General features: G+C 58.3%; 57 protein-coding genes (1 of these 57 running past the window's edge). 24 read left to right on the plus strand and 33 right to left on the minus strand.

Translation table 11 applies throughout. The features are described from left to right. The 3 genes from J4P41_RS05690 to J4P41_RS05700 form a co-directional block, all read right to left on the minus strand. Positions 1–880, minus strand: partial view of a murein hydrolase activator EnvC family protein gene (locus J4P41_RS05690; RefSeq protein WP_426066378.1) — the 5' portion only. 410 nt of this gene lie to the left of the window's left edge; only the first 880 of its 1,290 coding nucleotides appear in the window; its start codon is at positions 878–880; its stop codon lies off the left edge, out of view. Next, positions 867–2,405 (minus strand): 2,3-bisphosphoglycerate-independent phosphoglycerate mutase, encoded by a 1,539-nt coding sequence (gpmI, locus tag J4P41_RS05695; protein ID WP_426066379.1) that lies wholly within the window; start codon positions 2,403–2,405, stop codon positions 867–869. The genes J4P41_RS05690 and gpmI overlap by 14 nt, the downstream gene beginning before the upstream one ends. A gap of 121 nt (positions 2,406–2,526) precedes the next feature. Continuing rightward, positions 2,527–2,718, minus strand: a complete 192-nt coding sequence (locus J4P41_RS05700; protein ID WP_026017457.1) for a CsbD family protein — start codon at positions 2,716–2,718, stop codon at positions 2,527–2,529. Positions 2,719–2,865: 147 nt separating this feature from the next. Between J4P41_RS05700 and msrB the strand changes: the two genes are divergently transcribed. From msrB to J4P41_RS05715, 3 genes are all read left to right on the plus strand, one after another. Beyond that, positions 2,866–3,285 (plus strand): peptide-methionine (R)-S-oxide reductase MsrB, encoded by a 420-nt coding sequence (gene msrB / locus J4P41_RS05705; RefSeq protein WP_426066380.1) that lies wholly within the window; start codon positions 2,866–2,868, stop codon positions 3,283–3,285. Further along, entirely contained in the window at positions 3,282–3,920 is a 639-nt protein-coding gene (gene upp / locus J4P41_RS05710) for a uracil phosphoribosyltransferase (protein WP_426066381.1), read from the plus strand. The genes msrB and upp overlap by 4 nt, the downstream gene beginning before the upstream one ends. 96 nt (positions 3,921–4,016) lie before the next feature. After that, the gene (locus J4P41_RS05715) at positions 4,017–4,304 is read left to right on the plus strand and encodes a DUF1330 domain-containing protein (protein ID WP_010502048.1); all 288 of its coding nucleotides are present in this window, start codon (positions 4,017–4,019) and stop codon (positions 4,302–4,304) included. Between the two features lie 9 nt (positions 4,305–4,313). Here the strand turns inward: J4P41_RS05715 and J4P41_RS05720 are convergent, their stop codons facing one another. From J4P41_RS05720 to greA, 3 genes are read right to left on the minus strand one after another with little or no spacing between them, the layout of a single operon-like run. After that, complete coding sequence (locus J4P41_RS05720; protein WP_426066382.1) at positions 4,314–4,649, minus strand: energy transducer TonB; 336 nt, start codon at positions 4,647–4,649, stop codon at positions 4,314–4,316. A gap of 6 nt (positions 4,650–4,655) precedes the next feature. Continuing rightward, positions 4,656–5,882, minus strand: coding sequence for a threonine ammonia-lyase (locus J4P41_RS05725; RefSeq protein WP_426066383.1), 1,227 nt, complete (start codon positions 5,880–5,882; stop codon positions 4,656–4,658). Next, the gene (gene greA / locus J4P41_RS05730; RefSeq protein WP_007282780.1) at positions 5,882–6,355 is read right to left on the minus strand and encodes a transcription elongation factor GreA; all 474 of its coding nucleotides are present in this window, start codon (positions 6,353–6,355) and stop codon (positions 5,882–5,884) included. The genes J4P41_RS05725 and greA overlap by 1 nt, the downstream gene beginning before the upstream one ends. 238 nt (positions 6,356–6,593) lie before the next feature. Between greA and J4P41_RS05735 the strand changes: the two genes are divergently transcribed. Further along, positions 6,594–6,800, plus strand: coding sequence for a helix-turn-helix domain-containing protein (locus J4P41_RS05735; protein ID WP_426066384.1), 207 nt, complete (start codon positions 6,594–6,596; stop codon positions 6,798–6,800). A 52-nt stretch (positions 6,801–6,852) separates the two neighbouring features. Here the strand turns inward: J4P41_RS05735 and carB are convergent, their stop codons facing one another. Together carB and carA are read right to left on the minus strand one after the other, a co-directional pair. Beyond that, a complete protein-coding gene (carB, locus tag J4P41_RS05740) occupies positions 6,853–10,107 on the minus strand; it encodes a carbamoyl-phosphate synthase large subunit (RefSeq protein ID WP_426066385.1) in 3,255 nt (1,084 codons plus the stop codon). Positions 10,108–10,110: 3 nt separating this feature from the next. After that, positions 10,111–11,472 (minus strand): glutamine-hydrolyzing carbamoyl-phosphate synthase small subunit, encoded by a 1,362-nt coding sequence (gene carA / locus J4P41_RS05745; protein WP_426066386.1) that lies wholly within the window; start codon positions 11,470–11,472, stop codon positions 10,111–10,113. A 219-nt stretch (positions 11,473–11,691) separates the two neighbouring features. Between carA and J4P41_RS05750 the strand changes: the two genes are divergently transcribed. Together J4P41_RS05750 and J4P41_RS05755 are read left to right on the plus strand one after the other, a co-directional pair. Then, on the plus strand, positions 11,692–12,147 hold the full coding sequence (locus J4P41_RS05750; RefSeq protein ID WP_010502036.1) for a GatB/YqeY domain-containing protein: 456 nt from the start codon (positions 11,692–11,694) through the stop codon (positions 12,145–12,147). Positions 12,148–12,297: 150 nt separating this feature from the next. Then, the gene (locus J4P41_RS05755; protein WP_061932528.1) at positions 12,298–13,269 is read left to right on the plus strand and encodes a cation diffusion facilitator family transporter; all 972 of its coding nucleotides are present in this window, start codon (positions 12,298–12,300) and stop codon (positions 13,267–13,269) included. On the opposite strand, the gene J4P41_RS05760 is transcribed toward J4P41_RS05755, so the two are convergent. From J4P41_RS05760 to J4P41_RS05785, 6 genes are all read right to left on the minus strand, one after another. Next, entirely contained in the window at positions 13,266–14,147 is an 882-nt protein-coding gene (locus tag J4P41_RS05760) for an alpha/beta fold hydrolase (RefSeq protein WP_426066387.1), read from the minus strand. The genes J4P41_RS05755 and J4P41_RS05760 overlap by 4 nt on opposite strands. Positions 14,148–14,284: 137 nt before the next feature. Further along, positions 14,285–15,268: a zinc-dependent alcohol dehydrogenase family protein gene (locus J4P41_RS05765; RefSeq protein WP_426066388.1), complete on the minus strand. Its 984-nt coding sequence runs from the start codon at positions 15,266–15,268 to the stop codon at positions 14,285–14,287. Between the two features lie 20 nt (positions 15,269–15,288). Next, a complete protein-coding gene (gene adhP / locus J4P41_RS05770; protein ID WP_010502028.1) occupies positions 15,289–16,317 on the minus strand; it encodes an alcohol dehydrogenase AdhP in 1,029 nt (342 codons plus the stop codon). Between the two features lie 24 nt (positions 16,318–16,341). After that, positions 16,342–17,763 carry an NAD(P)(+) transhydrogenase (Re/Si-specific) subunit beta gene (locus J4P41_RS05775; protein ID WP_426066389.1) on the minus strand — a complete coding sequence of 474 codons (1,422 nt, stop codon included), beginning with the start codon at positions 17,761–17,763 and terminating at the stop codon, positions 16,342–16,344. After that, a complete protein-coding gene (locus J4P41_RS05780) occupies positions 17,760–18,080 on the minus strand; it encodes an NAD(P) transhydrogenase subunit alpha (protein WP_010502024.1) in 321 nt (106 codons plus the stop codon). The genes J4P41_RS05775 and J4P41_RS05780 overlap by 4 nt, the downstream gene beginning before the upstream one ends. Continuing rightward, a complete protein-coding gene (locus tag J4P41_RS05785) occupies positions 18,077–19,297 on the minus strand; it encodes an NAD(P) transhydrogenase subunit alpha (RefSeq protein WP_426066390.1) in 1,221 nt (406 codons plus the stop codon). Before J4P41_RS05785 ends, J4P41_RS05780 begins: the two co-directional genes overlap by 4 nt. A gap of 330 nt (positions 19,298–19,627) precedes the next feature. Between J4P41_RS05785 and dnaG the strand changes: the two genes are divergently transcribed. The 7 genes from dnaG to J4P41_RS05820 all read left to right on the plus strand — a co-directional run bounded on the left by dnaG (position 19,628) and on the right by J4P41_RS05820 (position 27,026). Beyond that, positions 19,628–21,469 carry a DNA primase gene (gene dnaG / locus J4P41_RS05790; protein ID WP_426066391.1) on the plus strand — a complete coding sequence of 614 codons (1,842 nt, stop codon included), beginning with the start codon at positions 19,628–19,630 and terminating at the stop codon, positions 21,467–21,469. A 134-nt stretch (positions 21,470–21,603) separates the two neighbouring features. Beyond that, a complete protein-coding gene (rpoD, locus tag J4P41_RS05795) occupies positions 21,604–23,553 on the plus strand; it encodes an RNA polymerase sigma factor RpoD (protein ID WP_426066392.1) in 1,950 nt (649 codons plus the stop codon). An 11-nt stretch (positions 23,554–23,564) separates the two neighbouring features. Then, complete coding sequence (locus J4P41_RS05800) at positions 23,565–24,137, plus strand: GNAT family N-acetyltransferase (RefSeq protein WP_010502017.1); 573 nt, start codon at positions 23,565–23,567, stop codon at positions 24,135–24,137. Between the two features lie 157 nt (positions 24,138–24,294). After that, positions 24,295–24,777, plus strand: coding sequence for a 30S ribosomal protein S6 (gene rpsF / locus J4P41_RS05805; protein ID WP_010502015.1), 483 nt, complete (start codon positions 24,295–24,297; stop codon positions 24,775–24,777). 5 nt (positions 24,778–24,782) lie between these two features. Next, positions 24,783–25,064, plus strand: coding sequence for a 30S ribosomal protein S18 (rpsR, locus tag J4P41_RS05810; protein WP_007282799.1), 282 nt, complete (start codon positions 24,783–24,785; stop codon positions 25,062–25,064). 10 nt (positions 25,065–25,074) lie between these two features. After that, a complete protein-coding gene (rplI, locus tag J4P41_RS05815) occupies positions 25,075–25,668 on the plus strand; it encodes a 50S ribosomal protein L9 (RefSeq protein WP_010502011.1) in 594 nt (197 codons plus the stop codon). A 137-nt stretch (positions 25,669–25,805) separates the two neighbouring features. Then, positions 25,806–27,026, plus strand: coding sequence for a class I SAM-dependent methyltransferase (locus tag J4P41_RS05820; protein WP_426066393.1), 1,221 nt, complete (start codon positions 25,806–25,808; stop codon positions 27,024–27,026). On the opposite strand, the gene J4P41_RS05825 is transcribed toward J4P41_RS05820, so the two are convergent. The 11 genes from J4P41_RS05825 to J4P41_RS05875 all read right to left on the minus strand — a co-directional run bounded on the left by J4P41_RS05825 (position 27,015) and on the right by J4P41_RS05875 (position 37,468). Continuing rightward, positions 27,015–27,563 carry a DNA-3-methyladenine glycosylase I gene (locus J4P41_RS05825; RefSeq protein ID WP_156470792.1) on the minus strand — a complete coding sequence of 183 codons (549 nt, stop codon included), beginning with the start codon at positions 27,561–27,563 and terminating at the stop codon, positions 27,015–27,017. The two genes, J4P41_RS05820 and J4P41_RS05825, sit on opposite strands and share 12 nt — an antisense overlap. 22 nt (positions 27,564–27,585) lie before the next feature. Then, positions 27,586–28,410, minus strand: coding sequence for a 16S rRNA (adenine(1518)-N(6)/adenine(1519)-N(6))-dimethyltransferase RsmA (gene rsmA / locus J4P41_RS05830; RefSeq protein ID WP_426066394.1), 825 nt, complete (start codon positions 28,408–28,410; stop codon positions 27,586–27,588). A gap of 1 nt (position 28,411) precedes the next feature. Then, positions 28,412–29,770 (minus strand): peptidylprolyl isomerase, encoded by a 1,359-nt coding sequence (locus tag J4P41_RS05835; RefSeq protein ID WP_426066395.1) that lies wholly within the window; start codon positions 29,768–29,770, stop codon positions 28,412–28,414. A 2-nt stretch (positions 29,771–29,772) separates the two neighbouring features. Beyond that, positions 29,773–32,091, minus strand: a complete 2,319-nt coding sequence (locus J4P41_RS05840; protein ID WP_426066396.1) for an LPS-assembly protein LptD — start codon at positions 32,089–32,091, stop codon at positions 29,773–29,775. Further along, positions 32,091–33,314 (minus strand): LPS export ABC transporter permease LptG, encoded by a 1,224-nt coding sequence (gene lptG, locus J4P41_RS05845; RefSeq protein ID WP_426066397.1) that lies wholly within the window; start codon positions 33,312–33,314, stop codon positions 32,091–32,093. Before lptG ends, J4P41_RS05840 begins: the two co-directional genes overlap by 1 nt. Continuing rightward, the gene (gene lptF, locus J4P41_RS05850; RefSeq protein WP_211568520.1) at positions 33,275–34,423 is read right to left on the minus strand and encodes an LPS export ABC transporter permease LptF; all 1,149 of its coding nucleotides are present in this window, start codon (positions 34,421–34,423) and stop codon (positions 33,275–33,277) included. Before lptF ends, lptG begins: the two co-directional genes overlap by 40 nt. A 52-nt stretch (positions 34,424–34,475) precedes the next feature. After that, positions 34,476–34,955 carry a hypothetical protein gene (locus tag J4P41_RS05855; protein WP_211568521.1) on the minus strand — a complete coding sequence of 160 codons (480 nt, stop codon included), beginning with the start codon at positions 34,953–34,955 and terminating at the stop codon, positions 34,476–34,478. 3 nt (positions 34,956–34,958) lie between these two features. Beyond that, positions 34,959–35,972, minus strand: a complete 1,014-nt coding sequence (locus J4P41_RS05860) for an L-threonylcarbamoyladenylate synthase (RefSeq protein ID WP_426066398.1) — start codon at positions 35,970–35,972, stop codon at positions 34,959–34,961. Next, on the minus strand, positions 35,969–36,766 hold the full coding sequence (locus J4P41_RS05865; protein ID WP_426066399.1) for a 3'(2'),5'-bisphosphate nucleotidase CysQ family protein: 798 nt from the start codon (positions 36,764–36,766) through the stop codon (positions 35,969–35,971). The genes J4P41_RS05860 and J4P41_RS05865 overlap by 4 nt, the downstream gene beginning before the upstream one ends. Positions 36,767–36,817: 51 nt before the next feature. Next, positions 36,818–37,120 (minus strand): hypothetical protein, encoded by a 303-nt coding sequence (locus tag J4P41_RS05870; RefSeq protein ID WP_426066400.1) that lies wholly within the window; start codon positions 37,118–37,120, stop codon positions 36,818–36,820. A gap of 162 nt (positions 37,121–37,282) precedes the next feature. Further along, positions 37,283–37,468, minus strand: coding sequence for a hypothetical protein (locus tag J4P41_RS05875; protein ID WP_426066401.1), 186 nt, complete (start codon positions 37,466–37,468; stop codon positions 37,283–37,285). Between the two features lie 82 nt (positions 37,469–37,550). On the opposite strand from J4P41_RS05875, the gene J4P41_RS05880 reads away from it, so the two are divergent. From J4P41_RS05880 to J4P41_RS05925, 10 genes are all read left to right on the plus strand, one after another. After that, on the plus strand, positions 37,551–39,032 hold the full coding sequence (locus J4P41_RS05880) for a leucyl aminopeptidase (RefSeq protein WP_426066402.1): 1,482 nt from the start codon (positions 37,551–37,553) through the stop codon (positions 39,030–39,032). Further along, on the plus strand, positions 39,016–39,492 hold the full coding sequence (locus J4P41_RS05885; protein ID WP_426066403.1) for a DNA polymerase III subunit chi: 477 nt from the start codon (positions 39,016–39,018) through the stop codon (positions 39,490–39,492). Before J4P41_RS05880 ends, J4P41_RS05885 begins: the two co-directional genes overlap by 17 nt. A 66-nt stretch (positions 39,493–39,558) precedes the next feature. Beyond that, positions 39,559–40,404 (plus strand): aldo/keto reductase, encoded by an 846-nt coding sequence (locus J4P41_RS05890; RefSeq protein ID WP_426066404.1) that lies wholly within the window; start codon positions 39,559–39,561, stop codon positions 40,402–40,404. A gap of 106 nt (positions 40,405–40,510) precedes the next feature. Further along, positions 40,511–41,758 (plus strand): hypothetical protein, encoded by a 1,248-nt coding sequence (locus J4P41_RS05895; protein ID WP_426066405.1) that lies wholly within the window; start codon positions 40,511–40,513, stop codon positions 41,756–41,758. Further along, positions 41,755–42,615, plus strand: coding sequence for a hypothetical protein (locus J4P41_RS05900; protein ID WP_426066406.1), 861 nt, complete (start codon positions 41,755–41,757; stop codon positions 42,613–42,615). Before J4P41_RS05895 ends, J4P41_RS05900 begins: the two co-directional genes overlap by 4 nt. Then, a complete protein-coding gene (locus J4P41_RS05905) occupies positions 42,612–43,133 on the plus strand; it encodes a hypothetical protein (RefSeq protein ID WP_426066407.1) in 522 nt (173 codons plus the stop codon). The genes J4P41_RS05900 and J4P41_RS05905 overlap by 4 nt, the downstream gene beginning before the upstream one ends. Next, positions 43,133–44,224, plus strand: a complete 1,092-nt coding sequence (locus tag J4P41_RS05910) for a hypothetical protein (protein ID WP_426066408.1) — start codon at positions 43,133–43,135, stop codon at positions 44,222–44,224. The genes J4P41_RS05905 and J4P41_RS05910 overlap by 1 nt, the downstream gene beginning before the upstream one ends. Then, complete coding sequence (locus tag J4P41_RS05915; RefSeq protein WP_426066409.1) at positions 44,221–45,660, plus strand: hypothetical protein; 1,440 nt, start codon at positions 44,221–44,223, stop codon at positions 45,658–45,660. Before J4P41_RS05910 ends, J4P41_RS05915 begins: the two co-directional genes overlap by 4 nt. After that, a complete protein-coding gene (locus J4P41_RS05920; protein ID WP_426066410.1) occupies positions 45,657–46,142 on the plus strand; it encodes an NADH-quinone oxidoreductase subunit B family protein in 486 nt (161 codons plus the stop codon). The genes J4P41_RS05915 and J4P41_RS05920 overlap by 4 nt, the downstream gene beginning before the upstream one ends. A gap of 173 nt (positions 46,143–46,315) precedes the next feature. Then, positions 46,316–47,251 (plus strand): ROK family protein, encoded by a 936-nt coding sequence (locus tag J4P41_RS05925; RefSeq protein WP_010501980.1) that lies wholly within the window; start codon positions 46,316–46,318, stop codon positions 47,249–47,251. Positions 47,252–47,329: 78 nt separating this feature from the next. On the opposite strand, the gene J4P41_RS05930 is transcribed toward J4P41_RS05925, so the two are convergent. The 3 genes from J4P41_RS05930 to J4P41_RS05940 all read right to left on the minus strand — a co-directional run bounded on the left by J4P41_RS05930 (position 47,330) and on the right by J4P41_RS05940 (position 49,681). Beyond that, positions 47,330–48,211, minus strand: coding sequence for a CDP-alcohol phosphatidyltransferase family protein (locus tag J4P41_RS05930; RefSeq protein WP_034880465.1), 882 nt, complete (start codon positions 48,209–48,211; stop codon positions 47,330–47,332). A 14-nt stretch (positions 48,212–48,225) separates the two neighbouring features. Further along, positions 48,226–48,903, minus strand: a complete 678-nt coding sequence (locus tag J4P41_RS05935; RefSeq protein WP_010501976.1) for a phosphatidylserine decarboxylase — start codon at positions 48,901–48,903, stop codon at positions 48,226–48,228. Between the two features lie 61 nt (positions 48,904–48,964). Further along, on the minus strand, positions 48,965–49,681 hold the full coding sequence (locus J4P41_RS05940) for a methyltransferase (protein WP_426066411.1): 717 nt from the start codon (positions 49,679–49,681) through the stop codon (positions 48,965–48,967). 41 nt (positions 49,682–49,722) lie between these two features. Between J4P41_RS05940 and gloB the strand changes: the two genes are divergently transcribed. Beyond that, entirely contained in the window at positions 49,723–50,439 is a 717-nt protein-coding gene (gene gloB, locus J4P41_RS05945) for a hydroxyacylglutathione hydrolase (RefSeq protein WP_062016992.1), read from the plus strand. Positions 50,440–50,492: 53 nt separating this feature from the next. Here gloB and J4P41_RS05950 read toward each other — a convergent pair whose 3' ends face one another. The 5 genes from J4P41_RS05950 to J4P41_RS05970 form a co-directional block, all read right to left on the minus strand. Further along, positions 50,493–50,648: a hypothetical protein gene (locus J4P41_RS05950; protein WP_007282826.1), complete on the minus strand. Its 156-nt coding sequence runs from the start codon at positions 50,646–50,648 to the stop codon at positions 50,493–50,495. 19 nt (positions 50,649–50,667) lie between these two features. Continuing rightward, entirely contained in the window at positions 50,668–51,693 is a 1,026-nt protein-coding gene (gene cydB, locus J4P41_RS05955; RefSeq protein ID WP_426066412.1) for a cytochrome d ubiquinol oxidase subunit II, read from the minus strand. 6 nt (positions 51,694–51,699) lie between these two features. Then, the gene (locus tag J4P41_RS05960) at positions 51,700–53,124 is read right to left on the minus strand and encodes a cytochrome ubiquinol oxidase subunit I (RefSeq protein ID WP_426066413.1); all 1,425 of its coding nucleotides are present in this window, start codon (positions 53,122–53,124) and stop codon (positions 51,700–51,702) included. A gap of 210 nt (positions 53,125–53,334) precedes the next feature. After that, entirely contained in the window at positions 53,335–54,402 is a 1,068-nt protein-coding gene (locus tag J4P41_RS05965; RefSeq protein WP_426066414.1) for a DUF2125 domain-containing protein, read from the minus strand. Positions 54,403–54,673: 271 nt separating this feature from the next. After that, complete coding sequence (locus J4P41_RS05970; RefSeq protein ID WP_426066415.1) at positions 54,674–55,411, minus strand: lysophospholipid acyltransferase family protein; 738 nt, start codon at positions 55,409–55,411, stop codon at positions 54,674–54,676. Between the last annotated feature and the right edge of the window lie 15 nt (positions 55,412–55,426).

Here is a 55,426-nt window from a genome sequence, read left to right on the forward strand (position 1 = left end):
CCTGCTCCATCTGGTGCTGCTTTGCCAGCGCACGGGCCTCTGCCTCAAGTTCGGCTTTGGCCTGTGCTTCCTGCCGGGCGATGGTTTCGATTTCAGCTGAAAGATCAGCAGACGCTTTCATGGCTTCGGCGACAGCGGATCTGGCGCGTTTTGCAGCCTGATCCGAAAGCGTTTCCTGGCGGGCCGCGACCTTTGTTCTGGCCGCTGCGACATCGCGCTGGTGTGTCTGGGATTTCAGGAGACCATCCAGTTCTTTCTGACGGCTATCAAGCGCGTCTTCGACTGTTTGGAGTTCGTTCTGTTTTGCCTGAAGATGCGCGGCCCGCTGCTGGGTCAAGCGTGAGAAACCGCCTAGAATAGACAAGGCTGTTACGCTGTCTGTTGCGGCGGAGGGTGAGGCGAGAAGCGCGGCATCAGGCGCAATGGACAGGCGGGCTGCAACGGGCAAAAGAGGCTGCAAGGCCTCGTTTTCGCGGGCAATATCCTGCCTGATACTAGCCTGTTTCTGTTTCAGATCATCAATTTCCGCGTTCAGAGTGTCGATACGGGAGCGTGTTGTCTGAACGGCTGTCTGTGCTGTGCGTGTCTGTGCGGCAAACGCGACTTTGCGGGCATTGTCCTGAAGCGCTTTCTGTTGCGCCTGAGTGGCCGCTTGCTGTCGCGCGCGTAAAGTGGCTGCTTCCTGCGCCTGCTGGGCTTCAAGCGCTTTTCGGGCGGCCTGCGCTCGCGCAAGCGCTTGTTGTCCCGCGCTGGCAGCAGATGAATGGTGAGTATGCGCGGCGGCTCGATGATGGGCGTGATCTGCCGGAGAGGCCGCCATCAGCCATGGCGAGATCGCCAGAGCCAATGGCAGCAGTCTGGCTGGATCAGACGTTTTCAAGCAGGGAAACGCCGGTCATGGCTGCGGGCTGAGGCAGGCCGAGGAGCGCAAGAAGGGTCGGAGCCAGATCGGCAAGGCGTCCGTCATGGATGGTTTTGCCTGTGGCGTGAGCCAGAATGACTGGAACGACGTTGAGGGTATGGGCCGTGTGAGCACCGCCGGTTTCGGGATCGCGCATGGTTTCGCAGTTGCCGTGATCCGCAGTGACGATCAGTGTTCCCCCCGCGCGGGTAATAGCGTCGTTGATACGGCCAAGGCCCTGGTCAACTGTTTCGCAGGCCTTGATGGCCGCCGGAAGGGAGCCGGTATGGCCGACCATGTCCGGGTTGGCGAAGTTCAGGATGATCATGTCGAACCGGCCTGAGTCGATGGCTTCCACAGCGCGATCTGTCAGTTCAGGAGCCGACATTTCCGGTTGCAGATCATAGGTGGCGACTTTTGGAGACGGGACGAGGATACGCTCTTCACCCGGAAGCTGGACCTCTCGACCACCGTTCAGGAAGTAGGTGACGTGCGGGAATTTTTCCGTCTCGGCCATGCGCAGCTGGGCCTTGCCGGCTTTGGACACAACGTCTCCCAGAAGATCGTCGAGGGGGATCTTCGGAAAGAGGACCGTCATGTATGGGGCAAGATGGTCAGAGTAGCGCGTCATGCCACTGACGGCGGCGAAATTGATGCGTCGACCGCTTTCGTAACCGTCAAAATCCGGCACGACCAGAACATCCAGAAGCTGGCGGATACGGTCTGCGCGGAAGTTGCAGGACAGGATGCCGTCGCCGTCCTTCATGCCTGCATAATCGCCAAGAACTGTCGGGACGACGAATTCGTCTCCCTTGTTCTCTGCATAGCTGGCTTTGAGAACGGAGAGGGCATCGTCTGCATGCTGGCCCTTGCCGTCCCGGATCGCATCGACGGCCAGTTTGACGCGTTCCCAGCGACGGTCACGGTCCATGGCGTAATAGCGTCCGCTGATTGTGGCGACCTGCACACTTTCGGGGAGTTCGCCCAGCAGGGCGGGGATGTAGTCCTGACCGGACTGAGGGGCGGTGTCGCGGCCGTCACTGAAAATGTGCAGTGCCACAGGAACACCAGCCGCGCTGACGATTTTGGCGAGTGCAAGGACATGGTCCTGATGGGCATGAACACCGCCGGGGGAGATCAAGCCCATGAGATGGCAGGTGCCGCCGGAGACTTTCAGAGCGTGGATGAACTCTTTCAGAGCCGTATTTTCAGCGAGGGAGCCGTCACGGGCGCTTCGCGAAATGCGCGGGAGTTCCTGCATGACAACGCGTCCAGCGCCGATATTCAGATGGCCGACTTCCGAGTTGCCCATCTGGCCATCAGGCAGGCCGACGTCTTCGCCACAGGTTTTGAGAAAGGCATGAGGGGAGTTAGCCCAGAGGGTATCGAAGGTTGGTGTGTTGGCCAGTCTCACCGCGTTATCGGAATTCTCCTCACGCCAGCCGAACCCGTCCAGAATGACGAGCATGACAGGGCGGCGGGGGGATGAAGCGGTGGAGGACATGGCTGTTTCCTGTCTTGCGGAAGGAGGAAAGAAGAGAGGGCCATTATGTCACCTTTCCCCACAAATGCGAACGCCCGCCGGAGAGGCGGGCGTTGCATGTCTCATGACAGTGACGTGAGCGTCAGATCTTGTCGACACCCTTTTTGACGGCGTCCTTGACGTCGCCTTTGGCTGTCTGGGCCTGACCCTTGAGGTTCTGGACGACGCCTTCACCTTCAAGCTCTTCGTCATTCGTGACACGACCAACTTCTTCCTTGATCTTGCCGACGACCTTGTTGGTAGCACCTTTGATTTTGTCTTCGATGGAGCTCATGATGATCTCCTCCTGAAAAAGAGTTACGGACTTCAAACGGCTCTCGGCAGAAGAAGTTTCGGTCGCAGCTTCAGATATGCGTGACAAAAGGGGATGTGGCTTCCATATATCGGAAACTGAAAACCTCAGATTTTCTGGAGACTGACCATGACCCAAGGCTGCGGTCCCGTTAAGGGCGCCAATGGTGGCGGATGTGGTGTTGGCCTGACGCCGGAGCAGCGCCGTATTCTGCTGGAGCATGGTACCGAATATCCCGGTTCCAGCCCGCTGAACGATGAAAAACGTTCTGGAATTTACGCCTGTGCCGGGTGCGGCCGTGAGCTGTTTTCGTCCGCGACGAAGTACGCAAGCGGAAGTGGGTGGCCATCGTTTTTCCAGCCACTTGAAGGCGCTGTTGAAACGACGCGGGATGGGAGCCATGGAATGGTTCGCACGGAAGTGCACTGCGCGAACTGCCTGGGGCATCTGGGGCATGTATTTCCCGATGGGCCACCGCCCACGGGATTACGGTATTGCATGAACGGTCTGGCGCTCGATTTTCGCCCGGCCGCAGGAGAAAAAGCATGAGTCAGGCGCTGCCGCCTATCGTTCTCGACCATCCGCTGGTGCGCCACAAGCTGACCCGTCTGCGTGATAAGAATACATCCACAGCGGGCTTTCGTCGCCTGACCCGTGAACTCAGCCTGCTTCTGGCATATGAAGCCACGCGTAATCTGTCTCTTGTGCCGCGTCAGATCGAAGCACCAAGCGGGTTCATGGAAGGTGAGGAACTGGACGGCAAGAAGCTCTGCTTCGTCTCCATTCTGCGTGCCGGTAACGGCCTTCTGGATGGAATGCTTGATCTCGTGCCGTCTGCGCGTGTCGGTCATATTGGTCTTCGCCGGGACCATGAGACGCTGGAAGTCAGTGAATACTACTTCAACATGCCGAGCGATGTTCCGGGGCGGACCTGCATTGTTCTGGATCCGATGCTTGCAACGGGCCATTCAGCCGCGGCGGCTGTCATGCGCGTCAAAGAAGCGGGAGCGATTGCGCCTGTTTTCGCCTGTCTTCTGGCCGCTCCGGAAGGAATTGCTCACATGACGGAGCTGCATCCGGATGTGCAGGTCGTGACGTGTTGTGTGGATCAGAAGCTCGATGAGCACGGCTATATTGTCCCGGGTCTGGGAGATGCTGGCGACCGTCTGTTCGGGACCCGCTAATAGACGCAAATGTTTGGCACACGCGCTTGTGTGCTGAATGTTATGCCGTTTTGTGGCCGGTTATGGATGATCATCCTTTTCTCGGGAGTTTCATCCATGACCGCCTACGCTGTTTTCATTCGCGACAAACTGACAGATCCCGCTGAATTTCAAGCGTACTCAGATACGGTTGGAGAGACCTTCAAGGGCCATCCTGCCAAAATTCTGGCTGCTTACGGAAAGCAGGAAAAGCTTGAAGGTATTGAGCCGGACGGTGTGGTCATTATCGAATTTCCGGATATCACTTCTGCCCGCGCCTGGTACGACAGCCCGGAGTATCAGGCTGCTGCAAAGCACCGCTGGAAAGCCGCGTCTTACAATGTTGTTATTGTAGAGGGCGTTTGAGCTGTTGCTCTAAATCGTGAAATCAACGTGTTCAATGTGATTGGGGACGGCAATATTTTTGCCGTTCCTGCGGGCAGGGACGTAACGCATACGTTGCACGAACTCTAGCGCCGAGGCGTTAAAGTGGGGGTTGTTCGACTTCGCGATGTGACAGTTTGAGGGAGTGCCTGCTTCGCTGATGTCGCAGGAGACTTCAGTCTTGGCAGTTTCACCATGTTCAAAGGCTTCAATAGGATATTCTGGCGTCCCTGCGCCGGGCTTCAGCTGAAGATCCGAGTTTTCTGGAAGATTGGGGCTGCCAGCGAGCATGAGGCCTGTGGCGGCAGCTAGTATGAAAGAATACATGAGTTTTCAGTCTCTGCGTACGATGTAATGCCGGGACAGATCGGTCTCGATCTGTTTGGCATGTTCCGTATCGCGGGCTTCAATCATTACGACCAGCTCTGCCGTTTGGACGGATGGGGAGGCAAACAGACGGTGATGGGACACTTCGATGATGTTTCCACCGTAATTGCCAATCCGGGCCGAAATATCGGCCAGCATGCCGGGCCGGTCAGGGATCTGGAAGATCAGGCGCAGGATACGTCCGTCCCGTAGGAGTGAGCGCAGGATCGTGTTTGCCAGAATACGGGCGTTGATGTTGCCGCCAGACAGGGGAAGGGCGACTTTGCGGCCCTTGAAAAGTTCCGGATTGGCGATAACAGCAGCCAGCCCTGTGGCTCCGGCACCTTCACAGACCTGTTTGGCTTTCTCGGCGAGCGTGGTGATGGCGCTTTCGACCTGAAGCTCATTGACTACCAGAATTCTGGAAATCCGATGGCGGAAGGCGTTCAGGCAATGCTCGCCCATCGTGGTAACGGCAATGCCTTCCGCGATCGTGGAGCCGCCAAGCGTCGGGCCACCCTCCTGAGGGAAGGCGGCGAGGGAGGCATAGGCCTCGACCTGTACGCCAATGACTTCCACGTCCGGCCGCAAGGCCGCCATCACGGTTGCAAAGCCACCAATCAGACCACCACCACCAACCGGCACAACGACCGTGTCAATCTGGGGGGCATCTTGAAGCAGTTCCAGAGCCGCCGTGCCCTGTCCGGCAATAACGGCAGGATCATTGAACGGATGGACGAGGACGCGTCCTTCTGTTTTCTGCAGTTCTTCTGCTGTGATGCAGGCCTGTGCAAAATCGTCGCCAGCCAGAACGACATTCGCTCCCCAGGCCTGCGTTGCTGCAACTTTGGATGCCGGGGTAAAGCGCGGCATGACGATTGTCGCATCAATGCCAAGAAGACTGGCCTGACGGGCCACACCCTGCGCGTGATTGCCTGCCGAGACGGTAATCACGCCGCGTGCGCGTTCTTCAGCCGTCAGGAGCGCCATTTTGTTGGCAGCGCCCCGCTCCTTGAAGGAGCCAATGGCCTGAAGGTTTTCGAGCTTGAGCGTAATTTCCGCGCCTGTCAGACGGGACAGGGCAGGGCAGGTAATCGTCGGCGTGCGAACCACTGTGGATGCGATGCGCTCATGGGCGCTCTCGATGTCCTGGATGGTAACGACAGGGGCGGTGGACGTCAGGACGTCAGACATTAGCGGTATGTGACTTTCAGGATCTCATAGGTGCGATCGCCGCCGGGGGCGGGAACGGAGATGGTATCGCCCACATCCTTGCCGATCAGGGCCTTGGCAAGTGGGGACGAGATGGAGATCAGGCCCTGCTTGATGTCGGCTTCATGGACGCCGACGATCTGGTAGGCGTTTTCCTTGTCTGTCTCTTCATCCACGACTTCGATATGCGCACCGAAGCGGACCTTGGTGCCTGTGAACGTGGAAGGATCGATCACGTCGGCGGAGGAGACGATGCTTTCAAGCTCAAGCACGCGCCCTTCGATGAAGGACTGGCGGTCACGGGCGGCATGATACTCTGCGTTTTCAGAAAGATCGCCGTGTTCGCGTGCTTCCGCAATGGCGCGAATGACTGCGGGACGATCGACGCTCTTGAGAGTTCGCAGTTCGTCTTCGAGACGCTGTAGTCCCTGCGCGGTCATTGGGATCTTCTGCACTCTGAAATCCTTGAGAAAGCATGGCTGAAATTGAATGAATAGCCAGACAATATAGGATTTCAGGGGTTTTTATGCAAGGTAGGGTATTTTTATTTATCGATTAACGATAATAAAATGAAGGGTCAAGGGTAAGGATTCAAGATCCTGATGTTAGGAGAACAACGTAGGAAAATATGGTCTGTCTTAAGTAGAGGAACTGTATTTAACGGCTTCAATCCGAAATAGACGAGGTCATTTGATGCCTGTTCGGGTCAGTTTGGATGAGCTTCTGAGAGAGCGGGGCATGTCTTTGACGGAGTTGTCGGAGAAGGTGGGTCTGACGCTTGCCAACCTTTCCATTCTCAAGACTGGCAAGGCAAAGGCGATCAGGTTTTCCACTCTGGAGGCTCTGTGTCGCGTGCTCGACTGCCAGCCGGGCGATATTCTTCGGTATTCGGACGAGTAAGAACAAAAAAGCCCGTCAGATTGCTCTGACGGGCTTTGTTATTATGGATCGGTTAGAACTCGCCTTTGAAGTAGGACTGGAGCGGGGCAACACCCAAATCGCCTTCTTTGAGGACGGCGATTGCGTATGTTGCAGCGCGTGCACCGGCAATCGTTGTGTAATGCGGGATACCCATTGTCAGGGCGCCGCGACGGATGTCGTAGCTGTCACGCGCCGCCTGACCGCCCTGAGACGTGTTGATGACCATCTGCACGTCGCCGGAGCGGATGGCATCCACGCAGTTCGGGCGGCCCTGCATCACCTTGTTGACGCGCTTCACGGGAATATTGGCCGCTTCAAGGCGTGATGCCGTCCCACTGGTGGCAAGGATGGTGAATCCCATTTCCACAAGCTTGCGGGCCAGCGGCTGGACATGCCCCTTGTCGCTGTCACGGACGGATAGGAAGACTGTTCCGGACAGAGGCAGCTTCACGCCAGCAGCAAGCTGGGACTTGGCGAAAGCTCGCTCGAAGCTGGAATCCAGCCCCATGACTTCACCCGTGGAGCGCATTTCCGGACCAAGGATCGTGTCAGCGTTCGCAAAGCGATGGAACGGGAAGACGGCTTCCTTGACGGCCACATGCGGGGAGACCGCGCCGCCATCCAGACGGAACTCAGACAGGCGTGCGCCAGCCATGACGCGGGCACCGATCTTCGCAACCGGAACGCCTGTTGCCTTGGCGACGAACGGCACAGTCCGGGATGCACGTGGGTTCACTTCAAGGACGAAGACTTCCTGATCCTTGATGGCGTACTGCACGTTCATCAGACCACGGATACCAAGCTCGCGAGCCATGGCTTCCGTCTGGGCGCGGAGTTCTGTCACCAGTGCCGGGGACAGTGTGTAAGGCGGCAGGGAGCAGGCGGAGTCACCGGAATGGATACCGGCTTCTTCGATGTGCTCCATGACACCGGCGACATAGACCGTCTCGCCATCGGCGATGCAGTCCACGTCGGCTTCGATTGCATCGTTCAGGTAGTGGTCGAGCAGGATCGGGCCGGTCGAGACTTCTGGGCCAGCGGCACGGAGAACCGTGTTGAGGTAATGCTTCAGGCCAGCATTGTCGTACACGATTTCCATTGCGCGTCCGCCCAGAACATAGGACGGACGAGCCACGACAGGATAACCGACTTCCTCTGCGACTTTCTCGGCGTCTGCGGGTGTGCGGGCGATGCCGTTGCGCGGCTGGCGAAGGCCCAGCTTGCGCAGCATGGTCTGGAAACGCTCGCGGTCTTCGGCGCGGTCAATCGCATCGGCAGGGGTGCCGAGGAGCGGGATGCCTGCCTCTTCCAGTGCGCGGGAAAGCTTCAGCGGGGTCTGGCCGCCATACTGCACGATGCAGCCTAGAACCTTGCCTCCACGGGCTTCCGTGCGGATGAGGGCGATGACGTCCTCGGCTGTGAGTGGTTCGAAATACAGACGGTCGGATGTGTCGTAATCCGTGGAGACCGTTTCCGGGTTGCAGTTGACCATGACTGTTTCAAAGCCAGCTTCGCGCAGGGCGTAAGCGGCATGAACACAGCAGTAATCGAACTCGATGCCCTGACCGATCCGGTTCGGGCCACCGCCCAGAATGATGATCTTGTCGCGGTCTGTCGGCTGGCTTTCACATTCCGGTGTGCCGAACCCGCCTTCATAGGTGGAGTACAGATACGGCGTGTCGGAGGCGAACTCGGCGGCGCAGGTGTCGATGCGGCGATAGACCGGTACGACGCTCAGAGCTTCGCGCTGCGCCAGAACGTCTGCTTCGTTTTGACCTGACAGGCGGGCAAGCTGACGGTCCGAGAAGCCCTGAGCCTTCAGGCGACGGAAGCCGTAGGCGTCCTTCGGAAGGCCATTCTTCTCAACGTCACGCTCCGAGGCGATGATGTCTTCAAGCTGGCGCAGGAACCATGGTTCGAACTTGCAGGCCTGCTGAACTTCCTCAACCGTCAGGCCAGCGCGGAGCGCCTGTGCGGCCATCAGGATACGCTCGGGGCGTGGTTCTGCGAGGGCAGCCAGATAGGCGTCCTTGGAACCGTCGCCGGGTGCTTCAACCGGGTCCAAACCGGTCAGGCCCGTTTCCATGGAGCGGAAGCCCTTCTGGATGGCTTCGGCAAAGGAGCGACCTACGGACATGGCTTCGCCGACCGACTTCATGGACGTCGACAGCAAGGCCGGGGAGCCAGGGAATTTTTCGAACGTGAAGCGGGGGATCTTAGCGACAACGTAGTCGATCGTCGGCTCGAAGGAGGCCGGGGTCGTCTTTGTGATGTCGTTCTTGAGTTCGTCCAGTGTGTAACCAACGGCCAGCTTGGCGGCGATCTTGGCGATCGGGAAGCCGGTTGCCTTGGAGGCCAGCGCGGAAGAGCGGGACACGCGCGGGTTCATCTCGATGACGACCATGCGGCCATCAGCCGGATTGACACCGAACTGCACGTTAGAGCCGCCGGTCTCGACGCCGATCTTGCGCAGGCACGCCAGCGAGGCGTCGCGCATACGCTGATATTCCTTGTCGGTCAGCGTCAGGGCTGGGGCGACGGTGATGGAATCACCGGTATGCACACCCATCGGGTCGATGTTTTCGATGGAGCAGATGATAATGCAGTTATCCGCGGTGTCGCGGACTACTTCCATCTCGTACTCTTTCCAGCCCAGAACGGACTCTTCAATCAGCACTTCCGTCGTCGGGGAGGCATCGAGGCCGCCCGCGACGATCTGGTCAAACTCTTCACGGTTATACGCGATGCCACCGCCAGCGCCGCCCATAGTGAAGGACGGGCGAATAATGGCGGGCAGGCCGACATCGGCTAGCGCTGCGCGGGCTTCTTCCAGTGTATGGGCAATGGTGCTGCGCGGGCTTTCGATCCCGATCTCATCCATGGCCTCGCGGAACTTCTGGCGGTCTTCCGCGCGGTCAATGACCTCTGCGTCTGCGCCAATCAGTTCCACATTGTGCTTCTTGAGAAAGCCGGACTTGTCGAGCGCCATGGCGGCGTTCAGGGCTGTCTGGCCACCCATAGTCGGCAGGACGGCGTCGGGCTTTTCCTTGAGGATGATGCGCTCGACGAATTCCGGCGTGATCGGCTCGATATAGGTCGCGTCCGCCAGGCCCGGATCGGTCATGATCGTGGCTGGGTTGGAGTTGATGAGGATGACGCGATAGCCTTCCTCACGCAGGGCCTTACAGGCCTGTGCGCCAGAGTAATCGAACTCGCAGGCCTGTCCGATAACGATCGGGCCTGCGCCGATGATCAGGATGGACTTGATGTCTGTCCGTTTTGGCATGGCTCAGGCTCCTGCTTTGGCGCGACGGTCCATGACCGCGACGAAACGCTCGAAAAGATAGAAACTGTCAGACGGGCCAGGGCTGGCCTCGGGGTGATACTGAACGGAGAAGGCGTCCTTCGTGGTGGAAGCAATGCCTTCGTTGGAGCCATCGAACAGGCTCACATGCGTCACTTTCACATCGGCGGGCAGGGACTTCTCATCCACGGCGAAGCCATGGTTCTGGCTGGTGATTTCCACACGGCCACTTTCGATGTCCTTGACCGGCTGGTTGGCGCCGCGATGGCCACGATCCAGCTTGTAGGTCTTTCCGCCGAGGGCTTGTGCGAGAAGCTGATGGCCAAGGCAGATGCCAAAGACTGGGACGTTGGCATCCAGAACGCTCTTGATGGCCGGGACGGCGTAGGTGCCGGTTGCTGCCGGGTCGCCCGGGCCGTTGGACAGGAACACACCTTCGGGCTTCAGTTCCAGAATTTCCTCAGCCGTAGCGGTCGCGGGCAGAACCGTGACGTCACAACCAGCGGTCACGAGGCAGCGCAGGATGTTGTCCTTTGCGCCGTAGTCCATGGCGACCACGCGGCGGCGGTTCTCGGTACGGGCCGGGCGTGTGCTTTCCCACACGCCTTCCGTCCAGACGCGCTTTGGCTGTGTGACCTCTTTGGCGAGATCCATGCCTTCGAGGCCGGGCCACTGGCGGGCGCGGTTCAGCAGGCTGTCCGTGTCGATCCGACCATTGGCCGGGAAGGCAAGGATGGCAGTCTGCGGGCCATTGTCACGCAGGGAGCGAGTGACGGCACGGGTGTCGACGCCACTGATACCCGCACGGCCGTGCTGCTTCAGCCAGCCATCAAGGGAGTCCATGGAGCGCCAGCTTGCCGGAGCGGTGACGTCTTCCTTCACGACGGCGCCAAGAGCGGCCATTTTCGGCGCTTCATTGTCGTCCGTGTTTGTACCGACATTGCCAATATGCGGGAAGGTGAAGGTTACGATCTGCCCGGCGAAAGACGGGTCCGTCAGGGTTTCCTGATAGCCGGTCATGCCGGTGGAGAAGCAGAGCTCGCCGACAGCGCCATCGGTGTGGGCACCGAAGCCTCGGCCCCACAGGACCGTGCCATCTGCAAGGACAAGGGCGGCATTGGCGCCGGCAGGGCAGGAATTGGACACGTCCGTCTCTCTTTCTTGCGGGGTTTCAGCGGAAGTCAGGTCCTGGAGTTCGATTCCGGGAACGCGCAGCAGCGCGGGCCAGTGCTTGGTCGGCACAGTTCGCGACTGACGCCACTTGCGAACGGCTTCGAGGCCGACGCCGGCAAGAGCGGCGATCTCGTCCGCGCCTCCGGCTTTTTCGATGATTCTGTCGATGTCCATGGTCGCCCGTTCCTGGCTCCGCGTTCACTTTGAGGTCTGATAAGCGATTAGAAAGCGGATGGGAAGTTTTTTCCCATGTGATTCTGGGTGGATTGCAAAGAGGTGGGAAAAAACTTCCCTTGGCAGGGCTTCCATTGTTGGACGTCTGATTTTGTGCGAGTTTGCGGCCATGAATAGACCCTGAGGCTCTTAGGCCTCTGAACAGATGGGAGAAGGCGCATGTCACTTCGCGCACAGATCATGGACGATCTCAAGGCTGCAATGAAGGCAGGTCAGTCTGAAAAGGTGGCGCAGATCCGTGGCATCACGGCCAAGCTCAAGGACCTTGAAGTTGCGGCGCGTGCCAAGAGTGGGGAGGTAACGGAAGCAGACATGATTTCGGCCCTGCGCTCTATGATCAAGTCCCGCACAGAATCTGCAAATATGTACCGTCAGGGTGGTCGTCCGGAGCTTGCCGAGAAGGAAGAGGGCGAGATCGCCACGATCCAGTCTTATCTGCCTCCTGAGCTGGATGAGAATACTCTGAAAGCTGCGATTGATGAGGCTGTGACGGCTGTTGGCGCCGCGGGCATGAAGGATATGGGCAAGGTCATGGCGGTTCTGAAAGAGCGCTTTGGTGCTGATCTTGACCCGGCCAAGGCCAGTGGTCTGGTGAAGGCTCGGCTTGCTGCCTGAAAAAGGCAATTATGCCCGTATGCAAAAGGCCGTCCTTTTTAAGGGCGGCTTTTTTTGTGGCGATCTGCAATGAACCCGTGACGGTCCATGGGGTTTGACGCAGACTATTCAGGGGCTCAGTTGGTCCTTGTTCACGGAAATGAGGACTTCATGTCTGCTGGTGGTTCAACGAAAGTCGTTTTCATCGCGTTGGGTGTCAATTTTGGCATTGCCTGCGTGAAAGGCGTGGCAGCACTTCTGACAGGCTCGGCTGCCATGCTGGCTGAAACGGTTCATTCTTTCGTGGACTGTGGAAACCAGATCCTGCTGCTTGTTGGTATGAAGAGAGCTACGGCTCCGGCAACCAAAGAGCACCCGCTTGGCTATCATCGTGAGCTGTATTTCTGGACGATGGTTGTAGCGGGTGCGCTGTTTGTGGGCGGTGGCGTTGCGTCTTTGTACGAAGGCTGGGAAAAAGTCATGCACCCGGCGGAGATGCAGCCGGTGCATCTGCTGGGGCATGTTTTTCCGGGCTGGTGGATGAATGTCATCATTCTGGCGATTTCTGGCAGCATGGAAGGATATGGTTTCTTTGCGGCTGTGAAATCCCTGCCTCGGAGCGAGGGTGTTTCTTTGTGGCGAATGATCCGTCGAAGTGCAGATCCGGGATTGTTTGTCGTATTATTTGAAGACGGAGCTGCTCTGGTCAGTCTGGTGGTTGCTCTTCTGTTTACGGTACTTTCCGTTGTAACGGGGCTGCATGTTCTGGACGGGATTGCATCGCTTTTGATCGGTGTCGTGCTGGTCGTCGTGGCAGGTTTACTGACCAATGAGACGCGCTCTCTTCTTGTGGGCGAAAGTAATCCGGAAATTGATGCGTTTGTTCGCGCCGAAGCGCAAAAGCTTCCGGGGGTTGTTGGGATCAATGAAGTTGTGACGGAGACCCGGGGACCTGACAGTATTATCGTGCTGCTGTCTCTGGATTGGGATGATGCGATGTCAGCCGGAGATGTAGAGCGAGGCGTTTCGATGCTGGAGAAAACAACACGCGCGCGATATCCGGCTGTCTTGCGGATGTATATTGAGGCTCAGGACAAAAGAGACGGTATCCCTGCGGCTCTCAATTCATCGGGGCTGCTTTAGTGTGAGGCCAGAAAGGGCGTTACAGCGTTCAGAAATTCTTCAGGGTGCTCAATGCTTGGGGCATGGCCTGAGTGTGGAATGATGACCAGATGAGCGTTCGGAATGTGGGCGGCAAAATCGTGACCGTCCGATAGGGGAATAACCTGATCATCCTGACCCCAGATCACGAGCGTTGGGATCTGGATGGCTGTCATACGGTTATCAAGGAAAGTGTCCGGCGCATTGGCGTTTCTTGCAAAACTTTCCTGTGTGTATTGTGTGCCTTCGGCCATCCGGGTTTGAAATGTTGCTTTCACCAGGTCATCAGTAATGAGGGCCTTGTTGTAAAACAGGCTTCTGAGTCCTGTGCGGATGCCGGAAAATGAGACGGGGCCAAAAAGAGGTAATCCGTGCTCGACGAGTGATCGGTGACCGGCTGCATCGTTTAGAACAAGACGATTTGGCATAGCCATGGAAGAGTCCTGTGTTGCTTCGACGACGTAAAGTCCCGCAATCCAGCCCCCAAGGGATTCCCCGGCAAGCATAAAGTGTGTGATGTGTTTGGCTTTCAAAAAGCCATCCAGCATGTCCACCCATGTTTGGATACCGTAGGCGATTAATGGCTTCTCGGATGATCCGAAGCCGAGCTGGTCCATAGCGATGACATGATAATGCTGGGCCAGCCCAGGGATGACTTTGCCCCAGTCCATTGTGGCGCTACTTCCCAAGCCGTGGACCAGAACAAGATCCGGGCCTGTTCCGGCTTCCAGAAAGCGGATTTTCTGCCCGTAAACGGAAATGCTCTTCAAGGGGGGGAGAGCCTGCGCCTGACTGGCGGGAGAGAGGCCTATACCTGCGAGAGCAATGGCGAACATGGACGCTCGGAGTAGTCGGCGCATAATATAAAGGCCCTTGTTTCCATGGTTTGTTTCTTATGTGAAATAAGAATACCCGGCTGTTTGGGACGGTTTCAAGAGATCTTTTCAGGAATAAGGAAGATCTGTCTGACGGCAGAAACGGGAATATTTTCTGTGTGTTATGGGATCAGAACGGCGGCACCTTCAAAGCGGCCGTGCCGCAAATCGTCGAGAGCCTGATTGGCGTCTTTGAGGGCATAAGGGGTGTTCGTCACCTTGATGCCGATCTCTGGTGCCAGTTTCAGAAAATCCAGTCCGTCCTGCCGGGTTAGATTGGCAACGGAGACGATTTCGCGTTCTTCCCAAAGCGTATCATAGGAAAAAGACGGGATCGGGCTCATGTGGATGCCGCCACATACGACCTTTCCACCCTTGCGGACGGCTTTCAGTCCGGCGGGGACCAGATCTCCGACAGGTGCAAACAGGATTACGGCGTCAAGCTGTTCGGGTGGGAGTTCGTCTGAACCGCCTGCCCAAACTGCGCCAAGGGAGCGGGCAAAGGCCTGCTTCTCTGTGTCTCCGGGGGATGTGAAGGCATAAACCTCGCGTCCCTGCCAGCGCAGCACCTGAATGATGATGTGAGCGGCGGCTCCGAAGCCATAAAGGCCAATCTTTTTGCCGTCCCCAGCTTTGCTGAGACAGCGCCAGCCGATCAGGCCAGCGCAGAGCAAGGGAGCAAGGTCTTTGTCTTCCCCCTTGTCACCCATAGGAAAAGCATATCTTGCATCAGCAACCGTCATGGTCGCGTAGCCGCCATTGCGGGTGAAGCCTGTGAAAAGCGGATGGTCGCAGAGATTTTCCATCCCGTGTGTACAGTAATAGCAATGCCCACAGGTATGGCCGAGCCACGGGATACCGACCCGTTCCCCAATACTCAGGCCCGTAACGTTGCTTCCGAGTTTATCAATTCGCCCGACGATTTCATGGCCGGGGATAATCGGAAGGGTAGGGTTGGCGAGTTCGCCGTCTACGACATGCAGGTCTGTGCGGCAGACGCCGCAGGCCCCGATGCGGATGCGGATTTCGTCCGGTCCTGGTTCGGGGTCTGGCAGCTCCACCCATTCCAGAGGTTGGTGGTGTTGGCGGAGCTGCATGGCAAACATGGGGTGTGCTTTCTAAGGTCTCAGGAACGGAAATCCAGAACCGTGCGGCCCTGGAGGCGTCCATTCTTGAGGTTGTCGAAGATCGTGTTGATGTTCTCGATCTTGTCTGCGGTGACGACGGATTTTACTTTGCCGCGGGCAAAGAAATCCATGGCTTCGATCATGTCGAGCCGTGTGCCGACGATGGATCCGCGAATGGTTGTGCCATTCATGACCATATCAAAGATCGACACCGGGAAGTCTCCGGGGGGCAGTCCGTTCAGAACAATTGTGCCTCCACGGCGGGCATAACCCATGGCCTGCGAGAACGCGGTGCGGCCCACAGCCGTGACGAGAGCACCGTGAGCACCGCCGACTTCCTGTTGGATAAAGGCGGCCGGGTCCTTGTCCTTGGCATTGACGGTCAGGGCAGCGCCAAGCTTTTTGGCGGTGGCGAGTTTGTCGTCGTCAATATCGACGGCCACGACATTCATGCCCATGGCGACTGCGTATTGAACGGCCATCTGACCCAGACCGCCAACACCTGAAATAGCCATCCACTGACCGGGGTGAGCCTCGGTCATCTTGAGGCCCTTGTAGACAGTGAGGCCGGCGCAGAGGACTGGTGCTGCCTGAAGCGGGTCAATGGTGCTGGGCAGGTGTGCGACATAGTTCGGGTCTGCGACGACATATTCGGCGAAGCAGCCATTGACCGTGTAGCCGGTGTCGTCCTGATCCTTGCACAGTGTCTCCCAGCCCCCCAGACAGTGTTCGCAATGGCCACAGGCGGAATAGAGCCAGGGTACACCGACCATGTCTCCAACCTTGGAGTGTTTGACCTGGCTACCAACTGCAACGATGTGGCCGACGCCTTCGTGGCCGGGAATGAACGGAGGATTAGGCTTTGCTGGCCAGTCTCCTTCCGCAGCATGAAGGTCGGTGTGGCACACCCCACAGGTATCGACCTTGACGAGGATCTGGTCGGGCCGGATCTCGGGGATGGGAAGCCTCTCAACGGAGAGAGGCTTTCCGAACTCGCGGACGACGGCAGCTAGCATTGTATCAGCCATTGAAGTGTCTCCTTGAGAACTGGTTTACGATGTGCCGAGCGCCTTGACGGCTTCGACCATCTTGCTGAGGACGGCCTGCGCGTCGCCGAAGACCATGGCGCAGTTGTCCTGGAAGAAGAGCGGGTTTTCGACGGCAGAATAACCCATGCCCATGCCACGTTTGATGACGAAGACCTGATGGGCCTTATCGGCGTTCAGGATCGGCATGCCGTAGATCGGAGAGGATTTGTCTGTGCGAGCCGACGGGTTCACCACGTCATTGGCGCCGATGATGAGGGCGACATCCGTGTCAGCAAAGCTGTCGTTGATGTCTTCCATATCGTAGATCATGTCATACGGGACGCCGGCTTCGGCGAGCAGCACGTTCATGTGGCCCGGCATACGACCGGCGACCGGGTGGATGGCGAACTTGACATCCACGCCTGCGGCCTGAAGCTGCTTGACGAAGTCATACAGCTTGCCCTGAGCCTGAGCGACGGCCAGACCGTAACCCGGAACAATGATGACAGACGAAGCATAGCGCATCGTCGTGGCAGCATCGCCGGGAGCGACGGACTTGGCTTCTTTCTGCGGACCTGTGGCCGTGGAGGCAGAAGCTTCACCGAAATTACTGAACAGCACGTTGGAAATGGAGCGGTTCATGCCTTTGGCCATCATGACCGTCAGCAGTGTACCGGCAGAACCCACGACCATACCGGCGATCATCAGGGCCGGATCGGCCATAACATAGCCTTCGAGGCCGACGGCCAGGCCCGTGAAGGCGTTGTAGAGCGAGATCACGACCGGCATGTCTGCGCCGCCGATGGGGATCGTCATGCAGATACCAGCCAGCAGGGCGCCGATGAAGAATAGCAGTGTGGCGATACCGCCGCCATCCTGATGGTACAGGAAGGCTGCCATGATGCCGAGCAGGACGGTCAACATGAAGACGGCTGCATTGACGATCCGTTGGCCACCAAAGCGGATCGGCTTGTTCATCCGGCCATCGAGTTTGGCCCAGGCGATGATGGAACCTGACAGGGACATGCTGCCGATCAGGCCACCGGCGACGGTGACGAGAAGCGGAACGATGCCTGTTTCTTTCGGGCCGGTCAGGGCGATGACGGACACAGCTGCGGCGGCACCGCCACCCATGCCGTTGAAGAGAGCGACCATCTGCGGCATCGCCGTCATGGCAACGCTGCGGCCTTTCCAGCCAGCCCAGCCACCACCGATGACAAGGGCAAGAATGGCCAGAATGACATTGACGACCAGATGCGGCTTTGCGGCTTCAGAAACGCTGAAAATGCCGAGGAAGCTGGCTGCCGTGACGAACAGCATACCCCAACCTGCCGTCACAATGCCGGAAACGGCCGTGACGGGAGAGGACATGCGCTTGAGGCCATAGACTAGCAGGCCGGAGGCGATAAGGGCGCTGATGGCGACGATATATTCGAGGAGGATCATTTCTGCGCTCCCTTCTGCGGAGCAGCTTTGTCACTGGGCTTGAACATGGCCAGCATACGGTCTGTCACGACGTAACCGCCGACGACGTTACCGGCACCCATGACGACGCCAAGGAAGCCGACGATCTGTTCAAGGACGGAAGAGGCGTTGAACAGGGCTGTTAGCGCACCTACGACCACGATGCCGTGCACGAAGTTCGAGCCGGACATCAGCGGTGTGTGCAGAATGGAGGGCACGCGGCTGATGACCTCGTAGCCCGTAAAGGCGGCGAGCATGAAGATGTAGAGCGCGATGATGAAGGTCATTGCGGTGATCATCGTGCGGCCTCCTGTCCTGAAGCCTGTGCCGGTGCGGCGGGGGCGGCAGCCGGGGCAGGGGGTTGTGGTGCGGGCGGTGCCGGGGAATTCGGATCGACGGCCGTGCGGATGCCCTCGTTCGTGATGTAGCCATCATGCGTGAGGGCGGTGCCGGAAATCACTTCGTCCGTGAAGTCCAGCTGGATCTGACCGTCTTTGGTCAGGATCTGCTGGAGCAGGTGCATGATATTCTTGGAGTATAGTTCACTGGCCTGAAGAGCGAGCATGGACGGAACATTGATCGGGCCCACGATCGTGGTCGGGCCAACTTGTACGGTCTGGCCAGCCTGTGTGCCCTCACAGTTGCCGCCGCCTTCTGCCCCAAGGTCGATGATGACGGACCCAGGCTTCATGGCCTTGATCTGCTCGGCATCAATCAGGCGCGGAGCCTTCTTGCCGGGGACGGCTGCTGTGGTGACAATCAGGTCAGCGCGGGCGATGTGATCACTGATGGCCTTGCGGACCGTCTGCTTTTCTTCATCCGTCAATTCGCGGGCATAACCGCCCTTGCCAGTGGCATCCACGCCGGTATCGACGAATTTGGCACCCAGAGACTGTGCTTCTTCGCGTGTCTCAGGTCGGACGTCATAGCCTTCCGTCACCGCACCAAGGCGCTTGGCCGTGGCGAGGGCCTGTAGGCCAGCGACGCCAAGGCCCATGACCAGAACCTGTGCGGCCCGCAGGGAGCCAACGGCGGTGGTCATCATGGGAAGGATCTTGGTCATGTGCACGGACCCGAGCAGCACGGCGTAATAGCCTGCGAGGGTTGCCTGACTGGACAGGGCGTCCATGGCCTGTGCGCGGGAAATGCGGGGAACCAGCTCCATGGCGAAGCAGGTCACTTTCTGGTCGCGCAGGGCCTTGACCAGATCTGGATGGTTTCGGCCGTAGATGAAGGACACCAGAATGGCGCCGGGCTTCATGGCCTGAACGGTTTCAATGGTTGGCGGCTGAACGGCGAGGACGATGTCCGCGTCGCTGAGCAGGGTCTTCCTGTCTGTTGAAAGGGTTACGTCTTTATAGGTTTCATCCGGGTAGGAAGAGGCGGCACCGGCCCCGTTTTCCATCGCGAAAGAGACGCCGAGGCTGCTGAGGCGCTCGACAACCTGCGGGATCAGGGCGACGCGGCGTTCGCCACCTTCGTCCTGTTCTTTTAATACCGTGATTTTGACGGTCATAGGTTGGAATCCTGCGTCTTTAATCTTTTGTGAAGGCGCGACTCATCCACCCCACTAAAGGGATGCAGGGGCCTGAGCCTCGTTCGACTGCCATATTGACGCTATATTTGCCTCTCTTCCCTTGATGGGTGTCAAAAGAAAAAAAAGTTTCTTTCATTTGACATAATGTAAGCGGCGACAGGCCGAAAAGCGGTTACGATTATTTCTGAAACGGATGGTTCTGCCTGTAACCAGCAGGTTTGCTCAGATTGGAGATGATGGATTTTCTTTTCCGCTCGCGGTAAGACGCATCCTTCCTGACAGAATTGATTGAAAGGCTCCTGCTGCCCCATGGCATTTGATGCTGCCTTTCTGGATGAACTCCGCAACCGGACGCCCCTGGCCTCCCTGATCGGGCGGCGGAACAAGCTCGTTCGCTCGGGCCGGAACTGGAAAACATGCTGTCCTTTCCATGGGGAAAAGACGCCGTCTTTCTACGTCTATGACGACCATTTCCATTGTTTCGGCTGTGGCGCGCATGGCGATGCGATTTCGTTTGTCATGCAGAGCGATGGCCGGAGTTTTCCGGAGGCTGTGGAGCAGCTCGCCGCTGAAGCCGGACTTGAAGTTCCGAAGCAGGACCCACGCAGTGAGGCACGTGCGCGCGAGGTCAAATCTCTTGGGGACGTGCTGTCTCTTGTTCAGGCGAGCTACCGGCGTCGGCTTTCTCTTCCGGAAGGGCGGGAAGGGTTGGCTTACCTTCGTGGACGTGGGTTGAGTGACGCAACGATAGAGCGGTTCGGATTGGGCTGGTCTGGCGATGGGAGGCATCTGGTCGAAGAACTGCGTGCCCATGATGTGACGCCTGAAATGCTGGTACAGGCTGGCATCCTGCGCGTGGATGATCGGGGACAGCCCAAGGGCGAACTGTTCTTCAATCGCGTGACGTTTCCAATCCGGGACCGGCGCGGGAAAATCATTTCCTTCGGCGCACGGACTTTGGGCGACGGCCAGCCGAAATATCTGAATGGACCGGAAACGGCGCTCTTTTCCAAACGACGGACCCTCTACAATCTTGATCTGGCCCGTGAGGCTGTCCACAAGGGCGCCGAGCTGGTTGTGGTCGAGGGGTATATGGATGTCATTGCTCTGGATCAGGCCGGGTTTGGGGGAGCGGTGGCTCCTTTAGGAACTGCGCTTGGAGAAGAGCAGCTTGATCTTCTCTGGCGGATGACGCCGTCTCCCATTCTGTGTCTGGATGGGGATGCGGCTGGCGCGCGTGCGGCTTTGCGTGTGTGTGAAGTGGCGCTGCCTCTGTTGTCGCCAGAAAGGACGCTCCGCTTCTGCCGTCTTGATCCAAAAGATGACCCGGACAGTCTGATCCGTTCGCGCGGGGCTGGCGCGATGGGGGAAGCATTGTCGGGCGCAACGTCTCTGGCAACGGAACTGTTTGGGTTGATGACGGGGAATATGTCGGACCCCGGTCCTGATCAGCGGGCGGCGCTTCGCGAAAAGCTGGTGGCGCTTTCGAAGCTGATTCCGGATCGTGCCCTGTCTTCCGAGTATCGCAGCACGTTTCTGGATATGTTTTTCGCGCGTTTCCGGCGTGGCGGAGGCGGTGGAAAAAAGCCGTTTCAGAAGAAAGGTGCGCCGCTGCCCCTGTCGACGCAGGCTCCGGGAGAGATGCGTCATATCGAGCAGGGGAGTGTGGAGCGGCTGAATATTCTGACGGCGCTGCTTTTGCGGTATCCGGACATTCTTCCTGAGGTGGAGCAAGCCTATAGCAGTCTGGCGCTTCCCGGTGATCTGGATCGGATTCGCGCGGCCCTTCTGGACTGGGCCTGTCAGGACGAGGATCTGACGGAAGAGAACTGTCAGCACTGGATCGAGAATCATGGCCTGACGGATATCGTAACCGCCGTTACGGAAAGTCCGATGCCTCGTGAAGTGGGTCTTGGAAAGGACCGGGACGATGTTCTCAAGGTCGATGTCGTGGAAAGCTGGTGGCACTTTTACGGGCTTGTAAATTTTCGAAATTTCGAGCGCGAAGTGGCCAATGATATTCAGGCAACCATCATGCAGGTTTACTCTGGAAGAGGTAGCGGAGACGGTTCTTTTCCGGAAAGTCTTCTGGCCCGGATGCGTGTTCTGGAGGCGTTGCGTCGGGGTGAGGATGTGGAAGAAGAGGGCTGAAAAAGGTCGGCGGTAACGTTTTTTCTTGCCTTGAAGTTGCATTCTTTTTCGTCTGAACCTTGACTTACAGCTCAGGATCGACCACCTGCACGCTGCCGAATTGCTTGCTTTCGGTGGAGTTGAGGGAGAGACGCATGGCGACGAAAACAGCCTCTGGTACGGATCGGAACGCGCAGGAACAGGAGGGGGATGCCACTCTTCTTGATACGCAGTCCGCTGCCGTAAAGCGGCTGATCGCCAAAGGGCGTGAGCGTGGCCACATCACGTTTGACGAGCTGAACGCCGTTCTGCCGCAGGACCAGATGTCCTCTGAGCAGATCGAAGACGTGATGGCAGCTCTGTCGGAAATGGGCATCCAGGTTCTCGAGAACGAAGAACAGGATGAGGCTGAGACGACTCAGGACGAGGCCAAGGAAGAAGCTGAGGAATCCGATGAACCGCAGGGTGGTAACATCGACGCCGAAGCTGCCAGCCGGACGGATGATCCGGTGCGCATGTACCTGCGCGAGATGGGCTCGGTGGAGTTGCTGTCTCGCGAAGGCGAAATTGCCATCGCAAAGCGGATTGAGGCTGGTCGGGACGAAATGATTGGTGGGCTTTGCGAAAGCCCACTGACGATCCGTGCCATCATTTCCTGGCATGAGCGCCTCAAGGACGGCGAGATGCTACTTCGCGATATCGTGGATCTGGAGGCCAGCCAGTCTGGTGGTCCAGGACCTGAAGACGAAGAGGGCGAAGAAGGCGAAGAACCTGCTGACGACGATAGCGATGATGATGCCGAGGACGGTGACGGCGAGCAGCAGGAAGGCAGCGGCCTTTCCCTGTCCGCTCTGGAAGAGAAGCTGAAGCCGGAAATCCTGGCCCGCTTTGAAGCCATTGAGCCGCTGTATCACAAGCTGCGTCAGTTGCAGACCAAGCGTCTGGAAGCGTTGACCGCGGGTGAGGAATCAACGGACAAGTCCGAGCAGGTTTACGAAGAACTGCGTCGTGAACTGGTGACGCTGGTTGAGCAGGTTCATCTGCACAATAACCGGATCGAAGAACTGGTTGCGCAGATCAAGGTTCATGTTCAGCGCCTGAATACTCTGGAAGGCCGAATGCTGCGTCTTGCGGAAAGCTGCAAGATCACGCGCGACGACTTCCTGCTGAAATACCGTAATCGCGAGATGGACCCGACCTGGATCGACTTCATCTGCACCCTGCCGGGTAAGGGCTGGAAGACGCTGACAACCCGCCATCTGGAGCAGCTTCGCAGTCTGCGTGGAGAACTCTCTGCGCTGGCGCATGAAACAGGTCTTCCGGTTGGCGAGTTCCGTCGTGTGTATGCGACTATTTCCCGCGGTGAGCGTGATTCCACGCGTGCCAAGAAGGAAATGATCGAGGCCAACCTGCGTCTCGTGATCTCGATTGCCAAGAAATACACGAACCGTGGTCTACAGTTCCTGGATCTGATTCAGGAAGGCAACATCGGTCTGATGAAGGCGGTGGATAAATTCGAGTACCGTCGCGGTTACAAGTTCTCGACCTATGCCACCTGGTGGATCCGTCAGGCGATCACGCGTTCCATCGCGGATCAGGCCAAGACGATCCGTATTCCGGTGCATATGATCGAGACGATCAACAAGCTGGTGCGGACGTCCCGTCAGATGCTGCATGAGATCGGGCGTGAGCCTGCTCCGGAAGAGTTGGCTGAAAAGCTTGGCATGCCGCTGGAGAAGGTTCGCAAGGTTCTGAAGATCGCCAAGGAGCCGATCTCTCTGGAGACGCCGATTGGTGATGAGGAAGACAGCCATCTCGGTGACTTCATCGAGGATAAGACGGCCGTCATTCCGCTGGACGCTGCGATCCAGACGAACCTGCGTGAAGCCACAACCCGCGTTCTGGCATCCCTGACGCCTCGTGAAGAGCGTGTGCTTCGCATGCGTTTCGGCATCGGTATGAACACGGATCACACGCTTGAGGAAGTTGGGCAGCAGTTCAACGTGACCCGTGAGCGTATCCGTCAGATCGAGGCGAAGGCGCTTCGTAAGCTCAAGCATCCGAGCCGTAGCCGTAAGCTGCGGTCTTTCCTCGACGATAACTGATCGTCGGGGGTATGGTGCCGGACTGGCTCAGTCCAAAGGGGGCATCCACCCGGCTTGAGGTGGATGTCACTTTTCTGGAAACGCGTACGTCCTGCGCGTCTCCAGTGCTTCCGGATGGTTTGTCCCTTGAACGGGTTCTACCACCGGCCCTCACACTTTATCGCCAGCTCTACCGCGATGTCGGAGAAGACTATTGCTGGTGGATGCGGCGCCCGATGCCGGATGCGCAGCTCGCGGAAATCCTGCATGATCCCTCCGTTTATTTTATGGTGCTTTGGGATGCCGCCGGAGTTGCTCTTGGGTTCTATGAACTGGATCTGAGAGACCACGGGGATGCCAATCTGGCCTATTTCGGTCTGGTGCCTGCTGCAATCGGTCGGCGGCTTGGGCCTGTTTTGCTGAATTGTGCGGTTTCTCAGGCGTTTGACGCAGGAAGCTGGCGGCTGCGGGTGAATACCTGCACCCTCGATCATCCGCGGGCTCTGACCAATTATCAAAAGGGCGGCTTTGTGATCCGGCATGTCGTGCAGGAAGTCTGGGATGTTCCTGATGAATATCTGCCGCCGAGACTGCGCCGACTCTGAGTTTATCCTTGATTTTCGAAGGTCTGCGTGATTAATGCAGCCTTTCCCTGCCGGGCGATGTGGCGTCGCGCCGGCTATACCCACGCTTTCCTCAAGATTGCACTGTCTCCGGCACGGGCTGGACCAGTTGGGTTGACCTCATCCGAAGGGAGTTTTCATGCCACTGTACGAAAGCGTGCTTATTGCACGTAACGATGTGTCCCAGGCACAGGTCGAAGGCCTGGTCGAGACCATTGAAGCCCTGCTGACCGAGCATGGTGGTTCCATCCAGAAGCGCGAATTCTGGGGCCTCCGTTCGCTCGCATATCGCATCAAGAAGAACCGCAAGGGCCATTACGTCCTGCTCGGTATCGACTGCACCCCTGACACACTGCGTGAACTCGAGCGTCAGCTCGGTCTGAACGAAGACGTGCTGCGCGTTCTGACGCTCCGCGTTGACGAGATCGACGAGACCCCGTCTCCGGTTCTGGCTCGCAAGAACGACGATCGTGGCGAGCGTGGCGGTTTCCGTGGCGGCTCCAAGCCGGCTGGCCGTTTCGAGAGCGGCCGTGGCGGCCCGCGTCGTGGCGGTGAAGACCGTGAAGAGTATCGTGCACGCGGCGAGCATGACGATGCTCGTGAGGCGGCTGGAGCGGAGTAAGAATCATGTCCGAGACAACCACCCCAGAAGTGAACCCGGCTACCCGTCGTACCGCAGTTGGTGCACGTCGCCCGTTCTACCGTCGTCGCAAGTCCTGCCCGTTCTCCGGCCCGAATGCGCCGAAGATCGACTACAAGGACGTGCGTCTGCTGAGCCGCTTCCTTTCCGAGCGCGGCAAGATCGTGCCGAGCCGCATCACGGCCGTTTCGGCCAAGAAGCAGCGTGAGCTGGCGCAGGCTATCAAGCGTGCCCGCTTCCTCGCCCTGCTCCCCTACGTCGTGAGCTGAGGAGAGCACCATGTCCCAGACCGCACTGATCCTGCTCCAGCGGGTCGAGCATCTCGGCCAGATGGGTGATCTTGTCCAGGTGAAGCCGGGTTACGCACGTAACTTCCTGCTTCCGCAGGGCAAGGCCATGCGTGCCACGGCTGCAAACCGCAAGCGTTTCGACACGGAACGTGCGCAGCTTGAAGCCCTGAACATCAAGAAGCGTGAAGAAGCCGAGCGTCTTGCCGAGCGTATGGACAGCCTCTCGGTTGTCATCATCCGCCAAGCCAGCGATAGCGGCAGCCTGTATGGTTCCGTCAGCACGCGCGACATCGCCGTTGCTGCTACGGATGCCGGCCTGACGGTTGCTCGTCAGCAGGTTATTCTGGCTCACCCGATCAAGGTCCTTGGCCTGACGGAAGCCCGCATCGTGCTGCACCCGGAAGTGTCCATTCCGCTGACAGTCAACGTTGCACGTTCTGCTGAAGAAGCTGAGCGCCAGGCCCGCGGCGAAGCCGTTGGCGTGGAAGAAGAGGATGAGAACATCCTCGGCGAACTGCAGGCCGAGAACGCAGCTGAAGAAGCTGCCGCCGAAGCCGCTGCTGCGGAAGAAGTCGAAGGCTGATTTCGCTGGCATAGCCAAAACAGAGAACCCGGCCGGGTATTCCCGCGCCGGGTTTTTTGTTGTCTGCTCTTCTGGTCAGGAAACTGACAGATGTGTCACGCTTTGTCGTGAGGCGCGTGAACAGGGGGGAGGCAGGTGTGAAACCCATTCTCGATTTCGTTCTGAAGAAATTTATTCAGGTTGGAGTGCTGAGGGTCACGTTCAGTGACGGCACTGTTCATATTTACAGAGGCACCAAGCCCGGCCTTGAAGCAGGGCTTCATCTGAAAACGAAGCAGGCCGAGCGCTCTCTGGTCATCAATTCAGGCCTGGCGTTTGGCGAAGAATATATGGCGGGAGAACTCTCTCCTGAAGGATGTACGCTTGAGACCTTGATGAGGGTTTTAATGGCCAACATCATGGAGGGCGGCCATGTCTTTGAAGAAATCGAGGACCGACTCCGATATTTTGCACGTCCCCTCAAGGGATTAAACTCCCTTAAAAAATCACGTCGCAATGTTGCGCATCATTATGATCTGAACGGTCGCCTTTACGACCTGTTTCTCGACAAGGACCGTCAATATTCCTGCGCTTATTTTGCGCAGGACGACATGACCCTTGAAGAGGCACAGGCTGCGAAGAAGCGGCATATTGCCTCCAAACTGAAACTGGATCGACCAGGGCTTGAGGTTCTGGATATCGGGTGTGGATGGGGTGGTCTGGCTCTGACGCTGGCCAAGGATTATGGCGCCACTGTTGTGGGCATTACCCTCTCGAAAGAACAGCTGGAAGAGGCGCGACGGCGGGTTCGGGAGGAGGGGCTTGAAGGACAGGTTCGCTTCGAACTCATGGATTATCGAAACGTCCGGCATCAGTTTGATCGTGTTGTCTCGGTGGGGATGTTCGAGCATGTGGGCAGAGCCCAGTTCGAGAGGTATTTCCGGGGAATTAAGGATTGCCTGAAGCTGGATGGTATTGCGCTGGTTCATTCCATCGGCCGAACGGACGGGCCCGGAACGACCAATGCATGGCTTCAGAAATATATTTTCCCAGGCGGATACTCTCCTGCTTTGAGCGAGACACTGGCAGCGGTTGAGCGGTCAGGATTATGGGTGACGGACTGTGAAATCCTTCGTCTGCATTATGCCAAAACGATTGCTGAATGGCGGAAGCGGTTTGATGCGAACCGCCAGAAAATCATTGATCTTTATGACGAGCGGTTCGTCCGGATGTTCGAATTGTATCTGATTGGAAGTGAACTGGCGTTTCGCCTGCAGGGGCACATGAATTTTCAGATACAGTTGACGCGATCGGTGGACGCTTTACCGCTCACACGGGATTACATGTACGAGACGGAGCACAAGCCTTCAGAGGTCTGAAGAAACCTCTCTTTTCGGTGTATAGCGAAAGCAGGATGGGTCATGGTCGTGCACCAGACCCACGGCCTGCATCCATGCATAGACGATGACGGGTCCGACGAAACGAAAGCCACGAGACTTCAGTTCTTTTGAAATTTTCAAGGATAGCGGAGACTGGCTCAGGACCGTTCCACTGGGATTATGAAGCGGAGCGTCAGGAACCAGTTTCGAGATGAAATCCGCAAAATCTTCGCCATTGTCTCGCATGGCGAGATAGGCGCGGGCATTCCCGATGGTCGCTACAATTTTGGCACGAGCACGAATAATGCCTTCATCCTGCATCAGCCGATCAACATCGGCATCTGTAAACAGGGCAATTTTTTCCGGGTCAAAACCGGCAAAAGCACGTCGGAACCCTTCTCGACGACGCAGGACAATCAGCCAGGACAGGCCGGCCTGAAAGCTTTCCAGAACCAGAGTTTCCCACAGAAGGCGGCTATCCCGGACAGGGACGCCCCATTCTTCGTCATGGTACTGACGAAGAAGCGGATCTGTCATGGCCCAGCGGCAACGTGGGTGGTCAGGACCGGGAACGGGCAAGGTGCAGTTCTGCAAGACGTGCGAATTCTGCGACCGAAAGGGTTTCGGCGCGTCGGGTTGGTTCGATCCCTGCTTCGGCCAGAAGAGCTTCTCCGCCAATGGACTTGAGGGAGGAGCGGAGCATTTTGCGGCGCTGTCCAAAAGCCGCTGCTGTCACTCGTTCCATGGCACGAAAGAGAGCCGGTTCCGGCTGTTCTGCATGAGGGATCAGGACAGCAACGGCAGAATGGACTTTTGGCGGCGGCGAGAAGGCTCCCGGGGGGATACGGAGGGCGACGGAGCAGGAGGCACACCATTGAGACAGCACGGCCAGCCGGCCATAGGCCGATGTGTCTGGGGCCGCGCAGATACGCTCGGCCACTTCCAGCTGAAACATCAGGGACAGACGTTCCCAGGATGCTGCCTGCTTCAGCCAGCCTACGAGCAGAGGTGTCGCGACGTTATAGGGCAGGTTGGCGATAATCTGACGCGGGGCAGGAGCAAGGCTTGCTGCATCCAGCTTCAGGGCATCCTGACGAACGACATGCAACCGGTCGGGATAATAGCCTGCCAGTTCGTCCAGCAGAGGCCAGGCTCGTTCGTCAATTTCGACGGCATCAACACGCGCTGCGGGACTTTCAAGCAGAGCGCGGGTCAGACCACCGGGTCCCGGGCCAATTTCCACAACGCTGCGGCCTGTCAGATCGCCGCCGAGAGAGACAATCCGGGCGCAGATGCCCGGATCGAGAAGAAAGTGCTGACCGAGAGACTTTTTGGCATCCAGACTATGGGCCTGAATGGTGTCTTTAAGGGAAGGGAGGTTCACGTCAGTTCAGCGCCGGTTTTGCGGCAGGGCGGATGTCGATGATGGAACGACGCTGCAGATCGCGCTGAAGCTGGCGGGACGCCTGTTCCACGCGCTCGTTCATGAGCTGATCGGCAATTTCGCCCGGTGTCTGCTGTGCCAGATTTTTCTGCTGACGGTCACAGACCATAAGCAAGGCAATTCCATCCATGGAAACCAGCGGGCGGCTGACTTTGTTGACGGGCAGCGACTCGATAACCGAGCGCATCTGGGGAGCAAGGCGCTCCAGAACCTGGGTTCCTGGATTGCTGGGGCGCTTTTCCCCGAGAGACTTGTTCAGGGCTTCCAAGGCGTCACAGCTATGGATGGTCTGGATAGCCTGTGTTGCCTTCTGTAAGGAGGCCTGCTGCTGCGGCGTTGGATTCTGCGGGTTCAGAGGCGCATCGAATGGGAAGAACGCCTGTCGCAGTGCGACCAGTGTTCCCATCTGCTTTCCTACGACGCGTTTGGCCTGAACCGTGGCAATGACGAAACCGCCTGCAACCTGAATCGGGTTGGAGATGGCGCCGATTGGCATCTGACGTACGATGTTCACAACCTCTGGATCGAGATTGTCTTCCTGAACCCATCCCATAGAGCCGCCATCAAGCGCCGACTGTGCCTGGGAGAACTGAGCCGCCACAATGGGGAAGGGTGCGCCATTGCGAAGCTGGGTAATGATGGTGCGGGTAAAGGTGAGTTCGTTTTCGTCGTGGCGAGGGTCCGCCACAGGAACGAAAATTTCGCTCATCATGTACTGTGCCCGACCCTGTTCGGCCTGAAGCGCCTGTTCGCGCTGGGCAATCTGCGTTGCCGTGATGCGGCCGCCTTCGCCAAGCTGTTCACGCAGAACCTGCATCCAGCCGATCTGGACACGGATCTGGTCAATCAGGGTGGTCAGAGATACGCCATCAGAAGCAAGACGGTCACGCAGGGCATTTTTGGGCATGCCGTTGCGCTGTTCGATGTTGCTGATGGCTGCGGCAATCTGCTCTGGCTCGACATTGATGTGTCTCTTGAGCATTTCCTGCGTCTTGAGGCGTTCATCAATCAGCTGATGGATAATCTGTCCGCGCATGCGGTTCATGACGTCCGGGCTGACGGGCAGGCCGGTTGAGAGCACGAACAGTTTCGCGCGGTTATCCACATCACGCTGCGTCAGAACCTGGCCGTTGATGACGGCAAGGATCTGATCCTCCGGCGGTGGCTTTGCCGGAGCTGCTGCTTTCTGGGGCACATTTTTATGTGCTGGAGCGGGATGGGCCAAAGCGGCGGGCGCTGCGACAGAGAGAGCCAGCAGGGCAGCCAGGGCCGTAGGTGCGGTGCGTTGGGTCTTGGACATGCTCAGCCGTTGATTCCGAAGGTGCCGATCGTTTTGAACGTGAAGTTGAACATCACTGTGGTGTTCCGCTGCTCGCCGCCGATCCGTGTGTACTGTTTGATATACATGATATCCAGCCCGAAGCAGTCGTTGGAATAGCCAACATCCCCGCCATTTGCGACGAACTGTTTCCGGGAGAGACTGCGACGGAAGAAACCGGACGCATGATACTGACGCCAGTGCGTAGATACGCCGCCCGTAATTTCGTTCGTTTTTACGGTGTAAGGCGTGTTGACGCCATTCGTGCGGTAGTTCGTTGCATAGTAATAGTATGGGGTCACCGGAGCATAGATATAGCCCGCGGTGAACCGCAGGGCAGGGATGCCTGTACTCACCAGACCTTCGCCATAATCAAGCTGACGGGTCCAAGGATTGTAGCGCCCTCGTGCGGTGACATCGACATACTGGTTTGGAGAAATTCGCAGTCGACCGACCGGATCAGACAGATGATGGTCCAGGCCAGAATAGGGGATACGGTTGTGGGTGACATGCTCCTGAAAGCTTTCGCCTACGAGCATATCGATCGTATGTCCGTTCCACACCCAGTTCTGGTGCACGCCGACATTGGCACGTAAGCCACCATCAAGGCGGTCCGTGCCATTATAGCGGTTGAGTGAGAAGAGGGTCGTATCTGTAAATTCGTAGGTCAAGCTGTCTTCGTTCGGCATGTAGCTGTTGGAAGAATTGCCTGTGTTGGGGGCCGCAATCGCCTGTACGATGGGTTCGAAGATCTGTGAACCACGCCCATGCGCGAAGGAGCGCAGGAAGGGCCAGTTCATTTTGACGGCAATGGTTGGCAGGACCTGACCCGTAAATTTTGTGCCTTGGGCTGAGTAATACAGGGGTTGTTGGTAGGATCGAGTGGAACGATAGATATTTGAATCCAAGCGTGCCGTGACCAGAAACTGTTGACCCCAACTGTTATGGAACGGGCGGTCCCATTGCATCTGAAGCTGGCCGCGTTGATCTGAGACGCCGTTCACGCGGTATACGTCAAAATCTGTGGTGTTCAGGCTGAACCGGCCGCCGAGAGCATCGGGTTGCCCCTGAAAAGCATACGTAAAGCGGGGCAGAACCCAGGGAAGATCTGAGTTCTGAATGACGCCCTGATTCAGGCCCTGATAAGCCTGCGAATCAACGCGAGCGTATGAACCGATGCCATATCCTTCAAGGAAGACATTCGAGTTCAGCATTTCTGAGCCGTAGCCCGGAACGCGATAATCACGCATGTAGTTGGCGGATGTTGCGAGGTTGATGTTCGCACCTACCAGCCAGTTCTTGCTGAGGGAGGCCTCCCCCCGGCCAAAAATATATCCTTGAAGGCCGTATTCGCCTGAGGAGTTGACGTTGTTGCCAAAGGTATTGGTGTAACGGCTTTCCCGGTTGGTGTCGTAGGCGCCACCGGCTGTAATATCCAGCGTGCCGAAGTTGAAGCGGTTTCGATATTCGGCTGTAACTTCCGGCCCGGTTTTTGAGGAGACGAGCCCACGGACTGTCAGATCCTGATGCTCGTCGATCGCCCAGAAATAGGGGAGCGTAAAATAGGTGCCGAGATATCTGTCATGCGGGCTGATGCCAGCCATCAGAAAGCCGCTCTGGCGCTTTACGGACGGGTCACTCATGGAGAAGAACGGGAAGTAGAAGACGGGCAGCCCCAGCATTTTCAGCCAGGCATGATCAAATTCTATCCGCTTGTGCTGAGTGTCCTGTGTCGCGCCATAGGCCTGGAATTGCCAGAAAGGTGGTGCGTCCGGGCGTTTGGCGCAGATTTCACAGGCCGTATAGACGGCGTGTGACAGATCGTTGATGAGGCCGTTCGTGCGACGCATTCCGTTCCCGGCCAGCTTCGCATTGTCCTGCATTCTCATGTAGATGGATGTGCCAATTCCATCATGCATGCCATGGCTGAATTCCATATAGGTGGCATAGGTGGTGCTGCCATCCGGCTCCATGATGGCAACATGACCGGTTGCTGCCAGAACGCCTGTATTGCGATCATAGGTAATCTTGTCGGCACGAAGCGCATGATCGCCCTGCCAGATCCGGACGTTGCCTTCCCACGTGACAAGGCCATTTTTGGCATAGCTTTCGCTATCGGCAAGGTAGGTCAGGGGATCGCGTTCAGACGTAGGTTTCCCAATAACGATGATATGCGTGTTGTCGCGCTGCATCGTATTGGCAAACATGTCCTGCGGCGCCACGAGCGCTGTTCCCGTCAGGGCGGCGCTTGCAAGGGAAACGTACCTGCGAGCGCGTTTAGGGAGCCACCGGGGCACCGACATCAACCATCCTCCATGTGCAGCAGAAGCGCGACCGCAAGACAAAGCCCTGCGCCCGTAGGTGCCCATGCTGCAAGAACCGGCGGCAATGCACCGGATTCACCAAACTGTTCAGCCACTTTCGAGATGGTAAAAAGTGCAAAACCTGCAGCAATTCCCGATCCCAGCATCCGGGCTACCCCGCCGCGCCGTGTGGGGCGCATCGAAAACCCTGCGGATACCAATGCCATTGTACCAGCAAGGATGGGAAGAGCCAGAAGCGATTGGAAATGTAACCTGTGACGGATCGACGGGAAACCGGAGTGTTCCAGCAGGTGGATGAATCCCGGCAAAGTAAAGACAGAGAGCGTATCAGGAGAGGCAAAACTCTCTTGAATGCGGCTGACCGTCAGATCCGACGGGAGCGTCAGGGCACCAATTTTCTGAGGAAGATGATCGGGCTTCAGAACGGCCGAATCATTGAGGTGCCACTCCTGATTGGCCAGAATACCCAGCGGTGATTCAACGCGCACAATCAGACGGTCACGGTCATCCAGGCGGAAAATTGTAACGCCTGAAACTTCCAGAGTGCTTTTGTTCAGACGCACATTCTGGGCATGGAGAATGGCAACGCCGTGTGGAACGAGCCCTTCATCGGCCTGCCGAAGCCATAATTCGCCGCCCTGCATCGTGAGGGGACCGCCGCCCGTTCGCAGGTAAGACTGATCCAGGAATTCTGCCTGCCGGTACATGGTGGACGACAGGGCGGAAATTCCCGTGGTTGTGAAAAGTCCGATCATCAGCGCGCAGGCCAGCGGACTGGCGAGGAACTGCCATGCGGAGATGCCGGCGGCACGGGCCACGATCAGTTCCGAAGACCGCGTCAGGCGCGAAAAACAGACAATTCCGCCCAGCAGGATGCCAAAGGGCAGCACGTAGATGATGTAGTACGGGATGTGCAGCCCTGCGATTTCCAGAATGAGGCTGGTTGGGACGTCGGGGCGCGTTGCTGCACGGCGAAGCAGGTCGATGAAGTCGAACAGGGAGACGAGCCCGGTCAGGGCCAGCACCATGGCGAGCGTGTTCAGTGTAAAATGACGGGCAATATAGATTGCCAGCGTCGTGGAGAAACCGACCTCGGTTTCCTGCGGACGCAACGTGTGAAGCAGCGTGGAGAACCAGCCGCGCTGAGTATGGACCATGCGCTTCATGAAGACTGCTTCACCTGCTGGGATGTGCCAGTCCATTGTTCGGCAAACAGCAGCGCCGCACAGATGATGCTGGGAAGAATGGCAGCCGCCCAGATGAGCGGAACGAGTGCAAGATTGCGCCCTGCAAGGTTCTGAAGCATCAGGGTGAGAGCCTGAAGGCCCACGACCGTCAGAATGGCTGTCAGGGGTCTGGTGATGTTGCCATGACGGGAAAAAGCACCGCGCAGGACAGCCACAAGTCCGATCATGGCAAAGGACAGGACCGTCAGGGGCGCCGTCAGACGGTGCCAGCCTTCCACGGCGAACTTGCCCCGATCACGGTCCGAAACTTCGGTGGGATTGGGATGAAACAGTTCGTGGAGAGACATTTCCGCTGCATCCCGCTCTTCGTGATTGTTCTGGCGGGATGAGGTGAGGTCAATCGTGTTCCGACCAAATGTCAGGACATTCAGGCGGCCTGTATGGCGGTCAATTTCTTCGCGGGAACCATTGTAGAGCACGACACGCGGTTTGTCGTTCACGGTGACGATGGTGCCTCGTTCGGCCAGAATGGTGGTATGGGCGTCCGGGTCACGGTCATCTTCCACCAGAACACCATGGAGGAGCCCGTTGGCATCGCGGGAGCGCACATAAACGGTCATGTCTCCCGAAACTTTTGTGAATACGCCTTCCTGCAAGAGGAAGGCAGCCATCTGATTGCGGATCTGGAATTCGTACCGATGGAAGGCATGGTAGGATACGGGGGCTAGCCAGAGCGTCAGAACATAACACAGCGCGACCGATGCCACGCCACAGATCATGCCCGGTCGTGCCAGTTCAAGTGGTGAAAGACCGGCTGCGCGCATGACGGTCAGTTCGCGGTCTCCGGACATGCGCTGATAGGTGAACAGGATCACAAGAAAGGTGGTAATCGGCAGGATGACGGCCACGAAAGAGGGCAGCATCAACGACGTCAACTGAAGGAAGACGCGCAGGGACAGTCCGTGCTGAACAATCATCGAGACGAAATGCAGTGACTGCGTCAGCCAGATGAGCGCCACAGCGCCGCCGGTCAGGGCGAGCAGAGCGATCAGAAGCTGTCGAAGGACATAACGATCGAGAAGGGGCAGCAGGTGTCGCACTGAAGTGCCGGGGGAAGAGGCCATGGCCCTTCGTGTATCCTTAGCCTGTGACGGGAGAAAGGCGAAAAAGCGGTATTTAGCGCAAGTAGATCGAACGATCGATCGGGGGAGGGTCTGTCAGGCTGTGATAAAGCTGGGTTGCCGCGATCCCAAGCAATAGCCCTGCGCTTACGCCAAAAGCAATTGCTATGTAACGCCACGGTTGTTGTGCCTTGTTGGTCACCACTTCTGCCTGAAGGCTGTAGGCATCTCTCTGTGTGCGGCTCAGGTCGGCCTGAACAGTGCGGACTTTGATCTGCTGTGTCCTCAGTTCGCCTTCAAGGCGCGCAATGGTCTGCCGAAGCTGGGCTTCACGGGCGGTTGCCCCTGTGCGCATTGGGTCCGTAGCCAGGCTGATGAAGAGGTTTTTGAGGGCACCGCCTGTCAGAGAGTTGCGTTGCGCGCGTGTTCGCAGGGCATCCAGTGCGTTCTGGGCGGAGCCGGACGACTCTTCCAGCACGAGTGCCAGAATGTCGGACAGCACCTTGATGTCTTTTGGGTCGAACGTCTCGCCCATATGTCAGCCGGGAGAGGTGGAAGACGGTCGGGGCTCGGCGGCACGACGTAGCCGGTCCCGGATGGCCAGACCGAGTCCGTGCCGTGGAATGGGCTGGGCGGCGATCCGTGTTAGCCCGCGTTTTGTTCCTTCTGCATCGAGAAAGCGCAGTCCTGCGAACAGCCGGGCCGCTGCTTCTTCCAGATCCCCTGTCTCACTCAGGTTCCACGTCAGGCCTGCTCCCGGCAAGGCCGGCCCGAAAGCGAGCAGGGCTTCGTTCGGCTCGACCTCATAGGCATCCAGCCGAACGGGTAAGGACGGAGCATAATGGGAGGCCAGACGTCCGGGAGAGGCAGGGAGCGCTTCTGTGAAGTCATCAGGATGATGGATGCTACCACACAGGGCTCTCAGTTCTTCCAGTGTGACGCCGCCTGGACGGAGCAGAACAGGCGTTTCCCGTGTGAGATCCAGAACGGTGCTTTCGACGCCGACCGAGCAGGGGCCGGAATCAAGAATGGCGTCAATCCGGCCATCAAGGGAGCGCAGGACATGCGAGGCCTCTGACGGGCTGACGGTGCCTGAGATGTTGGCCGATGGGGCTGCAATCGGGGCGCCGACTTCGCGCAGCAGCGCCAGAGCCGTCTTGCCGCGAGGAACGCGCAAGGCCAGCGTATCCAGCCCGGCGGCAGCGAGGTCCGAAACCGTGGAGTTTGGAGAGCGGGGAAGCACCATGGTGAGCGGACCCGGCCAGAATTTCTCTGCCAGCGCATGGGCGACGTCTTTTGTCCGGCCCTGCAATTCGGCTTGGGCAAAGGCGCTTTCCGCATCGGCCAAGTGGCTGATGAGCGGATTGAAACGGGGCCGCCCCTTTGCCGCAAAAATACGGGCGACGGCAGTATCCGATGAGGCAAGAGCGCCGAGGCCATAAACGGTCTCGGTTCCGAAAGCGACGAGCTTGCCCGCTTTCAGGAGTTCAGCGGCGCGGCGGATGCCTTCAGGGTCGGCGGCCAGACGTTCGGTATGAAGGGTCTCGCTCACGAAGCGCCTCCCGTGCAGTAAAAGGATGAGTTCAGACGGCCGGGTTTGCCGTAACGAAGGGGCTGACCGTGTTCATCCAGAAGGCTTCCGCCAGCGGCTTCCAGAATGGCCTGTGGGGCGGCGGTATCCCATTCCATGGTGGGTCCGAAGCGGGGATAGAAATCTGCCGCGCCTTCCGCAACGCGCATGAACTTCACGGATGAGGCCAGCTTGTCGATGGAGGCGACTTTCCGGCCCGCAAGCCATCGTTCCAGCAGTTCTGTGTTGCCATGATGGCTGGACGCCAGAACGCGCAGGCCGTCTTCGGTCGGAACGGCAGTATGGATGGGAGTACTGACTTTCCCGTCAAAACGATGGGCACCAAGACCCTGTCCGCCGCTGTAGATCAGTCCATAGCCGGGGAGAGCAACGACGCCGAGAACGGGTTTGTCGCCCCGCACGAAACCGATATTCACGGTGAAGTCCCGCCCGCCGGATGAGAAGCCGCGTGTGCCGTCAAGAGGGTCGACCAGCCAGTAGGCTTTCCCGGCATCAACTTCGATCCCAGCGGACATTTCCTCTTCACCTATGGCAGCAAGCGACGGGCAGGCGGCTCGCAGGCCGCGCAGGATGTGCTCCTCCGAAGCGCGGTCAGCTTCCGTGACGACGGAAGCGTCTTTCTTGACTTCAGTGCGAAAGCCGCGGGCGCGGATCTCGTTTATGATGTCAGAGGCTTCCGAGGCAAGGCGGAAGGCCAGTGACAGCAGGGCGCGGTCATCATCAGGGGAGACCGTTTGAAGAGGAGCTGAGGTCATGCCTGCAAGGCTACTTCATGAAAGACGTTTCGTCATGTGCTGATGCGTCGTCTAATGCAGGCAGCCATCTGCGGACAGTGGAGGGCTAGAGTCTGCCGAAAGGGGCAGGCCCGTGACGGCCTTCAAAGCTGTATCGGAACTGCAGAATGTTCCCGGAACAGAATTTTTTTTGACAAAGTGAAAGTAGGCTGGCGTCCAGCCGGGTGGGCCGTCCGAATGTGTTAGGCTGTAGACGTAGACGACTGTCGGGGCAGGCGATGGGACCGGATGCTCTCCGGGATCGCGGATGGCCTCAAAAAGCAGAACGGATGGCTTCCCATCCAGTCTTCCCTTGGCGAATTGAAAGGTCGCCAAGGCATCTTCTCCTGTATGAGGTGCGTCACTCAGATGGTCCCGTAACGACGTGTCGGAACTTCCGGGTCTGGCCTCAACGCCAATGACACTTGTTTTCCCTTCGACAGTGTTAGTCACAAGATACAGGTGGTAGCCCCACGCATTTCCATTGTCGCGCCATGCCTAGAACACGGAAAATGGTCCGTCTGGTCCGTTGAAACTGTTCATGCCGTCATGCAGCGGAAGAGGCGTCAGATGGTTCAGTTTTGGGGCGGCAGACTGTGCCCTGTCGGCCAGTGCCGGTATGCGAACCATGACGGCACAGACCAGCAGGATGGAAGCGGCGACGTAACGCATCCCGTTAATCATTGCTCTGGACCCTCTTGTGTGGAGGCACGCTGTTCCCGATAACGAAGGAACTGAAATGGTTCGGCCATGCAAAAGGTGTTTTATGCTCGATATTTCTTTCGGTTCGTTCCCTGCGCTGAATGACAGCGCGCCACAGGCTGTCGCGTTGATCTGTCATGGTAAAGGAACGTCTGATGACGCGACGTTCAAGGCGATTGATGAGGCGACAGCTGGCGCACTGGGGCGTGCTGTTTCGTTCAAGGGCTTCAAGGGTGATACGGGGCAAACGCTTGTTCTGACAGCTCCTTCTGCCTCCCTGTCTCAGGTCGTACTTGTTGGATGTGCGGCCAAGGATGGTTCGGCTGTGACGTCTGTTGCTGTTGAAAACGCTAGTGGGGCGGCAGCCAAGGCTCTGGATGGTGTGGAAAATGCTATTCTGGCTCTGACGGCGGATGTTGCCGGGTTTGCCGCAGAAGCCGCTTCGGGCGCGCGTCTTGCCCGTTATGATTTCGATCTTTATCGGACGAAGAAGTCTTCTGACCGTGCGTCTCTGAAAGCCTTGACGGTGGCAGCGTCCGATGTGGCTGCTACGGAAAGTCGCTGGGTGGCTCTGGATGCTGTGTCCCGTGGTGTGTTCCTGACGCGTGATCTGATCAGCGAGCCGGCCAACATTCTTTATCCGGAGACGTTCACCGCGCGTATCGAGGCGCTGCGTGAGATCGGGCTTGAGGTTGAAGTGCTTGATCAGGCAGCGATGCAGGAACTCGGGTTCGGTGCGCTTCTCGGTGTAGCGCAGGGCAGTGCCAATGCGCCTCGCACGGTCATTGTTCGCCATAACGGCGGTGGAGACGAAGCGCCGCTGGCATTCATCGGCAAGGGCGTGACGTTCGATAGCGGTGGCATCTCCATCAAGCCAGCCGCTGGCATGGACGAAATGAAGACCGATATGGGTGGTGCGGCCACCGTCATCGGCCTGATGAGCGCGCTGGCCCGCCGTAAGGCGCCAGTCAATGTCATTGGTGTTGTCGGGCTGGTCGAGAACATGGTGTCCGGCCGGGCGCAGCGTCCGGGCGATATTGTGACGAGCTACAGCGGCCAGACTATCGAAGTTCTGAACACTGATGCTGAGGGTCGTCTGGTTTTGGCAGACGTGCTGGCCTACACGAAGGATCGTTTCAAGCCGAAGCTGATGGTGGATCTGGCTACGCTGACCGGTGCAATCGTGGTGAGTCTTGGCACGGAAAATGCGGGCCTGTTCAGCAATGATGATGCGCTGGCATCTGGTTTGTTCGAGGCCGGAAAGCAGGTTGGCGAAGGTCTGTGGCGGATGCCGATGGGCGAGGCGTACAACCGTCAGATCGACTCTGATATTGCCGACATGAAGAACATCGGTGGCCGTCCGGGTAGTGCCATTCTGGCGGCAGAGTTCCTGAAGCGCTTTGTGGGTGATGCCACATGGGCGCATCTGGATATCGCGGGCACAACCTGGAAGACGACGGCATCCCCGACGGCTCCGAAGGGTGCTACGGGTTTTGGTGTACGTCTTCTGAACCAGTTCGTGCAGTCCCATGAGGCTCGTGCCTGAGAACGGGGGCCTGAGAGTGGATGTCGGATTTTACCATCTGACGCGGACGCCTCTTGAAGAGGCGTTACCTGCGCTGCTTGGCAAGACGCTGGATGTGGGAGAGCGGGCGCTTGTTCGCTGCCCTGATGCCGCGTCTGTCACGGCGCTGGATACGGCGCTGTGGGTGTCGCGTGATCCGGTCTGGCTTCCGCATGGAACGGCAAAGATGGGGCACGCGGCGCGACAGCCGATCTGGCTGACGGAAGGGAATGACGTGCCAAATGGTGCGAAATTTCTGTTCCGTGTTGATGGGGCGGGAGAGGATGATTTCGCGCCCTTCACAAGAATTTTTGACCTGTTTGATGGTCGTGACCCAGCGAGTGTCCAGCGGGCGCGTCAGCGCTGGGTTGGGCTGAAGACTGCGGGGCATACGCTCGTGTACTGGCAGCAGCAGGAGCGTGGCTGGAAGAAATCCGGCTGACCTTCTGGCGGAACATCTCCCGCGCTCATGTCGTTGTGTGACTGAGTTCTTCCCGGGAGACGCCTTATGAAAACCGTTACGCTCCGCAACGGCACCACCGTTCCAGCCCTTGGAATGGGAACATGGAATGTCGGAGACAGTGCAGATCGTCGCTCTTCGGAAATCGAAAGCCTGCGCAAAGGGCTGGAAGCCGGTCTGCGTGTGATTGATACGGCGGAAATGTATGGCAATGGCCGGTCCGAAAAGCTGGTCGGCGAGGCCATCGCGGACGTGCGTGATGATGTCTATCTCGTCAGCAAGGTTCTGCCGTCCAATGCATCGTATGACGGTGTGCGCCGGGCCTGTCGCCGCTCACTGGAGCGGTTGGAGACAGACTGGCTGGACATGTATCTGCTGCACTGGCGCGGTGGTACGCCCCTGGAAGAGACCATCCGGGCTTTTGAAGACCTTCAGGAAGACGGACTGATCCGGGGCTGGGGTGTTTCGAATTTCGATGTCGATGACATGGAAGAAATCGAAGACCTTTCAGGATCCTGCCAGATCAACCAGATCCTCTACAGTCTGGAACACCGTGGCACCGAGTTTGATCTGCTGGATCATGATCTGAAGGCAGGCGTGGTCACGATGGCGTATTCGCCATTGGGGCAGGGCGGGGAACTGCTTCAGCATCTCGCTCTCAAGGAGATTGCCGGACGACACGAGACCTCTGCCGGGCCCGCTGATCCAGCGCAGATTGCGCTGGCTTGGGTGATGCGGCGGGAGAATGTCATGGCTATTCCGAAGGCTGGATCTCCGAAGCATCTGCTGTCGAATGTTGCCAGTCTGGAGATTGTTCTGACGGAAGATGATCTGAAAGTTCTGGATCATGCTTTTCCTCCGCCGCAACGCAAGGTATCTCTCGCCATGATCTGACGGGCATGATCTGATACGGCCCGTTTCCACTTCCGGAGCGGACCGTACCCTGTTCAATTTTTCGACCCTGTTTCATACCGATCCGGTCTCTCTGTGCCTCGCAGTATTGACTGTTCCTGCCGTTTTGAAAGCGGATCGGGACAGTGTGGCCGGGCGTGGCCGGATTGCGCTTCCGGCGGCGCTTGTTGCGATCCTTGCGACGTCAGGTCCAGCCATTGCCGTGGCTCTTGGCGTCTGGATGACGCAGGAACGCAGGGCCTGTCCGCTCTGGTGGGTATTGCCAGCGCTGCTGTGTTCCGTTCTGCTTCCTGACAGTACTATGGCCCTCCTGGCACTGTTTCCGGTTCTTTACTGGTCTGCGCTCGGTTCGCGCGATGGGGCGCTGTTTCCGGCTCTCTCTGGCATTCTTGCCGTTTCGGTTCTCTGGCACGCTGGGGCCATCAACCCGATTGTCTGCATGGCGGGCCTTGGCGCGATGACGCTTCTTGTTTTGGGGCGTTGTGCGTTGTGGGGGGAAAAGCCCGGGGATCTTGGACTGCTTCGGCCAGCGATCCTGGCAACGCTCGTGATTGCAGCTCAGGATGAAGGATTGACGACGGGCGCCCGCATTGCCCTTGAAGCTCTGTTGCTGGATCTGACTCTTTTGGTTCTGTACGTCCCGGTGCTTCGTCTTCTTCCGGTGCTGGCCATTCTCAGGCTGCCTTTTCCGCCGTTGCCGGGATTTATCGTGCTGTGGCTTGGGATCCATGCCGCGCTTGGGTTGGCTGCCGGTGTGCAGGGCTGGAGCGTGGTCGGGGTGTTTGTTGCGCTTCTGATCGGTCTGATTTCGTTGGTGGATGTTCTGACGGTTGGGCGTAGACCAGATTCTGGCGCGTTGCCTGTCGGCCCTGCCGGGGCGGTCGGTATCATTGCTCTGGCAACTATGGTGCTGCCTCTGATCGTGTTTGGCGTCTTCAGCCCGGTTCTTCATCATGTGGGGGGAGAATGGGTATGGCCCTTCTGGTCTTTGGGGGGCGGAGATGGCGCACATCTCAGATTGCCAGCTATTGTCCTTCTTCTAGGCGCAATCTGGCTGTGGCTGGTCAAATCATGGCGGGTGGAGCGTGGGTTGGAAAAAGCCTTTGCGGGCCTATTTTCCGGTCGGGTTCAGACTGCGCGGGGCGAAACCGGCCTGTTTGAAGAGCCAGCCGCTCTGCCGTGGGTTGTTCGTCGTCTGATCGTGGGTGGGCGGGGACGTTTCCGCGCCATGATGACCCTGAAAGTCGGGAACATGCCCGAGACGCGGCGGATGGCTGTTGGACTGTGGCTTGTGCTGCTGGCTCTGGTGCTGGCCATTCTAGGGCTGACATCATGATGACGGCTGTCCTCCTTGCTGTCGCCCAGACGCTTTTTCAATGTGTTCTCCTGCTCCTGTTGACGCCGCTGATGGCTTGGTTGCTGGAAGAACTACCGCGTTGGATCAACGGTGAAGCTGTGTCCGGCCCTGCTCGGCAGGTGCGCAATGCCGGGCTTTTCTGGCGCACTGTATTTCGTCAGCCTTTGGCGCCCGGGTTGGCTCTCGTTCTCGCCATGTCTCTGCTGAGCCTTGCGGTTCTGCCTGCTGTCACAACGGGAGGCGCCTTGATCTCGTTGGCGAACCCGCTGCTTGTCGGCATTCTGCTTCTTGTCGGACGGCTCATGCTGGGACGTTCCTCCTTGCGGAATGAAGGGCGACGCGTTCTTCCTGCGGTTCTGGTGTTGTGTTTGACGGAAGCCCTGATTGCTCTGGCCGCTCCGGGGGCAGATGGTCTGGGAGGGCTTTGTGCGATGTTGCATATTGAGCCCGTCCCGGGACTGGAGGGCGCTTTAGGGGCCTGTGTTCTGGCTTTGGCCATTTCATGTCCGCCGCTTCGTGACGATGATATGCTTTTACGTCTGGACGGTATGAAGGACCGGGTGGCCCGCGATATGGCGCGGCAGGTCGCGCAGGTTCTGAATTTTGCCTGGATTGTCCTGCTGGCTGATCTGGCTCTGCCCATTTCCGTTGGGTTGCGTGATGCGGGCCTTTCGGGATGGTTCGTGGGGCTGGCGGCCCTTCTGGCGCGTATCTTACTTGTGGTGATGGTGCTTGTGGCATTGAGGCTGACAGCGCAGGAGCGCAGCGAAAGGCTGACGGCGCTGTTTGCGGGGGTGGCGCTTCTTCTGGCACTGGCCGGGAGGTTCGCGACATGATTGTCGGGTTTGGCGTTCTCCTCCTTCTGGCGCTGGCTGGCCTGGGCCGGGATGGACGCGGATTACCGCTGTACGGGTTGGTCTGTGCGTTTGCGGGGGCAACGGTCTGTAGCGGTCTCCTTGCGTTGCTGACGTCTATTACGTTGGTCGGATTGAATATTGGAGCCTGGATCTGGCTGCGACGTTTTGCGCCTCATGCGCCAGACCGGGGCGCTGTATTGCCTGTCGTGGGGGCTCTTTTGCTGTTGCTGGCACTGGGTCTCTCCGGGGCCAGTCTGGGACTTGCGCCTGTTCTTGGTGCCGGTGTCGTTCTGATCGGGCTTTGTGGCGCGGCGTTCGGGCCGTCTCTTGTGCAGTTTACGGGTCTTCTGGTTGCGGCTGACGGTCTGATCGTTATGGCATGCATTTTGCAATCCTGGCCGCTGTTTGCGGCAGCTGTTGCGCTCTGGGCCGTTCTGGGCGCGCTGGGCGTGACCTTGCTGCCGCGTCTGGCCTGGCGCCGCGTGGAGGAAAACTGATGCATCCGCTTGCCCCGGTCGGGACATTGTTCGCCGTCACGGTCTGGCCGCTTCTGGCGGCCTTTCTGCTCATGCTTACCCCTGCAAACCGTCAGCCCGCCAGCAGTCTGACATTCGCCATTGCCGGGGCGATCATGACGCCGATTGCGGTCTGGTTGATGCCCGGCGCCGATGCATTGGCGGCTGCCTGCTCCTGTGCCGTGGCCGTTATGCCGCTGCTGCTACCTCCTGCAAGGGATAGAACTGGTCGTATTCTGCCATTTTTGGTGACAGGGTGCGCCCTGATGGCGCTGAATGTTCATTCGGCATTCGCCGTGACGGTGCTGTGTGGGGCTGGGACTGTTCTGCTGGCGTGGCGGGAAGGCCGCGGGGCGCAGAAAGCAGCGATCGTCTGGGACATGGCCCGATCCCGTCTGGGAGGCGTCATTCTGGGTGTTCTGGGGGCGTCGCTGCTCTCCATGGAGCAGTCTCCGCTTGGGCCTGTTCTGCTGACGGTTGGTCTTTGCATGATGGCAGGGCTGGGGCCATCGCCCGTTCCGGAGCCGGAGGCTGCGTTGCTGGACACGGGTCTGCGCTTTGCGGCGATCCTTCTGATGCTGCGGCTTGATCATCATGCGCTTGTGCATCTGCTGGTTCTGGTCGCAGGCTTCGGGACGCTCATCATGAAGATGGCCGTGCAATCGAAAGGGCGAGGGCAGTTCCTGCCAGTTCTGGCGGCTCTCGGGGCGATTGCCGCAGCAGTCGGGGAAGGTAGCGCGATTGTGCTTCTGCTCATGACGTCGCTTGGTCTGGCTGTGCTGGAACGGGAGGGAGATGCTGACCATTACCGGTCTGTCGCCGATGGGATGGTGCCTTGGCCGGTCTTTTGCGCACTTCTGGCAATAGGTCGGTCTCTTGAACCGTTCCTTCTTGCTCTCATGATTGTGTGCCTGTTACCGGGATTGAGGCAGGTTCGCTTTTCCAAACTGATGCCGTCTGGTCTGGCATTGAAAGCCGGGATTGTGCCGGTGGTTGAGGCTGCCCTTCTCGCGATCGGGCTGTGCGGGCCTCTGCTGCTGACGTGGCATCCAACGCCGGGGTGGCAGCCATGAGCGACATGGGAAAGATTATCCGAAGTGGGGAGCGTGTCGCGCTGTCTCATTATTCTCTGGATGCAGAGCAGTGGGAAGCCATGTTGGCTGCCCCGGGTGCGACATTGCCGCTTCTGTCCTGCTGGGCTGATGAACACCGTGTCTATGTTCTGCTGCTTAAAGGCGATTGCACCCTGATGGCGAGCACGGCAGTAGAAGACCGTCGTTACCTTGCGCCGTCTTCCCGCTTTCCAGCGGCGGAATGGGGCGAGCGGGTGGCTTATGATCTCTGGGGTGTTGAGGCGATGGGGGCCTCCGGGGAAGGGCAGCCTGCATTGGATGAAGGAGTGTGGGAAGCTACGTGGCCACTCTCTTCCCGTCCCGGCCCGGGCGGTCAGACGGCAGGTCCTGTTCCGGGGCGTACTGTTTTGTCTGCGGAAAAGTCGGGGCTGACGGGTCCGCTGGAACTGTCTTTTGACGTTGCTCGCGGGAAAGTTCAGGGGGTGTCCTTCAATGCGGGGCTGGCGCATCGGGGTGTGCTGCACCGGATGATCGGCCTTACACCTGAGGAGGCTTTGCCTTTGGTGTCGCGGATGACCGCCGGAGGATTTGTGGCGCATCCGGTCGCGTTCTGCCGGGCTGTGGCTCAGGCTCGCGGCTTGCAGCCTGGCCCGGGTGTTCGGGATTGCTGGATAATCCTGCTGGAAATCGAGCGGATGTCTGTTCATCTGTTTGATATGGCGCGCACGGCCAGAGCCGTGGATGCGGGGCTTTTGGCGACGCATTGCGAACATGCGCGTGAGGCGATTGCTTTCGCCTGTGCTGAACAGGGTGTGTCCCGCCGCCTGACGGATCTGGTGCGCTGTGATGGTTTTCGCGCAGGACTGGAAATCGTTCCGCTGGCACAGGCTGTTGTGAATGCAATGCAACCCCGCATGGCCCAACTCCGGGAACTGCAATCCGTTTTTGCACCACGACTGAAGGGCCTTGCTGTTCTGGCACCGACACAGGCGCGGGAATTTGCAGTTGGTGGACTGGTGGGGAGAGCCTCGGGGCGGAGTCTGGATGTGCGTCGTCGGGAAGCCGGGATGCGGCTGGATGCTTTGCGCTCGACAGGATCAAGTGAGGGCGATGGCGCGGCGAGAGATGCTTTGCGTCTTAACGAGATCCGCGACTCTCTGGCTCTGATCCAGCGTATTCTGGGCAGTATCGGCATGGATGATGACGAGCCCGCACCGGAGTCGACGCAGGAAGGCATTGGTGCTGCGGAAGGTGCCCGCGGCGATATCTGGTACTGGGTGAGGCTCAGGAACGGAAAGATCGAGGCCGTTCAGGCCCGTGATCCAGCGGTTTCGTTACTGTCTGTTCTCCCGGATATTTTGAAGGGAGAACTGCCGGAGAGCCTGCCTGCGGCTCTGAGGTCTCTGGCTCTGTCTCCCTCGGGAGTGGCGATGTGAGTGTGTTTCAGAAGACCGGACCGCTCAGTGTCCTTCATGCTTTCATGGATGCGTCACGCTGGAGAGCCTCTGTGGACAAAGAGGCTTCCGTACACAATGATATGATCAGTCTGTATGTGCTGGAGACCGGTGGCTGCGAAGGCTGTGCCATGGAAGTGGAAAGTCTTTGTGGTTCTGCTTTTGCGCTGGCGCGGTATGGGTTCAGGCGTGTGGCAGATCCGGCAGATGCAGACTGGCTGCTGGTGACGGGGGCCATGAGTCGGGCATGCGTGCAAATGCTTGAGCGCGTCTGGAACGCCATGCCGCCGGGGAAAAGTCTGGTGGCTGTAGGCGCCTGTGCTGTCGACGGAGGTGTGTTCGGATCGGGATATGCCACGCTCGGAGGGCTCAGGGCTTTGACTCAGGTCCGCCGGTCTATTCCTGGCTGTCCGCCGTCCCCGCAGGATATTCTTTTGGGTTTGCAGCGGCTGGCCGGGCGTTGAAACAGATCGGTTCCTGTACCCAGGTCTCCGGCTAAAAACAGAAATATTGATTTTTTGTGATGGGGTAGCTTGCCCGCAGAGGCTTTCCCGTTCAAGCAGACGGGCGCATACAGTGCGTTAATCCGTTTCTGGTTCCCCTTTTCGGGGGCCGTTAAAACAGTACAGGGCATGAGATGGCTGACTATCGCCTTGGTATCGATCTTGGTGGAACGAAGATCGAGATTGCAGTTCTCAATCGCCAGGGCGATCTTGTCCTGCGTGAGCGAATTCCTAATCCGGGTGTCTATCCGGAAGCTATTCTTGCGATCCGTGACCTCGTAACGAGTGTGGACCATCGTCTGGGGGCCGTACCAAGCCACCGGGTCTCCGCCGGTCAGAGCACGTCCACGCTGGGCATTGGTATTCCGGGATCCATTTCTCCGGAAACGGGCCTGATCAAGAATGCCAATGCGACGTGGCTGAATGATCAGCCTTTCGGCATGGATCTGGAATCCGCTCTGGCCCGTCCGGTCCGCACCGAGAACGATGCGAACTGTTTTGCTCTTTCAGAAGCAGCAGATGGCGCGGCGAAGGGGGCTCAGACAGTATTCGGTATTATCGTTGGGACCGGCATGGGCGCAGGCATTGTGAATAATGGCCGCGTGATTGAAGGTCGCCATCACATTGCCGGTGAGTGGGGGCATCTTCCGCTTCCGTGGCCTCTGCCGGAAGATGGTGAACCACGCCCGTGCTTCTGCGGGAACAAGGGGTGCATGGAGCGCTACCTGTCCGGACCCGCTCTTGCTGCCGACTGGAAGGGAGAAGGAAACCGCAACACCGCTGGGATTGAAGAGGCTGCTGCGAACGGGGATCAGGCTGCGATTGCAGCGTTGAACCGTTACATGGAGCGTTTTGCCCGTGCGTGTTCGCTGGCGATCAACTTCCTTGATCCGGACGTTATTGTTCTGGGTGGTGGGATTTCGAACCTTGCATCGCTTTATGACCGCGTTCCGCCGCTGTTGAGCAAGCACGTTATTACGCCGGTTTGCACGACGCCGATCGTGAAGAACCTGCATGGTGACAGCTCTGGCGTTCGCGGCGCTGCATGGCTGTGGGATGTGACAGAGTAAAAACTTCTGGGAAGCCGGATTTTCCGGTTTGTCAGGCATTAAAAAAGCCGCCGGGATGTCCCGGCGGCTTTTTATGTTTCAGGCGGGCTCTTCGTCCACCGTTTCCGACATATCTTCGGCGGCTTTTCTCAGCCGGTGATAGGAACGGCGGGAAAACGGCAGAATGGCGACATAGAACAGACCTGCCGCAGCCAGTGCTCCCCACGGATCAGCAACGAGAACAGCGGCATAGAGGCCGGTTCCCAGCATCAGGGGCAGTACGTATCGGGCTGGAACCTTGAAGTTCTTGAACGACCACACAGGAAGTGTGGACACAAGAAGAAGGGCCGTCAGGATAAGGCAGATGGCGGAAACGATCGGTTCACGCGCAAAAGCCGACAGCCCTTCGGCGTGCATGCGGTCTGCTTCCAGCCCAAGAAAGACCGGGAACAGGACGATGCCTGCACCGGCAGGAGCGGGAACGCCCGTGAAGAAATTCGCGGAGTAGTCCGGCTTGTCGTCATCATCAAGGCTGGCATTGAAGCGGGCCAGACGCAGCGCCATGCAGACCGTGAACATGATGCACGGGACAAAAGCATAACGCCCGGCATCTTCCAGGCACCACATCAGCAGCACAAAAGAGGGGGCGACGCCAAAGCACACGAAATCCGACAGGCTGTCGAACTCTGCGCCGAACCGTGTGGTTCCGCGTAGGAGGCGCGCGATCCGTCCATCAAGGCCGTCGATACAGGCGGCGATGAGTAGCGCGACAGCTGCGTGCTCGAACTGGTGTTCCAGTGCAAAGCGCATCCCGCTCAGCCCGGCGCAGAGGCCGAGCATGGTCAGGATGTTGGGAATCAGCCGGTTAAAGGACGGCCCCCGCACGCGTGTGCGGGGAGTCCGTCCCATACGGCGGAGCCTGCGTCGGATGCGACGTCGGCGGGCAGGACGGGAGATATCCGCCGTTTCAGGAGTGGTCATGGAGGCGTTCTGGCTCAGAGCTTCGCCAGGACGGTTTCGCCCCCGATCATGGTCTGACCTTCGACGACAATCGGTTCAACACCTGGTGGCAGATACACGTCAGTACGGGAGCCGAACCGGATCAGACCGAAACGCTCGCCTGCTTCCAGATGGTCGCCTTCTTCAACGAAGCACAGGATACGACGGGCAATCAGGCCCGCAATCTGCACGACGCCGATATTGCGACCATCCGGCAGGGTCAGGCGGATTTCGTTGCGTTCGTTGTGTTCGGAGGCCTTGTCGAGGCTGGCGTTCAGGAACTTGCCTGCATGATAGGCGATTTTCGTGACCTGACCGGCGGCTGGCATACGGTTGATGTGAACATCCAGCACGGACAGGAACGTCGAAACGCGCCAGACGGGTGTGCTGCCCATTTCCAGAGCAGGCGGTGGCGAAACCAGCGAAACGCCTGTCACGCGGCCATCGGCTGAGGCCAGAACCAGGTTCGCACCCGGCGGCGGTGTGCGCTTCGGGTCACGGAAGAAGTACAGGCAGAACGCAGAGAACGCGATGCCTGCCTTGCCGAGAAGGCGCGTGCAGCGCCATGGCGTCGCGCGACCGATGAGCCCGACGAGGGCACCGGCGGCGAGGAAAGGAGTCGCGGCGCGATGCGGCGGCGACAGGACGAGCTTGAAGGACTGGATCAACGACATGGAACGCACTCTTACGGCACAGGGAGTTTGGGTCAAGAATTCGCCACAAAGAAGGCGTTTTTCAGGCAGGTTCCGCAACCTGTCTGGGAATGGCCACGCGGCTTTTTTCCTCCACGAGAGGCAGGCCTGCATAAATGTTTTTACGGGCCAGCACGATATGGACGCCGGCACAGGGAAACCGGGCTATTTTTCCAAGTCGTTCGGGGAGGGCTCCTGAAAGGCCTGAAAGCAGGGCCGGGGGCGTCATGAGGGCGCCCGTATGCTGCTCGATGCGGAACAGTCCCTGTTCAAGAAGTCGCGTGATCTGGCCTGTGCTGAAGGGTGTTCCATGCCCGAAAGGGGTTGCATCCGTATGAGCCCAGCAGCCTGACCGGTTCGGGACGACGAGGATCAGGACGCCATCATCTGTCATGACTTTCCAGATGGACCGGAGGAAATCCGGTGCTGATCGGGTAAACTCCATGCCATGAATAACCATGATGGCTTCCATCGACAGATCATCGAAAGGCAGTCGTCCGCTATCGACCATGCAATCCTGAGCGGTATGCGGAAAAGCATTTTGTGTCTGCGGATGCTGAAGGCGGGCTGAGACAGCGTAGGCTGCATGGGATGGGAGATAAGGGCCAGGATAACCGATGCCGAGAAGGCGGCGTGTTTGCAGATCCGGCACCAGTGTTTGCAACCTCTGGTTCAGAAGTGCCGCAGTGCGCGTGCCTGTCCGGCTTCCGTAGAAGGTCGCGGCATCTTCGGAACGGGTACGTGTCAGGCGCGTCAGCATGGTATGTATCTAATCAGCAAGCGAAGACCAAAGGAACCGTCATGTCACTCGATATTCAGTCTATCCCGGTTCTGTCAGACAATTATGTCTGGCTTCTGACAGCAGGAGACGGCACCCGTGCTGTTGTGGATCCGGGAGAGGCCGGTCCGGTCATGGATGTTCTGGGTGAGGGGCGGCTGGATCTGATTCTTCTGACCCATCATCATGCGGACCATACAGGTGGGGTAGATGCACTACGAGAACGCTATGGCTCTAAGGTCTTCGGTCCATCACAGAAGCCGGAATGGCTGCCTCGACTGGATCGTGGTCTCGAAGATGGAGACACGTTTTTCATTGGCGACGTGGCCGTAGAGGTTCTGCTGACGCCGGGCCACGCTGTGGGGCATCTGTCCTATGTTGTTCCGGAAGTGCCCGCGCTTTTCTGTGGAGATGTTCTCTTCAGCGCTGGATGTGGGCGTCTGCTGGAAGGGACGGCGGAAGAGCTGTTCCGGAGTCTGCATCGTTATGATGCTCTTCCAGAGGATACGCTGGTCTGTGCGGGGCACGAATACACGCGCTCCAACATTGCTTTCGCGCTGTATGTTGATCCGGAGAACGTGGCGCTCAAGGCGAGGGCAGCCGAGGTGGAAAGGCTTCTGGAAGCAGGACGCCCGACATTGCCGGTGTCTCTTGGTACCGAACGGGCGACAAATCCGTTTCTGAGAGCGCCAGATGTGGCGCGCTTTGCGGAATTGAGACGTCAGAAAGATACGTTCTGACGGTAATAAAAAACCCCGCCTTTGTAAGGCGGGGTTTTTTGTTCCGGGGCAGGTCAGTGATGACCGCCGAAAATGATTTTCTTGAGGAGTTCGGCTCCCACGCCAACGACGAGAACGCCGCTGGCCCAGAAAAGAACGAACCACCCGACCCGTTTCATCCAGGCGACAGGGCCTGTTTTCTGATCGGGTTTTCCGTACTCGATTCTCATGATCCGAACTCCCGGAAAATCAGTGGTAGTGGTGCTCTGCCGTCACTTTTCCGCGGAACACGTAATAGGAATAGATCGTGTATCCGAGAATGACCGGCAGCAGGAACATGGCGCCGAAAAGGACGAAAGCCTGACTGCTCGGTGGGGAAGAAGCCTGCCAGATGGTGATGGTCGGCGGTACGATGTACGGCCAGACATTGATCCCCAGTCCGGAGAAGCACAGGAAGAACAGACTGAGCGTCGAGATGAACGGCAGCAGGTGCGACTTGCGGTTACGCAGGCCCAGGAGCAGTGCCCCGGCAACAGCTACGACAGCCACCGGAACCGGCAGAACCAGAGCAAGCTGCGGCCATTCGAGCCAGTGTTGCATGTAGGTCGTGTGAAGCTGTGGCGTCCAGACGGACACAGCCACGATCGTCAGCAACATCAGGCCAGCGAGCGTGTAGGAAACGCGACGCATCGTGTCCTGAAGTTCACCTTCACAACGCCAGATCAGCCATGTGGAGCCCAGAAGCGCATAGCCGATGGTCACGGCAGCACCACAGAACAGGGCAAAGGGCGTGACCCAGTCAAGGGAGGTACCAACGAAGACGTTGTTCTGAACCGGGATGCCCTGAACGAGCGTGCCAAGGATGACGCCCTGCATGAACGCCGCGACGATGGAGCCACCGCAGAACGATGCGTCCCAGAAAAGCTGTGACCGTGCGGACTTCATCTTGAAGCGGAACTCGAAAGAGACGCCGCGCAGGATGAGAGCCAGCAGCATGAACAGGATCGGCAGGTACAGCGCGGGAAGGATCGTGCCGTAAGCGACCGGGAAGACGCCGTAGAGTGCGGCGCCCCCGAAGATCATCCAGGTTTCGTTGCCGTCCCACACAGGGGCGACCGTGTTGACCATGACGTTGCGGTGATCGTGATCGCGTTCCTTGAGGAACAGGACGCCGATGCCAAGGTCAAAGCCGTCAAGGATGACGTAGAGGAAGATGGCAGAGGCCGCGAGAACGGCCCAGACCACGGGAAGCCAGAAGGCGGCGGATTCGGTCATGATCGCTTACTCCGCCAGACCAGCATTGTGGGGATGGTGAGACACCTGCGTCGTACCGGCAGACATGTGCGGCTCGTGCTCGGACGGACCTTCTTCACCCGAATGAGGTTCCTGGGCAAAGCTGCGCAGCAGGATCGTGATACCGCCTGTGAAAACGATGAAGTACACGATCACGAAGGCGATCATGGACGTTGCCATGCTCGGCAGGGCGATTTCCGACACACTGTCAGACGTCTTGAGCAGACCGTAAACAGTGTAGGGCTGACGACCCACTTCCGTCGTGATCCACCCACAAAGCAGAGCAATGAATCCCGCCGGAGACATCCAGAGCGCAACGCGATGCAGAAGAGCGTTGTTGTACAGGCTGCCCTTCCAGCGCAGGAACAGGGACCACAGACCGACCAGAACCATGAGCGAACCCAACGCGATCATGATGCGGAAGGAGAAGAACAGCAGGGGTGAGTACGGGCGCAGATCCTTCGGATAGTCCTTGAGGCCCGGCACCTTGCCATCAAGGCTGTGCGTCAGGATCAGGGAGCCGAGGAGCGGGATCTGGACCTTGTAGTGCGTCGTCTCGTTTTCCATGTCCGGAATACCGAACAGGATTTCCGGCGCGCGACCTTCAGACTCCCAGTCACCTTCCATCGCGGCGATCTTGGCAGGCTGGTATTCCAGCGTGTTCAGACCCTGCGTGTCACCGGCCAGAAACTGGACCGGGGCAACGATGGCGGTCATCCACATGGCCATGGAGAACATCAGGCGGACCTGTTCGGACGCCTGACGGCCTTCACGACGGGCCTTCAGCAGGTGCCAGCCAGCGACGCCAGCCACGATGAACGCGACGGACAGGAAGGCTGCCAGTCCCATATGCACGAGGCGGAACGGGAAGGAGGGGTTGAAGATGATCTGCCACCAGTTGCCCGGCAGGAAACGCCCCGTAGCTTCATCAATGATGTAGCCCTGTGGCGTCTGCATCCAGGAGTTGGAGGCGAGAATCCACGTCATGGAAATCAGCGTGCCGATCGAGACCATGCAGGTTGCACCGAAATGCAGCCCTTTGCCCACGCGGTTCAGGCCGAACATCATAACGCCGAGGAATCCGGCTTCAAGGAAGAAGGCCGTCATCACTTCATAGGCCAGCATCGGGCCGAGGATGGGGCCAGCTTTCTGCGAGAACTGGGACCAGTTGGTGCCAAACTCGTAGGACATGACCAGACCGGAAACCACACCCATCGCGAAGACGACGGAGAAGATTTTCAGCCAGTATTTGAAGAGGTCCAGGTAAGCGCTGCGTCCGGTCTTGAGCCAGAGGCCTTCAAGAACGGCAAGATAGGCAGCGAGCCCGATCGAGAATGCCGGGAACACGATGTGAAACCCGACTGTGAACGCGAACTGGAAGCGCGCAAGAAATAAAGCCGACAGGCCGAACATTGCGATGGTGCCTTCTGCTTGGACGGCGGATCGCAGAACCAGCCCGGAAGGAGCCGTCAGCTACGCTCGCGCCTTAGAAGTCAGGAAAAGAGCGAAGATCATGCGCACCGCACTGCACACATGACCCGGACCTGAACCCTGAAAGCCGCAGCACGACAAAAGTTTTTGCCTGCGCCACGATTTTGACAAAGATCAAGACATTCCCCGCGTCTACTCTCGCGAATGTGATACGTCAATTTTTTGTGTGAGGATATTTTGCAGAAGGGTTTCCAGAGGCATCGGAAAATGTCCGTTGAAGACCGGTATATCCAGACTCACCGACTGATTATTCCTGACGATGACCGGCGATTGGTTGTGGAGAGTGCGCTCCAGAATGATCTGAAGGTCAGGCGAAAGAGCGGTTCGGACGGGAACTGTCTTCAAAAGCTGCTCTGCCGCCTCATGCCAGTTCAGCAGCGTAAGTGTGAGATGACCGGTGGCGGCGGGCAGATCAAGGGCTCCGGAAAACGACAGGCGATTGGCGTCTCCGAATGAAAATGTCGCTGTTTGCAGGAGAAGACGGTCATATCCCTCAAGAGCGAAGAAAGAAGCTGTGTCTTTCCGTGTTGAGGATGTCAGGGCTGCTATGAAGCGGACGTCTCTGGCGGAAAGCTGAAGGGATGGAAGAACTGGCGAATGGAGGGATCGGGCGGAGAGTTCAAGCCCCAGCCGTGTTGCCCCGTAAGCGGCGTGTGGGACTGCGAGCAGGCGTCCGCTTACTTCGGTCAGCGACGCGGACTGATCCAGTCCTTCTGTCGTCAAGGCAAGCTCTGCCGAAGGCGCCTTGAACGTCGTGTTTTGATCTTTTGAGAACCGCAGATGCAGATCCTGCGACAGGACTGTGGCCTGAGCGGTCAGGGAGAGGAAACGTGCTGCATTTCTGCCAGACAGGAAGACAGGCAGGTCTGTACGCATCAGATCCAGCCATGATCCTCCCGCTCGGAGGGTTGTTCCGCTCCATCCTGCGTCAAAGGGGGCTGCAGCAGTCTGCTCGTGGCGCAGGCGTGGGGAAGACAGGGTAACCCATGCGCCAAATGGCCATCCACCAGATGAGGTCCGTTCGACCGTGGTGGTCCATCCTGCTGTCTGAAGGGTCATGCGACAGGTGGCAATTTCTCTTTCGATCATACGCGTTGTACGCCACCACAGAAGGGTGTCCGCGCAGAGAAGGACTGTCACGAGACAGGCAATGACAAGGCCCGGTTTGAGGTAACGGGCAGTATTGAGAGAAAGCTTCACTGAGCCTGTCTTTATGAAGACGGATGTAAATCCTGTTTCTGGCAGGTCTATTTTATCCCCAAAAAAGGATTGAGGGAAAAAACAGTCACGCGAAAAATGGCGGGGCGTCAATATGACAGAAAAAAGGCAGAGATTTGGTGGCGAAATTCCAAGAAAATCCCGGAAAAAAGCGATTTTCGGGAAAGCCTTGGAAACTGGAAAGTTTCTTCCTTATTCCTGCCGCGTAAAGGTATGAAATATCATCATCTCTCAAGGGAAGCCGAAGCGTTTCTCATTCCACAGAGTTATCCACAGGATCTCGTGGCAATGCGTGAGTTGCGCACAGTTCGTCCCATGCATTTTCCAGCGCTCCGGTGAAGGCGCCGCGCCCTTGCGTCGCGGGGAGAGGTTTGCCAATGGCGACCTTCAGAATGCCCGGTCTTTTGTGCCAGGGGGAACGGTCCCAGAAGAGGCCGGAATTGGTGGCGACCGGGACGACAGGGACACTGGCTTGTCGGGCGAGAGCTATGATCCCGGGCTGAATGGACTGCCGTTCTCCGGGGAGGGTTCTGGTCCCTTCGGGGAAGATGATAATCTGGCGGTTCGCTGCATGAGCGTCTGCGCTGTCTTTCATCATGGTCCGAAGGGCTTTGGAGCCGTCGCTGCGCTTGACCGGTATCATGCCTGCAAGGATGAGCATGGGGCCGACGAGAGGAATGCGTGTGAGTTCCTGTTTGATGATGTAGGTCGGCAGAGGCAACAAATTCATCCAGACAAACCCGTCGAAAAAGGACTGGTGTTGCGAGGCGATCAGGCATGGGCCTGAGGGAATGTTTTCCTGGCCCGTGATGGCGATGCGAACAGAGCAGAGGTGTGAGAAGCCAAACAGAGCCGCTCGGGACCAGAGTTTGGCGTAGCTCAGGGCCAGATCCTTTCGGCCTAGCGCGCGTATCGGCAGGGCGCCGAGCCCCATGATCAGCGTAAGGAACAGGAAATACAGATTGAACAGCAGGCCGCGGAATATGCTCATGATGCTGTCTGCTCA

Source organism: Gluconobacter sp. NFX36 (assembly GCF_049887835.1).
Lineage (GTDB): Bacteria > Pseudomonadota > Alphaproteobacteria > Acetobacterales > Acetobacteraceae > Gluconobacter > Gluconobacter japonicus_A.

What these genes read in the sequence shown, in the direction of transcription:
- carB (WP_426066385.1), bottom strand. Translation starts at nt 10,107, where the DNA reads ATGCCAAAACGGACAGACATCAAGTCCATCCTGATCATCGGCGCAGGC.
- J4P41_RS05700 (WP_026017457.1), bottom strand. Translation starts at nt 2,718, where the DNA reads ATGAGCTCCATCGAAGACAAAATCAAAGGTGCTACCAACAAGGTCGTC.
- J4P41_RS05880 (WP_426066402.1), top strand. Translation starts at nt 37,551, where the DNA reads ATGCTCGATATTTCTTTCGGTTCGTTCCCTGCGCTGAATGACAGCGCG.
- J4P41_RS05885 (WP_426066403.1), top strand. Translation starts at nt 39,016, where the DNA reads ATGAGGCTCGTGCCTGAGAACGGGGGCCTGAGAGTGGATGTCGGATTT.
- J4P41_RS05940 (WP_426066411.1), bottom strand. Translation starts at nt 49,681, where the DNA reads ATGCTGACGCGCCTGACACGTACCCGTTCCGAAGATGCCGCGACCTTC.
- J4P41_RS05905 (WP_426066407.1), top strand. Translation starts at nt 42,612, where the DNA reads ATGATTGTCGGGTTTGGCGTTCTCCTCCTTCTGGCGCTGGCTGGCCTG.
- J4P41_RS05900 (WP_426066406.1), top strand. Translation starts at nt 41,755, where the DNA reads ATGATGACGGCTGTCCTCCTTGCTGTCGCCCAGACGCTTTTTCAATGT.
- J4P41_RS05720 (WP_426066382.1), bottom strand. Translation starts at nt 4,649, where the DNA reads ATGTATTCTTTCATACTAGCTGCCGCCACAGGCCTCATGCTCGCTGGC.
- J4P41_RS05725 (WP_426066383.1), bottom strand. Translation starts at nt 5,882, where the DNA reads ATGTCTGACGTCCTGACGTCCACCGCCCCTGTCGTTACCATCCAGGAC.
- gpmI (WP_426066379.1), bottom strand. Translation starts at nt 2,405, where the DNA reads ATGTCCTCCACCGCTTCATCCCCCCGCCGCCCTGTCATGCTCGTCATT.
- J4P41_RS05890 (WP_426066404.1), top strand. Translation starts at nt 39,559, where the DNA reads ATGAAAACCGTTACGCTCCGCAACGGCACCACCGTTCCAGCCCTTGGA.
- rpoD (WP_426066392.1), top strand. Translation starts at nt 21,604, where the DNA reads ATGGCGACGAAAACAGCCTCTGGTACGGATCGGAACGCGCAGGAACAG.
- J4P41_RS05835 (WP_426066395.1), bottom strand. Translation starts at nt 29,770, where the DNA reads ATGTCCAAGACCCAACGCACCGCACCTACGGCCCTGGCTGCCCTGCTG.
- J4P41_RS05840 (WP_426066396.1), bottom strand. Translation starts at nt 32,091, where the DNA reads ATGTCGGTGCCCCGGTGGCTCCCTAAACGCGCTCGCAGGTACGTTTCC.
- rpsR (WP_007282799.1), top strand. Translation starts at nt 24,783, where the DNA reads ATGTCCGAGACAACCACCCCAGAAGTGAACCCGGCTACCCGTCGTACC.
- lptG (WP_426066397.1), bottom strand. Translation starts at nt 33,314, where the DNA reads ATGGACTGGCACATCCCAGCAGGTGAAGCAGTCTTCATGAAGCGCATG.
- J4P41_RS05800 (WP_010502017.1), top strand. Translation starts at nt 23,565, where the DNA reads ATGGTGCCGGACTGGCTCAGTCCAAAGGGGGCATCCACCCGGCTTGAG.
- J4P41_RS05910 (WP_426066408.1), top strand. Translation starts at nt 43,133, where the DNA reads ATGCATCCGCTTGCCCCGGTCGGGACATTGTTCGCCGTCACGGTCTGG.
- J4P41_RS05775 (WP_426066389.1), bottom strand. Translation starts at nt 17,763, where the DNA reads ATGATCCTCCTCGAATATATCGTCGCCATCAGCGCCCTTATCGCCTCC.
- upp (WP_426066381.1), top strand. Translation starts at nt 3,282, where the DNA reads ATGAGTCAGGCGCTGCCGCCTATCGTTCTCGACCATCCGCTGGTGCGC.
- J4P41_RS05735 (WP_426066384.1), top strand. Translation starts at nt 6,594, where the DNA reads ATGCCTGTTCGGGTCAGTTTGGATGAGCTTCTGAGAGAGCGGGGCATG.
- J4P41_RS05785 (WP_426066390.1), bottom strand. Translation starts at nt 19,297, where the DNA reads ATGACCGTCAAAATCACGGTATTAAAAGAACAGGACGAAGGTGGCGAA.
- J4P41_RS05935 (WP_010501976.1), bottom strand. Translation starts at nt 48,903, where the DNA reads ATGTCGTTGATCCAGTCCTTCAAGCTCGTCCTGTCGCCGCCGCATCGC.
- cydB (WP_426066412.1), bottom strand. Translation starts at nt 51,693, where the DNA reads ATGACCGAATCCGCCGCCTTCTGGCTTCCCGTGGTCTGGGCCGTTCTC.
- rpsF (WP_010502015.1), top strand. Translation starts at nt 24,295, where the DNA reads ATGCCACTGTACGAAAGCGTGCTTATTGCACGTAACGATGTGTCCCAG.
- J4P41_RS05855 (WP_211568521.1), bottom strand. Translation starts at nt 34,955, where the DNA reads ATGGGCGAGACGTTCGACCCAAAAGACATCAAGGTGCTGTCCGACATT.
- J4P41_RS05875 (WP_426066401.1), bottom strand. Translation starts at nt 37,468, where the DNA reads ATGATTAACGGGATGCGTTACGTCGCCGCTTCCATCCTGCTGGTCTGT.
- J4P41_RS05970 (WP_426066415.1), bottom strand. Translation starts at nt 55,411, where the DNA reads ATGAGCATATTCCGCGGCCTGCTGTTCAATCTGTATTTCCTGTTCCTT.
- dnaG (WP_426066391.1), top strand. Translation starts at nt 19,628, where the DNA reads ATGGCATTTGATGCTGCCTTTCTGGATGAACTCCGCAACCGGACGCCC.
- J4P41_RS05755 (WP_061932528.1), top strand. Translation starts at nt 12,298, where the DNA reads ATGTCTGCTGGTGGTTCAACGAAAGTCGTTTTCATCGCGTTGGGTGTC.
- msrB (WP_426066380.1), top strand. Translation starts at nt 2,866, where the DNA reads ATGACCCAAGGCTGCGGTCCCGTTAAGGGCGCCAATGGTGGCGGATGT.
- J4P41_RS05950 (WP_007282826.1), bottom strand. Translation starts at nt 50,648, where the DNA reads ATGAGAATCGAGTACGGAAAACCCGATCAGAAAACAGGCCCTGTCGCC.
- J4P41_RS05915 (WP_426066409.1), top strand. Translation starts at nt 44,221, where the DNA reads ATGAGCGACATGGGAAAGATTATCCGAAGTGGGGAGCGTGTCGCGCTG.
- J4P41_RS05765 (WP_426066388.1), bottom strand. Translation starts at nt 15,268, where the DNA reads ATGTTTGCCATGCAGCTCCGCCAACACCACCAACCTCTGGAATGGGTG.
- J4P41_RS05960 (WP_426066413.1), bottom strand. Translation starts at nt 53,124, where the DNA reads ATGTTCGGCCTGTCGGCTTTATTTCTTGCGCGCTTCCAGTTCGCGTTC.
- J4P41_RS05760 (WP_426066387.1), bottom strand. Translation starts at nt 14,147, where the DNA reads ATGCGCCGACTACTCCGAGCGTCCATGTTCGCCATTGCTCTCGCAGGT.
- gloB (WP_062016992.1), top strand. Translation starts at nt 49,723, where the DNA reads ATGTCACTCGATATTCAGTCTATCCCGGTTCTGTCAGACAATTATGTC.
- J4P41_RS05825 (WP_156470792.1), bottom strand. Translation starts at nt 27,563, where the DNA reads ATGACAGATCCGCTTCTTCGTCAGTACCATGACGAAGAATGGGGCGTC.
- J4P41_RS05925 (WP_010501980.1), top strand. Translation starts at nt 46,316, where the DNA reads ATGGCTGACTATCGCCTTGGTATCGATCTTGGTGGAACGAAGATCGAG.
- carA (WP_426066386.1), bottom strand. Translation starts at nt 11,472, where the DNA reads ATGGACATCGACAGAATCATCGAAAAAGCCGGAGGCGCGGACGAGATC.
- J4P41_RS05780 (WP_010502024.1), bottom strand. Translation starts at nt 18,080, where the DNA reads ATGATCACCGCAATGACCTTCATCATCGCGCTCTACATCTTCATGCTC.
- J4P41_RS05930 (WP_034880465.1), bottom strand. Translation starts at nt 48,211, where the DNA reads ATGACCACTCCTGAAACGGCGGATATCTCCCGTCCTGCCCGCCGACGT.
- J4P41_RS05715 (WP_010502048.1), top strand. Translation starts at nt 4,017, where the DNA reads ATGACCGCCTACGCTGTTTTCATTCGCGACAAACTGACAGATCCCGCT.
- J4P41_RS05865 (WP_426066399.1), bottom strand. Translation starts at nt 36,766, where the DNA reads ATGACCTCAGCTCCTCTTCAAACGGTCTCCCCTGATGATGACCGCGCC.
- adhP (WP_010502028.1), bottom strand. Translation starts at nt 16,317, where the DNA reads ATGGCTGATACAATGCTAGCTGCCGTCGTCCGCGAGTTCGGAAAGCCT.
- lptF (WP_211568520.1), bottom strand. Translation starts at nt 34,423, where the DNA reads ATGGCCTCTTCCCCCGGCACTTCAGTGCGACACCTGCTGCCCCTTCTC.
- J4P41_RS05750 (WP_010502036.1), top strand. Translation starts at nt 11,692, where the DNA reads ATGTCACTTCGCGCACAGATCATGGACGATCTCAAGGCTGCAATGAAG.
- rplI (WP_010502011.1), top strand. Translation starts at nt 25,075, where the DNA reads ATGTCCCAGACCGCACTGATCCTGCTCCAGCGGGTCGAGCATCTCGGC.